Source organism: Mycobacterium sp. 236(2023), assembly GCF_029623955.1.
In the GTDB taxonomy this organism is placed as follows: Bacteria; Actinomycetota; Actinomycetes; order Mycobacteriales; family Mycobacteriaceae; genus Mycobacterium.
This window is the reverse complement of sequence record NZ_JARSBP010000004.1, coordinates 461,374-519,044: the sequence shown is the minus strand read 5'-3', so window position 1 is coordinate 519,044 and position 57,671 is coordinate 461,374. Positions and strand designations below refer to the sequence as shown.

36 protein-coding genes and 1 pseudogene (2 of these 37 only partly in view) are annotated in these 57,671 nt (G+C 66.9%); 19 read left to right on the top strand and 18 right to left on the bottom strand.

What is annotated here, in order from left to right; genetic code table 11:
- Positions 1 to 33: the beginning of a rhamnosyl O-methyltransferase gene (locus tag P9A17_RS19420; RefSeq protein ID WP_278040590.1), read on the bottom strand. 669 nt of this gene lie to the left of the window's left edge; only the first 33 of its 702 coding nucleotides appear in the window; its start codon is at positions 31 to 33; its stop codon lies off the left edge, out of view.
- Positions 34 to 324: 291 nt separating this feature from the next.
- Here P9A17_RS19420 and P9A17_RS19415 point away from each other — a divergent pair, with 291 nt between their 5' ends.
- Both P9A17_RS19415 and P9A17_RS19410 read left to right on the top strand, forming a co-directional pair.
- Positions 325 to 1,707, top strand: coding sequence for a nucleotide sugar dehydrogenase (locus P9A17_RS19415; RefSeq protein WP_278040327.1), 1,383 nt, complete (start codon positions 325 to 327; stop codon positions 1,705 to 1,707).
- A gap of 31 nt (positions 1,708 to 1,738) precedes the next feature.
- Positions 1,739 to 2,725, top strand: coding sequence for a GDP-mannose 4,6-dehydratase (locus P9A17_RS19410; RefSeq protein ID WP_278040326.1), 987 nt, complete (start codon positions 1,739 to 1,741; stop codon positions 2,723 to 2,725).
- Positions 2,726 to 2,776: 51 nt separating this feature from the next.
- Here P9A17_RS19410 and P9A17_RS19405 read toward each other — a convergent pair whose 3' ends face one another.
- A complete protein-coding gene (locus tag P9A17_RS19405) occupies positions 2,777 to 3,856 on the bottom strand; it encodes an NAD-dependent epimerase/dehydratase family protein (RefSeq protein ID WP_278040325.1) in 1,080 nt (359 codons plus the stop codon).
- Between the two features lie 257 nt (positions 3,857 to 4,113).
- Between P9A17_RS19405 and P9A17_RS19400 the strand changes: the two genes are divergently transcribed.
- Complete coding sequence (locus P9A17_RS19400) at positions 4,114 to 5,199, top strand: class I SAM-dependent methyltransferase (protein ID WP_278040324.1); 1,086 nt, start codon at positions 4,114 to 4,116, stop codon at positions 5,197 to 5,199.
- On the opposite strand, the gene P9A17_RS19395 is transcribed toward P9A17_RS19400, so the two are convergent.
- Positions 5,184 to 5,693, bottom strand: a complete 510-nt coding sequence (locus P9A17_RS19395; protein ID WP_278040323.1) for a DUF2505 domain-containing protein — start codon at positions 5,691 to 5,693, stop codon at positions 5,184 to 5,186. The two genes, P9A17_RS19400 and P9A17_RS19395, sit on opposite strands and share 16 nt — an antisense overlap.
- Positions 5,694 to 5,759: 66 nt before the next feature.
- Between P9A17_RS19395 and P9A17_RS19390 the strand changes: the two genes are divergently transcribed.
- From P9A17_RS19390 to P9A17_RS19370, 4 genes and pseudogenes are all read left to right on the top strand, one after another.
- Positions 5,760 to 6,509 carry a class I SAM-dependent methyltransferase gene (locus P9A17_RS19390; RefSeq protein WP_278040322.1) on the top strand — a complete coding sequence of 250 codons (750 nt, stop codon included), beginning with the start codon at positions 5,760 to 5,762 and terminating at the stop codon, positions 6,507 to 6,509.
- A 3-nt stretch (positions 6,510 to 6,512) separates the two neighbouring features.
- The gene (locus P9A17_RS19385) at positions 6,513 to 7,781 is read left to right on the top strand and encodes a glycosyltransferase (protein WP_278040321.1); all 1,269 of its coding nucleotides are present in this window, start codon (positions 6,513 to 6,515) and stop codon (positions 7,779 to 7,781) included.
- A 319-nt stretch (positions 7,782 to 8,100) separates the two neighbouring features.
- Positions 8,101 to 8,328 carry an MbtH family protein gene (locus tag P9A17_RS19380; protein WP_278040589.1) on the top strand — a complete coding sequence of 76 codons (228 nt, stop codon included), beginning with the start codon at positions 8,101 to 8,103 and terminating at the stop codon, positions 8,326 to 8,328.
- A gap of 67 nt (positions 8,329 to 8,395) precedes the next feature.
- Positions 8,396 to 25,430, top strand: a pseudogene (locus tag P9A17_RS19370) (amino acid adenylation domain-containing protein); the annotation flags it as partial.
- Between the two features lies 1 nt (position 25,431).
- On the opposite strand, the gene P9A17_RS19365 reads toward P9A17_RS19370, so the two are convergent.
- A complete protein-coding gene (locus tag P9A17_RS19365) occupies positions 25,432 to 26,106 on the bottom strand; it encodes an isoprenylcysteine carboxylmethyltransferase family protein (RefSeq protein ID WP_278040318.1) in 675 nt (224 codons plus the stop codon).
- A 30-nt stretch (positions 26,107 to 26,136) separates the two neighbouring features.
- A complete protein-coding gene (gene pks2 / locus P9A17_RS19360; protein WP_278040317.1) occupies positions 26,137 to 32,424 on the bottom strand; it encodes a sulfolipid-1 biosynthesis phthioceranic/hydroxyphthioceranic acid synthase in 6,288 nt (2,095 codons plus the stop codon).
- A gap of 271 nt (positions 32,425 to 32,695) precedes the next feature.
- On the opposite strand from pks2, the gene P9A17_RS19355 reads away from it, so the two are divergent.
- Positions 32,696 to 34,462, top strand: a complete 1,767-nt coding sequence (locus P9A17_RS19355) for an AMP-binding protein (RefSeq protein ID WP_278040588.1) — start codon at positions 32,696 to 32,698, stop codon at positions 34,460 to 34,462.
- A gap of 14 nt (positions 34,463 to 34,476) precedes the next feature.
- On the opposite strand, the gene P9A17_RS19350 is transcribed toward P9A17_RS19355, so the two are convergent.
- The 3 genes from P9A17_RS19350 to P9A17_RS19340 form a co-directional block, all read right to left on the bottom strand.
- Positions 34,477 to 36,243 carry a PGRS repeat-containing protein gene (locus tag P9A17_RS19350; protein ID WP_278040316.1) on the bottom strand — a complete coding sequence of 589 codons (1,767 nt, stop codon included), beginning with the start codon at positions 36,241 to 36,243 and terminating at the stop codon, positions 34,477 to 34,479.
- Positions 36,244 to 36,340: 97 nt separating this feature from the next.
- Positions 36,341 to 36,766: a lipoprotein LpqH gene (locus P9A17_RS19345; protein ID WP_278040315.1), complete on the bottom strand. Its 426-nt coding sequence runs from the start codon at positions 36,764 to 36,766 to the stop codon at positions 36,341 to 36,343.
- A 43-nt stretch (positions 36,767 to 36,809) separates the two neighbouring features.
- On the bottom strand, positions 36,810 to 37,586 hold the full coding sequence (locus P9A17_RS19340; protein WP_278040314.1) for a helix-turn-helix transcriptional regulator: 777 nt from the start codon (positions 37,584 to 37,586) through the stop codon (positions 36,810 to 36,812).
- 86 nt (positions 37,587 to 37,672) lie between these two features.
- On the opposite strand from P9A17_RS19340, the gene P9A17_RS19335 reads away from it, so the two are divergent.
- Complete coding sequence (locus tag P9A17_RS19335) at positions 37,673 to 37,981, top strand: hypothetical protein (protein WP_278040313.1); 309 nt, start codon at positions 37,673 to 37,675, stop codon at positions 37,979 to 37,981.
- Here the strand turns inward: P9A17_RS19335 and P9A17_RS19330 are convergent.
- Complete coding sequence (locus P9A17_RS19330) at positions 37,957 to 38,604, bottom strand: helix-turn-helix domain-containing protein (protein WP_278040312.1); 648 nt, start codon at positions 38,602 to 38,604, stop codon at positions 37,957 to 37,959. The two genes, P9A17_RS19335 and P9A17_RS19330, sit on opposite strands and share 25 nt — an antisense overlap.
- A 56-nt stretch (positions 38,605 to 38,660) precedes the next feature.
- On the opposite strand from P9A17_RS19330, the gene P9A17_RS19325 reads away from it, so the two are divergent.
- Positions 38,661 to 40,007: an FAD-dependent oxidoreductase gene (locus P9A17_RS19325; RefSeq protein WP_278040311.1), complete on the top strand. Its 1,347-nt coding sequence runs from the start codon at positions 38,661 to 38,663 to the stop codon at positions 40,005 to 40,007.
- On the opposite strand, the gene P9A17_RS19320 is transcribed toward P9A17_RS19325, so the two are convergent.
- A complete protein-coding gene (locus P9A17_RS19320; protein ID WP_278040310.1) occupies positions 39,974 to 41,227 on the bottom strand; it encodes a cytochrome P450 in 1,254 nt (417 codons plus the stop codon). The two genes, P9A17_RS19325 and P9A17_RS19320, sit on opposite strands and share 34 nt — an antisense overlap.
- A gap of 176 nt (positions 41,228 to 41,403) precedes the next feature.
- On the opposite strand from P9A17_RS19320, the gene P9A17_RS19315 reads away from it, so the two are divergent.
- Entirely contained in the window at positions 41,404 to 41,943 is a 540-nt protein-coding gene (locus tag P9A17_RS19315; RefSeq protein ID WP_278040309.1) for a hypothetical protein, read from the top strand.
- Here the strand turns inward: P9A17_RS19315 and P9A17_RS19310 are convergent.
- The gene (locus P9A17_RS19310; protein WP_278040308.1) at positions 41,940 to 44,198 is read right to left on the bottom strand and encodes a molybdopterin-dependent oxidoreductase; all 2,259 of its coding nucleotides are present in this window, start codon (positions 44,196 to 44,198) and stop codon (positions 41,940 to 41,942) included. The two genes, P9A17_RS19315 and P9A17_RS19310, sit on opposite strands and share 4 nt — an antisense overlap.
- The gene (locus P9A17_RS19305; RefSeq protein WP_278040307.1) at positions 44,195 to 44,788 is read right to left on the bottom strand and encodes a TetR/AcrR family transcriptional regulator; all 594 of its coding nucleotides are present in this window, start codon (positions 44,786 to 44,788) and stop codon (positions 44,195 to 44,197) included. Before P9A17_RS19305 ends, P9A17_RS19310 begins: the two co-directional genes overlap by 4 nt.
- A gap of 86 nt (positions 44,789 to 44,874) precedes the next feature.
- Between P9A17_RS19305 and P9A17_RS19300 the strand changes: the two genes are divergently transcribed.
- From P9A17_RS19300 to P9A17_RS19290, 3 genes are read left to right on the top strand one after another with little or no spacing between them, the layout of a single operon-like run.
- Positions 44,875 to 45,324, top strand: a complete 450-nt coding sequence (locus tag P9A17_RS19300) for a helix-turn-helix transcriptional regulator (protein ID WP_278040306.1) — start codon at positions 44,875 to 44,877, stop codon at positions 45,322 to 45,324.
- A gap of 5 nt (positions 45,325 to 45,329) precedes the next feature.
- On the top strand, positions 45,330 to 45,743 hold the full coding sequence (locus P9A17_RS19295; RefSeq protein ID WP_278040305.1) for a VOC family protein: 414 nt from the start codon (positions 45,330 to 45,332) through the stop codon (positions 45,741 to 45,743).
- Entirely contained in the window at positions 45,743 to 48,136 is a 2,394-nt protein-coding gene (locus P9A17_RS19290; protein ID WP_278040304.1) for an excinuclease ABC subunit UvrA, read from the top strand. The genes P9A17_RS19295 and P9A17_RS19290 overlap by 1 nt, the downstream gene beginning before the upstream one ends.
- A 54-nt stretch (positions 48,137 to 48,190) precedes the next feature.
- On the opposite strand, the gene P9A17_RS19285 is transcribed toward P9A17_RS19290, so the two are convergent.
- Both P9A17_RS19285 and P9A17_RS19280 read right to left on the bottom strand, forming a co-directional pair.
- Positions 48,191 to 49,324, bottom strand: coding sequence for a nitronate monooxygenase family protein (locus P9A17_RS19285; protein ID WP_278040303.1), 1,134 nt, complete (start codon positions 49,322 to 49,324; stop codon positions 48,191 to 48,193).
- Between the two features lie 64 nt (positions 49,325 to 49,388).
- A complete protein-coding gene (locus tag P9A17_RS19280) occupies positions 49,389 to 50,153 on the bottom strand; it encodes an HAD-IB family hydrolase (protein ID WP_278040302.1) in 765 nt (254 codons plus the stop codon).
- Between the two features lie 215 nt (positions 50,154 to 50,368).
- Here P9A17_RS19280 and P9A17_RS19275 point away from each other — a divergent pair, with 215 nt between their 5' ends.
- Both P9A17_RS19275 and P9A17_RS19270 read left to right on the top strand, forming a co-directional pair.
- Positions 50,369 to 50,755 carry an STAS domain-containing protein gene (locus tag P9A17_RS19275; protein WP_278040301.1) on the top strand — a complete coding sequence of 129 codons (387 nt, stop codon included), beginning with the start codon at positions 50,369 to 50,371 and terminating at the stop codon, positions 50,753 to 50,755.
- 45 nt (positions 50,756 to 50,800) lie between these two features.
- Positions 50,801 to 51,247 carry an ATP-binding protein gene (locus P9A17_RS19270; RefSeq protein WP_278040300.1) on the top strand — a complete coding sequence of 149 codons (447 nt, stop codon included), beginning with the start codon at positions 50,801 to 50,803 and terminating at the stop codon, positions 51,245 to 51,247.
- Here P9A17_RS19270 and P9A17_RS19265 read toward each other — a convergent pair whose 3' ends face one another.
- Complete coding sequence (locus tag P9A17_RS19265; RefSeq protein WP_278040299.1) at positions 51,248 to 52,324, bottom strand: diacylglycerol kinase; 1,077 nt, start codon at positions 52,322 to 52,324, stop codon at positions 51,248 to 51,250.
- A gap of 80 nt (positions 52,325 to 52,404) precedes the next feature.
- Between P9A17_RS19265 and P9A17_RS19260 the strand changes: the two genes are divergently transcribed.
- Genes P9A17_RS19260 through P9A17_RS19250 form a run of 3 tightly spaced genes read left to right on the top strand, consistent with a single transcriptional unit; the run spans position 52,405 to position 54,696 of the window.
- The gene (locus P9A17_RS19260; protein ID WP_278040298.1) at positions 52,405 to 53,151 is read left to right on the top strand and encodes a glucose 1-dehydrogenase; all 747 of its coding nucleotides are present in this window, start codon (positions 52,405 to 52,407) and stop codon (positions 53,149 to 53,151) included.
- 42 nt (positions 53,152 to 53,193) lie between these two features.
- Positions 53,194 to 54,462 carry a competence/damage-inducible protein A gene (locus P9A17_RS19255; protein ID WP_278040297.1) on the top strand — a complete coding sequence of 423 codons (1,269 nt, stop codon included), beginning with the start codon at positions 53,194 to 53,196 and terminating at the stop codon, positions 54,460 to 54,462.
- 9 nt (positions 54,463 to 54,471) lie between these two features.
- Entirely contained in the window at positions 54,472 to 54,696 is a 225-nt protein-coding gene (locus tag P9A17_RS19250) for a hypothetical protein (RefSeq protein WP_278040296.1), read from the top strand.
- A 10-nt stretch (positions 54,697 to 54,706) separates the two neighbouring features.
- Here the strand turns inward: P9A17_RS19250 and P9A17_RS19245 are convergent, their stop codons facing one another.
- The 3 genes in view from P9A17_RS19245 to P9A17_RS19235 are tightly spaced (at most 24 nt apart) and all read right to left on the bottom strand, a layout consistent with a single transcriptional unit that may run on beyond the window.
- Positions 54,707 to 55,624, bottom strand: a complete 918-nt coding sequence (locus tag P9A17_RS19245) for an alpha/beta hydrolase (protein WP_278040295.1) — start codon at positions 55,622 to 55,624, stop codon at positions 54,707 to 54,709.
- A 24-nt stretch (positions 55,625 to 55,648) separates the two neighbouring features.
- Positions 55,649 to 56,509 carry a hypothetical protein gene (locus tag P9A17_RS19240; RefSeq protein ID WP_278040294.1) on the bottom strand — a complete coding sequence of 287 codons (861 nt, stop codon included), beginning with the start codon at positions 56,507 to 56,509 and terminating at the stop codon, positions 55,649 to 55,651.
- A 17-nt stretch (positions 56,510 to 56,526) separates the two neighbouring features.
- A protein-coding gene (locus P9A17_RS19235; RefSeq protein ID WP_278040293.1) for an amidase crosses the window boundary here: on the bottom strand, positions 56,527 to 57,671 show its 3' portion. It continues 319 nt past the right edge of the window; the window shows 1,145 of its 1,464 coding nt (coding positions 320–1,464); the start codon falls outside the window, past its right edge; it ends in the stop codon at positions 56,527 to 56,529.

Here is a 57,671-nt window from a genome sequence, read left to right as displayed (position 1 = left end):
ACCAGAATTCACGAGTCGACGCACGGTCTTCAGAGTCGTCAGGGCAATCTGGCCGATCGCCTGCCGGTTCCTGTGACTGGGTCCGTACGCGGGTCCCTCACGCCTCAGCGCCAGGTTCGTTCGAACTGGACCCTGCTCTACATCTTTTTGACGTTGCCGTAACACGGCCCGGAGGTTAGCAGTAGATGTTGCCGTAGCGGGCGAGGTATGCCGAATGTTCCGTTTCACAGCGTGTTGACGCAGACGTTAGTTTAAGCTGCCGCAGTCGGCCGGGGACTTATCGCGTTCATCTCACAACGCCCGCACGGGATCGAGAGGCTTGTCATGACTCAAGGCGTATTCGGACGCAGCGACGCCGAAATCGACCTCCTCGTACGAGGCATGCGCTCCGGGATCGCGGTCGTGGGTTTCGGATACATCGGCACGGTGATCGGGGCGGTGCTGGCTGATCGCGGCTGGCCAGTCACCGGAATCGACGTCCGCCAGAGCGTCGTCGACGACATCAATTCGGGCAAGACCGGTGTGGCCGAACCCGGACTCGACGAACTCGTATCTGCCAACGTGCGCGTTGGCCGACTGCGCGCTACCACCGATTTCGCCGCCGTCGCCGACAACGATTTCGTCATCGTGAACGTCGGAACTCCTCTCGGTCAGGACTACGAACCCATCGTCGACGACATCAAGGCAGCCGCGCAGGCCGTCGGCGAGCACCTTCGGCCCGGGCACGTGGTGATTCTCAAGAGCACGGTGCCGCCAGACACCACCGAAACTCTGGTTCGGCCGATTCTCGAAGCGTCATCGGGGTTGCGCGCAGGAGTCGACTTCGGGCTCGCGTTCTGCCCCGAACGTCTGGCTGAAGGCCAAGCCATCCACGAGCTGACAACAATTCCCGTCGTCGTCGGCGCAGTCGACGAGCGCAGCGCCCGCGCCTGCGCCACGCTGTGGCGACATGCTCTTGGCGTGGACTCGGTGATCGTCGAGGATCCGCGGACCGCCGAAATGGTCAAACTTGCCGACAATCTTTGGGTGGACCTCAACGTCGCGCTGGCCAACGAACTCGCCAAGATCTGCGACCGCCTCCAGATGGACGCGCTTCAGGTCATCGCCGCGGCCAACACCATGCCGAAGGGAGGTCACCCGGTGAACATTCTGAGACCCAGCATGGGCGTCGGTGGCTACTGCCTGACCAAGGATCCATGGTTCGTCAACCATCTCGGACAGAACCTCGGATTGGAGTTGGCGATCCCGCGCACATCACGAACCGTCAACGACACTATGCCCACGTATACCTACGAGTTGCTTGAAAAGCTGCTCGCCGATCACGGCAAGAGCGTCGAGAACAGCAAGATCGCCGTGCTCGGCATCGCATTCAAGAACAACACCGGCGACTGTCGGCTTACACCCACGAAGTATGTGGTGGGCTTGCTCGAAGCATCCGGCTGTCAGCTTGCTATCCATGATCCGTGGGTGCCCGAAGAGGATGCCCTGTCAGTCACGACGATCCCTCTCGCCCCCGACATCGAATCGGCGGTCAAAGACGCCGACGCGGTGGTTGTCCTCGCCGGCCATCGCGAGTTCCACCAGATCCCCCTGACAAGGCTCGCCGAACTGACAGCACCCGGTTGCGCCTTCCTCGACGGACGGAACAGCTTCGACCCAGCCGCGGTGCGCGCCGCAGGCTTCACATACAAGGGGATAGGCCGATAGGCCGCGTGACCCAGCGGGAGATTGAGGAAACATGGCAAATGTCGTCGTCACGGGCGGATACGGCTTCGTTGGATCGCATCTGGTGACCGCATTGTTGGATCGCGGCGATTCGGTCACGGTTTTCGATTTCGCCGAGAACACCCGGGACACCAGCATCGACTTCGATCGGCATCCCGACTTCAGATTTGTGCAGGGCGATGTCACTGACCTCGACTCTCTGCAAGCGGCCATCACACCCGACGTCGACAAGGTCTTCCACCTGGCCTCCGTGGTCGGTGTCAACAAGTACGTCGAAGATCCGCTGCGCGTTGCCGATGTCAGCGTCACAGGTACGCGCAATGTCCTTGAGTTGTGCCACCGGCATGGGTCACGTCTCGTATTCACCAGCACCTCTGAGGTATTCGGTAAGAACCCCGCGACGCCCTGGTCCGAAGACGACGATCGCGTGCTGGGCTCGACCAAGACTGCGCGCTGGAGTTATAGCACCAGCAAGGCGATGGCTGAGCATCTGGTCTTCGCCATGCATGACACCTACGGGTTACCGGTCACCGTTGTGCGCTTTTTCAATGTGTATGGGCCCAGGCAGAATCCGATTTTCGTGATCTCGAAGAGCATCCATCGAATCCTCAATGGCCTCGATCCGTTGCTCTACGATTCGGGGAGCCAGACGCGGTGCTTCACCTACGTCGATGACGCTGTCGCGGGCACCTTGTTGGCCGCCGACAGCGACGCGGCAGTCGGTGAGGTTTTCAATATCGGGAGTATGACCGAGACGACCATGCGCGATGCTCTCGACCTGGCTATCAAGATCGCCGGTGTCGATTCGGTGTCCAGCATGACGGCTTTCGACACGGCCGAGCGTTACGGCGCAAGCTATGAGGATATTCCCCGCCGTGTTCCCGATTCCACGAAGGCGCAACGTGAGCTGGGTTGGCGTCTCCAGGTCGACCTGGAGGAGGGGCTTCGACGCACCATCGAATGGGCGCGTGCCAATCCGTGGTACCTCGGGGGCGCATAGCACTGAAGAATCGTGCAGTCGATCACGCGAGCTCCTATTGCCTACTGGAGATCACGAGATCGATTGTTGGACAGCGCTTTCGCCGATCCAATGCAACAACGCGGCCAGACCATCCTCGAGGGTCCATTTGGGCTGCCAATCAAGCTCTTTTCTCGCTACCTCGACATCACATCGCGCCGCACGAACGTCTCCGTCACGGAACTTGCCGACGACGACTGGCTCGGGAGCGCGGCAGATGGCCGCGGTCTTGCGGGCCAATTCGTGGATGGTCGTCGGCACCCCTGACCCGATGTCGATGCAGCGCGAAGGCGCTGGACGTCGGATTGCACCGTACAACGCTTCGACGACGTCCTCGATGTAGACGAAGTCGCGCAGGATTCGTCCGTCTTCGTACACCTCCAAGGCCTGCCGCTCGCGCGACAATCGCGCGAAAAGCGCGACGATTCCGGTGTACGAATTCGTCAGCGACTGGCCGGGGCCGTAGACGTTCTGCAGCCGCAGCACGCTGAGGTTGCAGTCACGGGCTGCGGCCCACGCGGCCAAGATGTGCTCCTGCGCGAGTTTCGTTGCGGCATAGATATTGGTGGGGCGGGGTTCGGTTCGTGGTGCCGAACTGGCAAGGGGAATGGCGGTATCGCCGTTCGGCCCCTGTGGATCCCAGATTTCGGCCCGCAGCTGAGCGTGGCTGCGCGGTGGCGGGTAGAAGGTCTGGCCACCGGACTGCCAAGCACCCTCACCGTAGACGGCTCGGGACGATGCGACGACAAGCTGATCGGGCACGTGGCCGGCGCGGCTCAGGGCATCCAACAGCTGCGTCGTACCGACGACGTTGACCGAACCGTGCCTGGTCGCTTCCGAAAGTGACTGTGCTGTGCCCGTTTCAGCGGCCAGGTGCACGATCTGGTCAGGGCGGCACAGGCGAAGCGCAGCGTCCCAGTCGGGCGCATGCGTCACGTCGCCAGTGAACAACCGGACCGCCGGAGGTAGGTCGATCAGGCTTTCTGTGCCGTGCACCTGCGGATGCAGGATGTCCATCACGGCCACGTCGTAGCCGGCATGGACGAGCCGGCGTGCGAGGGCGGATCCGATGAATCCCGCTCCGCCGGTGATAAGTACGGATGTGGTCGCCAACCGCTACTCCTGCTTTCTGTTAGATGTCGACTGTGGACTGGGCGCGGACCGGCGCCGCCACGACGGCCCCGCACTCTCGACCCCCGCGCGAAGCCCTAGAGTCGAGGAATTATCGCATCCGTCATTTTCTGATGGATCAAATTGACGATCAGGGCAGCACACGCGGTTTGAGGACCTAGTGTGGCTAGCCGAGGACCTGGAGGTAAGCGGTGGATCTAGTCGACAGGCGGTCAGCGGATCGGACCGGCGGGCAGGCCGTGGATCGGACGACACTGCATCGCGTCTGGAAGTCCGTGCTGGTCGTCATAGCAGTCGGTGTCGCCGCGGCGTGCTTCTTCGCACCGATCCTTCTCGTCGTGATCCCCGTGGCGCTCGCCTTACTCGTGGTCGGACGACTGATCTACCGGGGTCGCGATCGCTACATCCCCAATCTGTACTCACGCGACATCGGCGTCTACGAAGACGAGTACCAGGCCTTCATCCGCCAATCGCTGTCCGACCTTCGGCAGTGCAAGATCTCCGATCACACCCTGCTGTGGGAAGCCTCGCGACTGTCACCGCCGCGCAACGACAACACCGAAGAACTGCTCCTCGATCTCGGCGTCTGGATCGGCTGGTCGACCCGGCTGACGTCCGAGGCGAGCGGCCAAAAGGTCTATGGCTTCGACACTTTCGAGGGGCTCGTCGAGGACTGGCAGATCGACGACCAGATCATGGTCAAGCGCGGAACGTTCTCGCTGTCCGAGCCGCTGGCGCAGCGCTTCATCCACGACACCGGCGTCACGTTGCAGCATGGGATCCCCCCGGCGCTGGGGCGCGATGTCGAGTTCATCAAGGGGATGACCTACGAGACACTCGAACCGTTCCTGGCAGATCGGCCCGACGCCCCGATCTCGCTCTTCCACATGGACCTCGACACGTACGAGAGCTGCCTGCACGCACTGGAGACGTGCAAGGACCACTTCGTCGAAGGATCGATCCTCGTCTTCGACGAGTACATGGTCACCAACGGCGAACTCCGCGCGTTCTACGAATTCCAGAAGAAGTACGGCCTGGAATGGCACTACCGGGCGTGGGGCCTGGAAGTGTGGGAAATGAACGTCGAGATGGTCACATCGCGCTGGAAGCGACTGTCGTACTACCTGATCCTGATCGCCGGGTACTGGTCGCTGGGGGACGGGCGGTATGCGTGGACGTTTTTCGGCAAGCGGTTCTGGCGGTTCTGGTTGGGCGCACCGTGGGGTGACATCGCCTTCATGCTCGGCGCTGCGGGACAACGGAAGTCGGTAAGCCTCGAGATCACCGGGCTCGGTGCGTTAGGCCGCAATCACGAGAACGGTTGATCGTTTTGCGCGATCCACTCCGCCGTGAAGCGGAGAATCGACGGCAAGTTCTGCGCCAGGTCGTTGCCGATGGTCTTCTCCAGGCTCCCGCCGACCAGCGGGATCTTGACTTGCACGCGGCCGTCGAAGTGCAACTGCGATCCACCGGCGATCGGCTTCAGAGATGTTGTCGCGCTGCATGATCCGAGCCCTCCAGAGACGGTGACTCCGACCCGACCCCGCACCTGACCGTCGCCGGGCGTCCACGTCTCGGTGCACTCCATCTTCAGGTCACCGGGCACCATGCGGGCCACCATCCCGGGTAACAGCTGCCGGCCGATGTGCTGCGTCATGTGCACGACGACCGTGCCATCGGCATGGACATCGAGGGAGTCCAGCGTCGTCGGGGCTTCACCGGCCGCGAGGCGAGCCAGCCAGTAATCCTCACGCCCGAACGCGGCATGGATCTCTTCGACGCTGGCGCCCGATTCGGCCGAGCCGTTGAACGAATACATGCCACTCCCTAGGGTGAGTTGACGATTTTATGAACAGGAACGTCAATTTACGGGCAGGATCTTCGCGTGGGTATCAACAACGGGCTCGTGATGTTGGCGGACGCCTTGCCGGGCATGAACCGGATCAGGGCTGTCCAACGTGCGCTCGACGGACGCGTGGACCCTGTCTACCTCGAGATCGGCGTCTCCCGCGGGCAGGCGTTCCAGAAGATCAGCGCTGACGTGAAGATCGCCGTCGACCCGGCCTTCCGGATTCCGCAGCGCACCCGCGAGATCGCCGACGCGAAGGGCCGCACCACCCACTATTTCGAGACGACGAGTGACGCGTTCTTCGAGAACGAAGCGGCGTTTCTCGACGAGCACCCGGTCGACGTCGCCCTGATCGACGGCCTGCACACCTACGAGCAGGTCGTCCGCGACGTCGAGTACACCGTGCGACACCTGAAAGACGACGGCATCATCTTCCTGCACGACTGCAACCCGCCCTTCGAACTGGCCGGCCGCCGCGCCGAATCCTGGGACGAGTTCATCGCCGGCCAGAAGGGCCCGCTGGTCATCGGCCTGTGGAACGGTGACGTCTGGAAGGCGATCGTCCATTTGCGCAGCACCCGCCCCGACCTGCTCGTCGGAGTCCTCAAGTGCGACCAGGGTGTCGGGTTCGTCCGGAAAGGCACCCCGGAGTCGACGCTGCCGTATACGCCGGAGCAGGTCGCGTCGCTCACGTATGCAGACCTCAAGGCCGACCGCAAGCGCTTGCTGAACCTGAAGCCGCCCCGATACGTCGACGAGTTCCTGGCCGCGAGCTCCTCGACGTAAGCGATGAAATTCGTACTGGCGACGTGGGGGAGCCGCGGCGACATCGAGCCGTCTGCCGCCGTCGGCCGCGAGCTGATCCGGCGAGGCCACGACGTGCACATCGCCGTGCCACCCGACCTGGTCGGCTTCACCGAGGCAGCGGGCATTCCGTCCGTCGGCTTCGGTCCCGATTCGGCATCCATCCTGGATGCGCACCGCGATTTCTGGACCTGCTTCTTCCGCAGTCCCTGGAAGGTGCGACGGATGGCCAAGGCGAGGGTGGAGATCGCGGGTCCCCTGCTCAAAGGCTGGCAGGACATGAGCACCACGCTGATGTCGTTGGCCGACGGCGCAGACGCGATCTTCACGGGCATCAACTTCGAAGATGCCGCCGCCAATGTCGCTGAGCACTACGACATTCCGTTGGCGACGCTGCACTATTTCCCGCTGCGGCCCAACGGCGTCGTTCTGACATCGCTGCCGGCGTCGCTGAGCCGCGCCGCGGTGCGGGCGTTCTGGTGGGTGTCGTGGCGGGTGACGAAGAAGGTCGAGGACACGCAGCGTCGCGAGCTCGGGCTGCCGGAGTCGACGGGCTCGGCGCCGCGGCGGATCACCGAACGTGGATCGTTGGAGATCCAGGCATACGACGAGGCCTGCTTTCCCGGGCTGGCGGCGGAGTGGACGCATCTGAGCCCGCAACGGCCGTTCGTCGGAACGCTCACGCTGGGGCTGGCGACCGACACCGACGCGGAGGTCTCGGAGTGGATCGACGTGGGCACACCGCCGATCTACTTCGGGTTCGGCAGCATCCCGGTGGAATCGCCCGCGGACACCATCGCGATGATCAGCTCCGCCTGCGCCCAGCTAGGCGAACGCGCGCTCATCGGTGCAGCTGGGACGAATTTCAGCAAACTTCCGCTCGATGAGCATGTCAAGGTGGTCGGCACCCTGAATTACCCGGTGATATTCCCGAAATGCCGAGCACTGGTTCATCACGGCGGATCCAGTACGACCCCCATCGGAATGCGCGCCGGCGTGCCGCAGCTGATCCTCTACTGGGACATGGTCCACGCGATCTATGGAGCCGCAGTCAAGCGTCTGAGAGTCGGAACGGCGCGGCGCTTCTCGACCGCCGACGAGGCGTCGCTCGTGGCGGATCTGCGCACCATCCTCGCGCCGCCTTACGTCGCGAGGGCCCGAGATCTCGCCACCCGGATCACCGATCCCGAAATAAGCGCTGCGTACACCGCTGAACTCCTGGAAAATTTCGCGCTCGTCCAGCGTGTCGGCTGAGGCGCAACTCCGCCCTTGCCGACCATGGCAGCTTGTTAGCTCGACGCCACCCAAAATAATCAACTGCGTCATTTTTAGGAGATCCTCCGCTACCATCGGTTGCGTAAGTACATCCAGCACAGCCCGCCGGTGACTCGGTGTACCGCTACATCTGAAAACGGCGCGTCGACACAGTCAAAGATCCGATCAACGAATAGCTGCAGGACGAGCAGCGAACGAAAAGCCAGGTGACAAGGATCACAGCAAGTGACAGAGGTCACAGCAGCCAGTAATGTCTAGCAACTATTACAGGTACGTCAATTAACTTCCTGGAGAAATGTTGAGCATCAATCCGTTCGACGACGACAAGGGCAGCTTCTTCGTCCTGGTCAACGACGAGGAGCAACACAGCCTGTGGCCGACCTTCGCCGACATTCCTGCCGGCTGGCGAGTGGTCCACGGCGAAGCGGATCGTGCCGACTGTCTCGACTACATCGAACAGAACTGGACGGACATCCGGCCGAGGACCCTGCGCGAAAGGTTGTCGGCCGGCGGGAGTCGAGCGTAAAGGTCGGTTGCGTCGAATGGAACGTCAGAAAGAACGCCAGCGAGAACAGGGCGCCCACGGATATCCGCTGACGCGCGCGCAGTTGGACATCTGGCTTGAGCAGGAGATGGGCCACTTCGGTGCGGAGTGGCAATTCGGGCTTCTGGTGCGCATTGAAGGTGCCGTCGAACGCGACGCGCTCGAATGGGCCATCAGCCGAGTCATCGGCGAAGCCGAAACCGTCAGGGTTGCCATCACGGAAGTGGACGGCCAGGTCTATCAAACGGCGGTCGAATATCCGGACGTCGAGCTGGAATTCCACGATGTGAGCGACGCGCCGGACCCCGTGGCCGAAGCCCAGGCGATGGCGTTGCAGATGCAACAGACACCGTTGGATTTCACCGGACCGCTCTTCCGTTTCGCGCTTTTCGAAACCGGGTTCGACGAGTACTGCCTGTTCGGATGTTTCCACCACATCGTCACCGACGGCGCGGGGCTCGGGTTGATCGGCAACAGAATCGCGTCGGTCTATTCGGCGATCGTCGCCGGAGAACCCGTCCCCGCAGCGTTTTTCGGCTCGCTGAAGGACTTGGTCGACTGCGAATCGGACTACGAGACCTCGGGGGACTACCACGAGGACGAGAGCTACTGGACGAGAAACCTTCCCGCGCAGAGCGCACCGACGAGCCGGTTGCCGCAGTCCATCGACCAGCACGACCCGAATCGCCTGTCGACCCCCGTACAACTGGACCCGGCGGTCATGCGCCGCGTTCAGGAGTTGGCACACGTGTGGAACATGCCGCGCGCATCGGTCATCACGGCTGCATGCGCGGTCATGCTGCGCGGCCAGTCCGCACAGGGTGGCGAGGTGGTGCTCGACTTCCCCGTCAGCAGGCGCGTCCGGCCTGAGTCGAAGACCCTGCCCGCGATGGTGGCCGGCGTGGCGCCGTTGGTGCTGACCGCCTCGGCCGGATCGACGGTCACCGCGTTCTGTGAGCATGTCGACACGCGCATCCGGGAAGCGTTGCAACATCAGAGGTTCCCGGTGCACGCCCTTGAGCGCAAGAACGGCGGCGCAGAGCAGCGCGCCGACCGAGTCGTCATCGACTTCCTCCCACATGCCTTCTCACTGGACTTCGGCGGGGTCGCGGCCACGGCGTCGATGACCAATTCCGGTTTCGTCGGTGGCTTCGGGCTCGTCTTCTCCGGCGCCGGTGACGACCTCTACCTGAGCACATTGGGTGCGGGACAGCTGTTCTCGAACTCCGATGTGCCCGGCTTGGCCAGGCGACTGGAGCGGGTGCTCATGGCGATGGCCGCGAATCCGGCGCGCCGGATGTCGTCCATCGATGTGGTCGACGCCGACGAGCTGACGCGAGTCCAGGCGTGGGGCAATCGATCTGCGCTGACGCGCACCGCCGAGACGCCGTCGTCGGGCCCGGCCGCTATTCCGGCACTGTTCGCCGAACAGGTCGCGCGCACACCCGATGCGCTGGCGGTGAGCTTCGAGGATCAGTCGCTGACGTACCGGGATCTCGACGAGGCCGCGAACCGAGTGGCCCACACGCTCGTCGACAAGGGCGTAGGCCCCGGTCAGCGGGTGGCGCTGCTGCTGCCGCGGACAGCCGAGGCGATCGTGGCGATGGTGGCAGTCACCAAGACCGGCGCGACGTACGTACCTGTCGATCCGTCTGTGCCGGAGTCGCGCCGGGAATTCGTCCTGACCGATGCCGCCCCGACCGCTGTGATCACGACCGCTGAGCTCGCGGGAAACCTTGCCGGACGCGAACTCCTGGTTCTGGATATCGCAGCCGCCGCGGACGCAGGCAGCTCCGACACTGCCATGCCGTCGGTGGGTTCCGACGAAATCGCGTACATCATCTACACCTCGGGGACCACCGGCACCCCCAAGGGTGTGGCGATCCCGCATCGCAACGTCGCCCGGCTACTGAACACGCTCGACGCCGACATGGGCCTGGCGGGTCAGGTGTGGTCGCAATGCCATTCGCTGGCCTTCGATTTCTCGGTGTGGGAGATCTGGGGTGCACTGCTCTTCGGTGGACGCGTCGTCGTGGTGCCCGACCACGTGGTCCGCTCACCGGAGGAGTTCCACGCACTGCTGGCTGCCGAGCAGGTCTCCGTGCTGAGCCAGACACCGTCGGCCTTCTACGCACTACAGGCCGCCGACATGCTCGCGCCGGAGATGGGTGAGAAGCTCGCGCTCGAAGCCGTCGTGTTCGGCGGCGAAGCGCTCGAACCGCACCGGCTCGCACCGTGGTTCGCTGCGCACCCGCAGTCCCCACGGATGATCAACATGTACGGCATCACCGAGACGACGGTGCATGCGTCGTTCCGCGAGATCGTGGCGGCCGACCTCGAATTCACCGTCAGCCCCATCGGGGTACCGCTGGACCACCTCGCCTTCTTCGTGCTCGACGACTGGCTCCAGCCGGTGCCGGCCGGAGTCGTCGGGGAGCTGTACGTGGCCGGCGCGGGCGTCGCCGAGGGTTACGTCGGGCGCGCCGGGTTGAGTGCGACGCGATTCGTGGCATGCCCGTTCGGGGCCCCGGGCGAACGCATGTACCGCACCGGCGACGTGATGGCCTGGGGCGCCGACGGTCAACTCCGCTATGTGGGGCGTGCCGACGAACAGGTCAAGATCCGCGGCTATCGCATCGAACTGGGGGAGATCCAGGCCGCGCTGGCCGGGCTCCCCGGGGTCGAGCAGGCCGAGGTGATCGCGCGCGAGGACCGTCCCGGCGACAAGCGTCTCGTGGGCTACGTGACCGGATCTGCCGACCCCGCGACCCTGCGAGCCGAACTCGCCGAGCGGCTGCCGTCCTACATGGTGCCGACGGCCATCGTGGTGATCGACGCAATCCCGTTGACCGTCAACGGAAAACTCGACACCCGCGCGCTGCCCGCACCCGAATACCAGGACGCCGAGGGCTACCAGGCACCCGCCGACGCGGTGGAAGAGATCCTGGCGGGCATCTATGCCCAGGTACTCGGTCTGAACAAGGTCGGCGTCGACGAGTCGTTCTTCGAACTCGGCGGCGACAGCATCCTGTCGATGCAGGTGGTCGCGCGGGCGCGCGCGGCAGGCGTGTTGTGCCGTCCCCGAGACGTTTTCGCCGAGCAGACGGTGGCCCGGCTGGCCCGGGTGGCGCGCGTAGCCGACGCCGATTCCGGGGCCGTCGACGATGACGGCACCGGACCGGTGCCCGCCACGCCGATCGTCGGCTGGCTGCAGCAGATGCAGGGACCGGTCGAACAGTTCAATCAGACGGTCGTCCTGCAGGCGCCGGTCGGGGTGACCGAGGCCGACGTGGTGGCATTGTTGCAAGCCCTGCTCGATCGGCACCCGATGCTGCGACTGCAGGTCAGCGACGACCGGTCGCTGATGACGGTCCCCGAACCCGGATCGGTGGATGCCGGGCACCGCGTGCACACGGTCGACGTGCTGACCGACGACGAGATCGTCGCTGCGCGAACGCGGCTCGACCCCACCGCAGGTGTAATGCTCAGCGCCGTATGGGTCGCTCCGACCGGCCAGCTGGCCGTCGTCGCGCATCATCTCGTCGTCGACGGGGTGTCGTGGCGAATCCTGTTGGAAGATCTCAACCTTGCGTGGACCCAGCGCTGCACGGGTCACCAGGTGATGCTGCCTCAATCCGGCACGTCGTTCACCCGGTGGGCGTCGATCCTGACCGATCACGCGCACCGCCCCGATGTCGTCGACCAGGCCGATGTGTGGCGGCAGATCGCGTCGACGCCCGCAGTTCTGCCCTCCGCATGCCCTGAGGCGGACACCTACGCCACCGCGGGAAACTTGTCGATGGATCTGGATGTCGAGACGACGCAGCTGTTGCTCGGGGAGGTCCCGGCGGCGTTCCACGCCGGGATCCACGAAATGCTGCTGATCGCCTTCGGGCTGGCCTGCTCCGAATTCTTCGGTTCCCCAACACTGAGCGTCGACGTCGAGGGCCACGGGCGCGACGACGAACTGTGCGACGTCGGGGACGGAGATGTCATCGACCTGTCGCGCACGGTCGGCTGGTTCACCACGAAGTATCCGGTGGCGTTGACGGTCGGCGGGCTCACCTGGACCCAGGTGATCTCCGGCGACCCGCGGCTGGGTGCGGTCATCAAAGACGCCAAAGAGCAACTGCGGACGCAGCCCGACGGTCTGAACTACGGCGCGCTGCGCTACCTGAACCACGATGTGGATCTCGACGGCGACGACCCGTCGATCGCGTTCAACTACCTTGGGCGACAAGGTGTCACGGCGGCAGATGCTGCCGACGGTGTCTGGCAGATCCGCCAGGACGGCTGGTCTGTCACCGAGGTCGCCGCCGCGATACCTCTGCCGCTGCCACACACCCTCGAACTCAACGCGGGCACCGTCGACACCGGCACCGGACCGCGTCTGCGTGCCGGATGGACGTGGGCCACCTCGGTTCTCAACCAGGCGCAGGTGAACCGGTTGGGCCAGTTGTGGTTCGACGCACTGACCGGGATCTGCACCCACGTGCAGGACGGCGGAGGCGGATTGACTCCCTCGGACATCGCAGTGGGCCTGAGCCAGCAGCAGATCGACGAGCTTCAGCGGCAATATGCGGATAGCTGATGTCCTGCCCCTGACGTCCTTGCAGCAGGGGCTGCTGTTCCTGGCCACGACCGCGGATGACGACGACGACGTCTATGCCGTTCAGCTCTACATCACGCTGAGCGGTCCGCTGGATCCCGGTCGGCTCCAGAGCGCCGTTCAGACTGTGGTGCAACGGCATCCGAACCTCGCGGCCCGGTTCTCCCAGCAGTTCGCCGAACCGGTGCAGGTCATTCCGGCCGATCCCGTCGCCCCGTGGCGGTACGTCGACCTGCGCACCGATGACGCCCACCGCGATGAGCAGATCGCGCAGGTGTGCGCCGAAGAGCGCGTCGCGGTCTGCCACCTCGCCGATCAGCCCGCCTTCCGTGCGGCGCTGATCCGCACCGGTGCCGACCAACACCAGTTGGTGCTGACCGACCATCACATCGTGCTCGACGGCTGGTCGTTGCCGCTGCTGCTGGGGGAGTTGTTCGCCAGCTACTACGGGCAACGGCTGCCACCGCCCGTGCCGTACCGGCGATTCCTCAGCTGGCTGGCCGGCCGTGACCTCGACGCTGCCCGCGCCGCGTGGGCGCAGACGCTCGCCGGTTTCGACACCCCCACCTTGGTGGGGCCGCCCGGCCAGGTGAGGCCGGGACGTCGAGAAGTCGCGTCCTACCAGATATCCGAACAGACCACCACGGAACTCGGCGAACTCGCACGGTCCAGCCACACCACAGTCAGCACCGTGCTGCATGCCGCCTGGACACAGCTGTTGATGTCGATGACCGGACATGACGACGTCGCCTTCGGCACAACGGTTTCGGGACGGCCCGCCGAGGTGTTCGGCGCAGATGCGATCGTGGGTCTGTTGATCAACACCGTGCCCGTGCGGGCGAGTATCACCTCGGCGACCACCGCGGCGGGTCTGCTCGAACAGTTGCAGGACTCCTACACGCAGACCCTCGATCACCAACATCTGGCTCTCGGCGAGATGCACCGGATCACCGGTCAGGACCATCTTTTCGACACGTTCTTCGTCTACGAGAACTATCCGATCGACGCCGCGTCGCTGTCGGGCGACGACGGATTGACGGTTTCCGATTTCTCGCATCGCGAATACAACCATTACCCGGTGGCCGTTCAAGCGGTGCCCGGCGACGAACTGCGGCTGCGCGTCGAGTACGACACCGACGTCTTCGATTCGGCGGACATCGACGGACTGATCGAACGATTCACGACCGCGCTGACGGCGATGACCGCCGACCCGAACCGCCCGCTGTCGTCGGTCGACCTCCTCGACACGGGGGAGAGGGACCGCCTCGCGCGGTGGAGCAACCGGGCAGCGCTGACACAAGCCTCGCCGGTGCCCGCCTCGATTCCGGCGTTGTTCGCCGCGCAGGTGGCCCGCGACCCGGACGCGCCGGCGCTGACATGGGGTGAGCGGTCCTGGAGCTACCGAGAGCTCGACGACGTATCGACACAGTTCGCACATCTGTTGAGCGACAACGGCATCGGTGCGGGTTTGCGGGTCGCGCTGTTGCTGCCGCGCTGCGCCGAGGCGATCGTCGCGATCCTGGCGGTCCTGAAGACCGGGGCGGCCTACGTGCCGATCGATCCGGCCGCCCCGTCGGCGCGTATGCAGCTGGTACTCGACGACGCCGCACCGACCGTCGCGATCACCACGACCGAACTGGCGGAGCGCCTGGCCGGACAGAATCTGCGTATCATCGACGCGCACAGGATCGTCGAACCGACCGCCCCGAGCGCGCACCGCACGCCACTGTTCGGGCCCGCCCCCGACGACGTCGCCTACCTGATCTACACCTCGGGAACCACCGGTGTTCCCAAGGGCGTCGCCATCACCCACGACAACGTCACGCAGCTACTCGACGCGATGAACGCCCACATGGCGATGGCCGACCAGGTGTGGTCCCAGTGGCACTCGTTGGCGTTCGACGTCTCGGTCTGCGAGATGTGGGGTGCACTCCTGTACGGCGGGCGCCTGGTCGTCGTACCCGAGTCGGTGGCACGCGCACCGGAAGACTTCCACGCCCTGCTCGCCGCCGAAGCAGTCACCGTCCTGAGCCAGACACCGTCAGGGTTCTACGCACTGCAGACCGCGGATACGCTCGCTCCCGACGTCAGCCGCCGACTGGCGCTCAACGCGGTGATCTTCGCCGGCGAAGCGCTTGAACCACAACGCATCCGGACATGGTTGGACAACCACCCCGAGAAGCCGCGGCTGTACAACCTGTACGGCACCACCGAGACGACGGTCCACGCATCGTTCCGGGAGATCCTGGCAAGCGACGCCGGCGTCGATGTCAGCCCCGTCGGCGGACCACTCGCCGACCTTGCCTTCTTCGTACTCGACCGGTGGCTGCGGCCGGTTCCCGCCGGTGTGGTCGGCGAGTTGTATGTCGCAGGGCCGCAGACAGGCCTCGGGTATTGGCGACGTCCGGGCCTGTCCTCGTCGCGGTTCGTCGCGTGTCCGTTCGCCGGCGAATCGGGTCAGCGCATGTACCGCACAGGCGATCTCGTGTGGTGGGGCATTGACGGTGAATTGCGGTACGTGGGCCGCGCCGACGAACAGGTCAAGATCCGCGGATATCGCATCGAGTTGGGCGAAGTACGGGCGATACTCGCCGATCTCGACGGGGTGGAGCAGGCGGTGGTGATCGCCCGCGAGGACCGCCCCGGAGACAAGCGACTGGTGGGCTACATCACCGGGCACGCCGACCCGGCAGCACTGCGTTCCGCGCTGGCCGAAAGACTGCCCGAATACATGGTTCCGACCGCGATTCTCGTCGTCGACGCGCTGCCTTTGACGGTGAACGGCAAGTTGGACCGGCGCGCCCTGCCTGCACCCGAATACCAGGACACCGACAGCTACCGCGCTCCCTCGACCGCGGTCGAGGAAATTCTGGCTGGCATCTATGCCCGGGTGCTCGACGTCGAGCGGGTGGGCGTGGACGACTCGTTCTTCGAACTCGGCGGCGATTCCCTGTCCGCGATGCGGCTCATCGCCGCGGTCAACACCGGTCTGGGCGCCGGGCTTTCGGTGCGGACACTGTTCGAAGCCCCGACAGTCGCGCAGCTCGCGCCGCGCATCGGAGGCGACGAGAGCGCCCTGGAGCCGCTGACGGCGATGGAACGACCCTCCGTGATTCCGCTGTCGTTCTCGCAGAACCGGCTGTGGTTCCTCGACCAATTACAGGGTCCGTCACCGACCTACAACATGCCGGTGGCGCTGCGGCTGCACGGCCAGTTGAACGTCGAGGTGCTGGGCGCCGCGCTCGCCGACGTCGTCGGCAGGCACGAAAGCCTCCGCACGCAATTCTCGGCCCCCGGCGGAATCCCGCGCCAACTCGTGGTGCCTGCCGAGGAAGCCGATTTCGGCTGGGCGATCATCGATGCCACCGGCTGGTCGGAGACGCGGCTGAACGAGGCGGTCGGCGACGTGGCGCGCCACCCGTTCGATCTCTCCTCCGAGATACCCATGCAGGCAAGACTTTTCCGCGTCAGCGACGACGACCACGTCGTCGTCGCGGTCGCTCACCACATCGCCGCAGACGGCCTGTCGGTCGGGCCGCTCGTGAAGGACCTCGGCGTGGCCTACCTGTGCAGGCTCGCCGGGATCGCGCCCATGTGGGCCGAATTGCCGGTGCAGTACGTCGACTACACGCTGTGGCAGCGGGCACAGTTCGGTGACCTCAACGACGCGGACAGTCTGATCGCCGCGCAATTGGCCTATTGGCAGCGCGCCCTGGCAGGGATGCCGGAACGCCTGCAGCTGCCGACAGACCGGCCCTACCCACCTGTCGCCGATCAGCGCGGCGCGAACACCTCCTTCTTCTGGGACACAGACCTGCAGCAGCAGATCACGCGGGTGGCCCGTGAGAACAACGCGACCGTCTTCATGCTGTTGCAGGCGGCCCTGGCCGTGGTGCTGTCCAAACTCAGCGCGAGTACCGATGTCGCGGTGGGCTTCCCGATCGGCGGGCGTCGCGATCCCGCACTCGACGACCTGGTGGGCTTCTTCGTCAACACCCTGGTGCTGCGCGTCGATCTGGACGGCGACCCCACCGTCGCCGAACTGCTGGCCCAGGTGCGGCAGCGTTCGCTGGCCGCCTATGAAAACCAGGACGTCCCCTTCGAAGTGGTGGTCGACCGACTCAGCCCCACGCGGTCGCTGACCCACCACCCCCTCGTCCAGGTGATGCTCGACTGGCGCAGCATGCCTGCAGAGGCCAGTGACCAGGTCGCCATGGCTCTGGGCGACCTTCAGGTCAACCAGCTTCAGCTCGACACCCACACCGCTCGGGTCGATCTGGCGTTCTCGATGCTCGAACGTTGGACCCGCACCGGTGAACCCGCGGGTTTCGGCGGCGTCGTAGAGTTCCGCACCGACGTCTTCGACGCCGCCAGTATCGACATGCTCATCGAGCGGCTGCGGCGCGTGGTCGAAGCCATGACCGCCGACCCGACACAGCGGCTCTCGTCGGTCGCCCTACTCGACGTCGCCGAACAGGCGCGTCTCGACGACATCGGCAACCGGGCGGTACTCACCACGCCGCAGCCCGCACCGGTGTCTGTCCCCGAGTTGCTCGCCGCCAGGGTGGCCGCGTCCCCCGACGCGGTCGCGATCAGCTTCGAAGGCAGGTCCTTGACCTACCGGGACCTCGACGACGGCGCAAATCGCCTGGCGCACAAACTGATCGAAGACGGGGTGCGTACCGGTGCGTGCGTGGCGCTGCTGCTGGACCGTTCCGCCGAGGCCGTCGTGGCGATGCTCGCGGTCCTCAAAGCCGGCGCGGCCTACCTCGCGATCGACCCGGCGCTGCCGGACTCCCGCGTCGGGTTCATGCTGGCCGACGCCGCACCCGTAGCCGTCGTCACGGCGGCGCACCTGCGGTCACGCGTCGACGTGCACGGCCTGCCGGTGATCGATATCAGCGATCCCGCAGTCGTCGCCGCGCTCGGTGCCCAGCCGGTCACAACCCCGCCCGCGCCGTCGGCCGATGACATCGCGTACCTGATCTACACATCGGGCACCACCGGCACACCCAAGGGTGTCGCCCTCACCCATCGCAACCTCGCGCACCTGGCGGACTCACCACCGAAAGGCCTTTCTGCGCAGCAGGTGTGGACTCAGTGCCATTCCTATGCTTTCGACTTCTCGGTATGGGAAATCTGGGCGGCACTCCTGGGCGGCGGGCGGCTGGTGGTCGTCCCCGATGCGGTCGTCCGCGCCCCCGACGAGTTCCACGCACTGATGGTGGGGGAAGGGGTCAACGTCCTGACGCAGACGCCGTCGGCGGTGGCCGCCCTGCGTCCCGAAGGGCTCGAGTCGGTGGCACTGCTGCTCGGCGGCGAGGCCTGCCCGCCCGAGGTGGTGGAACAGTGGGCTCCCGGCCGGGTGGTGATCAACGCCTACGGCCCCACCGAGATCACGGTGTACGCGTCGATGAGCGCACCCCTGCAGGTAGGGGCCGACGTGCCGATCGGCGCCCCGCCGCCCACCGCGGCGTTGTTCGTCCTCGACGAACGGTTGAACCCGGTGCCCGAGGGCGTGGTCGGAGAGCTGTACGTGGCCGGCCGCGGAGTCGGCGTCGGCTACATCAACCGCACTGCCATGACGGCCTCGCGCTTCGTGGCGTGCCCGTTCGGTGGATCCGGCGCCAGAATGTATCGCACAGGGGATCTGGTGCGGTGGCGCGCCGACGGCCAGCTGCAGTACGTCGGCCGCGCCGACGAGCAGGTCAAGATCCGCGGGTACCGCATCGAGCCCGGCGAGGTTCAGGCCGTGCTGGCCGGCGTGGACGGGGTCGAACACGCGGTGGTGATCGCGCGCGAAGACAGCCCTGGCGACCCACGCCTCGTCGGCTACATCACCGGCATCGCCGATCCGGTCAAGGCTCGCGCCGCGCTGTCGGAACGGCTCCCCGCCTACATGGTCCCGGCGGCGGTCCTGTCCCTGCCCGCGCTACCGTTGACGGTCAGCGGCAAGCTCGACCGGCAGGCACTGCCCGCACCCGACTACCAGGACATCGAAAACTACCGCGCGCCATCCACTCTCACCGAAGAGGTGTTGGCAGGCATCTTCGCCCAGGTGCTGGGCGTCGAGCGGGTCGGCGTCGACGACTCGTTCTTCGACCTCGGCGGCGATTCGCTGTCGGCCATGCGCCTGATCGCCGCGGTGAACGCGGGCATGGGCGCCGCGCTTGCGGTACGCACCGTGTTCGAGGCCCCGACGGTGGCGGCGCTGGCGCCCCGCATCGGCGCCGCGGAAGGCCTGCTCGAACCTCTGGTCACCCAGCAGCGGCCGGCAGTCATCCCGCTGTCGTTCGCGCAGAGCAGGCTGTGGTTCATCGACCAACTGCAAGGTCCGTCACCGACATACAACCTGGCGGTGGCGTTGCGGCTACGTGGCGCCCTGGACGCCGACATGCTGGGTGCTGCACTGTCCGACGTGGTCGGCAGGCACGAAAGCCTGCGCACGTTGTTCGCCGCGCCCGAAGGCGTCCCCCAGCAGCTCGTCGTCACACCCGAGCAGGCCGATTTCGGCTGGCAGGTCGTCGACGCCACCGGATGGCCGGCCGCCGAGTTGCAGCGCGCCATCGAGGGGATCGCACTGCAGTGCTTCGATCTGGCCTCCGAGATCCCCTTGCGGTCACAGCTTTTCCGGGTCGGCGACGACGAACACGTGTGGGTGGCCGTGGTCCACCACATCGCCGCGGACGGCTGGTCGATCGGACCACTGGTCGCCGATCTCGGAGTCGCGTACTCCAGCCGGTCGGCGGGCAGGCCCCCCGACTGGGACGACCTCGCGGTGCAGTACGTCGACTACACACTCTGGCAGAGGGCACAGTTCGGCGAACTGACCGACACCGGAAGCCGGATCGCCGCACAACTCGGCTACTGGGAGAAGGCCCTCACGGGCATGCCGGAGCGGTTGGCCTTGCCGACCGACCGCCCCTACCCGCCGGTGGCCGATCAGCGGGGCGCGACGATCCCCGTGGACTGGCCGGTCGAGTTGCAGCGCGCGGTGGCGCGGATCGCGCGCGAGCACAGCGGGACGAGTTTCATGGTGGTGCAGGCCGCCCTGGCCGTGTTGCTGTCGAAGCTGAGCGCGAGTCCCGATGTCGCGGTGGGCTTCCCGATTGCGGGGCGCCGTGATCCCGCGCTCGACGGGTTGGTCGGCTTCTTCGTCAACACCCTGGTCCTGCGGCTGGACCTCACCGGCGACCCCAGCATCGCCGACGTACTGGATCAGGTGCGTACCCGCAGCCTGGCTGCCTACGAGCACCAGGACGTGCCGTTCGAAGTGGTTGTCGACCGGCTCAATCCGACCCGCTCGCTCACGCACCACCCCCTTGTCCAGGTGATGCTGGCCTGGCAGAACCTGCCGGTAGAATCCACCGGCGACGCGTCGGCCGCAGGGTTGGCACTCGGTGACCTCGAGGTGTCGTCGTTGCCCGTCGACACGGGAGCGGCCCGGGTGGATCTGTCGTTCTCGCTGGCTGAACGCACCGGGACCACCGGCGATGCCGTCGGTATCGGCGGGTTCGTCGAGTTCCGCACCGACGTGTTCGACCCTTCCACCATCGAGGCGCTCATCGACCGGCTCCGGCGCGTGCTCGAGGCGATGACGGCGGATCCGTCGGCGCGGCTCTCGTCAGTGGACGTTCTCGACGTCACCGAACACGCCCGGCTCGACGAGTGGGGCAATCGGGCGGCCGTCGCAGAGGTCGCGGCCGCCTCCGATGCAGCGCCGGCCATCCCGGCGGCATTCGCCGCGCAGGTCGCGCACACACCCGATGCGACCGCGATGAGTTGTGGACAGCGTTGCTGGACATATCGCGAACTGGATGAGGCGTCGAACCGGTTGGCACACTTGCTGATCGCACGTGGCGTGCGGACCGGCCAGCATGTGGCGCTGCTGCTGCCGCGGACCGCCGAAGCCGTCGTCGCGATCCTCGCGATCGTCAAGACGGGTGCGGCCTACGTGCCGATCGACCCGGCGGTTCCCCCGGCGCGGATGGATTTCGTGCTCACCGACGCCGCCCCGGTCGCGGTGATCACCACCGCCACGCTGGCCGAGCGCTTGGCCGGCCGCGACATTGCGATCATCGATCGCGATGACCCCGCGATCGACGACCAGCCCGTCACCGCGTTGCCCGCACCGGCAGCCGACGAGGTCGCGTACATCATCTACACTTCCGGCACCACCGGCACTCCCAAAGGCGTGGCGATTCCTCATCGCAACGTCACGCGGCTGCTCGAAACGCTGGACGCGGATATGGGGCTGGCCCAGCAGGTCTGGACGCAGTGCCATTCGCTGGCCTTCGACTACTCGGTATGGGAGATCTGGGGCCCGCTGCTCTACGGTGGGCGCCTCGTCGTCGTACCTGACCAGGTGGTCCGTGCGCCCGAGGACTTGCACGCGATGCTCGCCACCGAACGGGTCACTGTGTTGAGCCAGACCCCGTCGGCGTTCTATGCGTTGCAGGCCGCCGACGCACTGCAGCCGGAACGCAGCCGCGAACTCACCCTGGAGGCCGTCGTCTTCGGCGGCGAAGCGCTGGAACCGCAACGCCTTTCGCCATGGTTCGAGGCACACCCGAACGCGCCCCGGCTGATCAACATGTACGGCATCACCGAGACGACGGTGCACGCGTCGTTCCGCGAGATCACCACCGGCGACGTCGCCAACGCCGTGAGCCCCATCGGCGTGCCGCTGACGCACCTCGGCTTCTTCGTACTCGACGACGCCCTGCGGCCGGTGGCACCCGGCGTGGCCGGCGAATTGTACGTCGCCGGTGCAGGATTGGCATACGGCTACGTCGGCCGGTCCGAGCTGAGCGCATCGCGGTTCGTGGCGTGCCCGTTCGGTAGTGCGGGACAGCCAGGACAAAGGATGTACCGCACCGGCGATGTGATGGCCTGGGGCCCCGACGGCGAGTTGCGGTACATGGGACGCGCCGACGAGCAGGTCAAGATCCGCGGCTACCGTATCGAACTCGGAGAGGTCCAGGCCGCGCTGGCCGGACTCGACGGGGTCACCCAGGCGGAGGTGGTCGTCCGCGAGGACCGCCCCGGCGACAAACGCCTCGTCGGCTACGTCACCGGCACCGCTGACCCGGCCCGGGCGCGCGCAGTATTGGCAGATCGTCTGCCCGAGTACATGATTCCTGCTGCCGTCGTCGCGATCGAGGCGATGCCGCTGACCGTCAACGGCAAGCTCGACAAGCGGGCTCTGCCTGCGCCCGAGTACCAGGACGTGGACTCGTATCGAGCGCCCGCAAACGCCGTGGAAGAAATCCTGGCCGACATCTACGCCCAGGTGCTCGGGCTCGGACGCGTCGGGGTCGACGAGTCGTTCTTCGAACTCGGCGGCGACAGCATCCTGTCCATGCAGGTGGTCGCGCGTGCCCGGACCGCGGGAGTGCTGTGCCGCCCCCGGGACGTCTTCGTCGAGCAGACCGTGTCCCGGCTCGCCCGGGTCGCCAGGACAGCGACCGATGCGGACAACGACGGCGACGACGGCGTCGGCCCCCTGGCGGCGACCCCGATCATCCGCTGGCTGCACGACGTACAGGGACCGGTGGACAAGTTCAACCAGACGGTGGTGGTGCAGGCACCCGTCGGTGCGACGGAAGCCGACGTCATCGTGGTGTTGCAGGCCGTCCTCGATCGTCACGCCGCCTTGCGGATGCGGGTAGGCGACGGCGACGACGGCTGGGCGATCGACGTACCGGAATCCGGCACGGTGGATGCGCGCACCCGCCTGCATACTGTCGACGAGCTGACGGATGATGTTGTTGCGAAGACCCTTTCACGGCTGGATCCCGCGGCCGGGCAGATGGTCAGCGCGCTGTGGGTGCCGGTCGCGAGCCAGCTGGTGGTGATTGCACACCACCTGGTGGTCGACGGGGTGTCGTGGCGAATTCTGTTGGAGGATTTCAACCTCGCGTGGGCCCAGCACCGGGGTGGACAACCTGTCGAACTGCCTGCGCCGGGGACGTCGTTCGGCCGGTGGGCATCGGTACTGGCCGGGCACGCCTACGCCCCTGAGGTGGTGGCCGTTGCCGACGCCTGGCGCCAGATCGCGCAGGTACCCGCACCGCTTCCTCCCGTGCAGCCGGAGATCGACACCTACGCCGATGCCGGGGCCTTGTCGGTGGAACTCGACGTCGAGACGACCCGCCTGCTGCTCGGTGAAGTGCCCGCCGCCTTCCATGCCGGAATCAACGACATCCTGCTGATCGCATTCGGGTTGGCGTGTGCGGAGTTCTTCGGACGGCTCGGCGCAGACAACGTGGCCCCGATCGTCATCGACGCGGAAGGGCACGGCCGCCAGGAGGAGATCGGCGAGACGATCGACTTGTCGCGCACCGTCGGCTGGTTCACCACCAAGTACCCGGTGTCGCTGAGTATCGGCAACGGTCTGACGTGGGCCCAGGTGCTGGCCGGCGATGCGGACCTCGGCGCCGGCGTCAAGGACGCCAAGGAGCAGTTGCGCGCCATGCCGGACGGGCTGACTTTCGGCCTGCTGCGCTACCTCAACGCCGACGTCGATCTCGACTACGCCGATCCCGCAATCGGATTCAACTATCTGGGGCGGCTCGGCGCCGGGTCCAGCGAGGTGTCGGGCGACATCTGGGAGATCCGGCAGGACGGCTGGTCGATGACGGGCGCCGCCGCCGCGATTTCGATGCCACTGATGCACACCCTGGACCTCAACGCGGGCACCGTGGACACCGACGCGGGGCCGCGGTTGCGTGCCGGCTGGTCGTGGGCGTTGTCCGCGCTCGATCACGCACAGGTCAGTCGATTGAGCGAGTTGTGGTTCGATGCGCTGACCGGAATCTGCGTGCATGTTCGCGGCGGCGGTGGCGGCTTGACACCATCGGACATCGCGCCGGCACGGCTCACGCAGCACCAGATCGACGACCTGTGCCGGAGGGCTTCGGTCGCCGACATCCTGCCGTTGACCCCGCTCGCGCAGGGTCTGCTGTTCCATTCCGTTGTCGCCCACGACCGCGGGGACGACGTGTACGCGGTGCAACTCGACGTCACGCTGAGCGGCCGCCTCGACCGGCACCGGTTGCGCGAGGCCGTACTTCAGGCGGTTGCGCGCCACCCCAACCTGGTTGCGCGCTTCTGCGGGCGCTACGACGAACCGGTCCAGATCATCCCGGGCGATCCCGATGTGCCTTGGGAATACCTCGATCTCAGCGGACCGGACCACGATGTCGAGGCCGAGGCGGCGCAGCTGTGCGCCGCGGAACGTGCGGCGGTCTGCGACCTGGCGAACCAGCCGGGATTCCGGGCAGCCCTGATCCGTATTGCGCCCGATCAGCACCGGTTCGTCCTGACCAACCACCACATTGTGCTCGACGGTTGGTCGCTGCCGGTACTGCTCGGCGAGGTCTTCGCCGGCTATTACGGGCAATGGCTGCCCGCCGCCGTGCCCTACCGCAGGTTCATCGACTGGCTGGGCGAGCGTGACCTCGACGCTGCGCGCCACACGTGGCGGGAGATGCTGTCGGGCTTCGACACCCCGACGTTGGTCGGCACGGCAGATTCGCTGCAGCCCGTGGCACGCAAGGTCATTTCGCGCCGACTGTCTGAGCAGACGACGTGGGCGGTGGGGGAGTTGGCGCGTGCGCACCAGACCACCGTCAGCGTCGTCCTGCAGGCCGCCTGGGCGCAGCTGTTGTGCGGTATGACAGGTTCGCGCGATGTCGCCTTCGGCGCCGTCGTCTCGGGCCGTCCCGACGAGGTGGTCGGCGCCGATTCCATGGTCGGTCTGTTCATCAACACCGTTCCCGTCCGGGCGACGATGTCGGGGACGACGACCACCGCGGACCTGCTCGGCCAGCTGCACAACAGCCGTAACCGCACGCTCGACCATGAACACCTGGCGCTCAGCGAAATTCACCGTCTCACCGGTCAGCCGCGACTGTTCGACACCGTGTTCGTCTACGAGAACTATCCGACCGACGCGGCCAAGTTGTCGGGCGTCGACGGGCTGGCGATCACCGAACTCACCAACCGCGACTTCTACCACTACCCGTTGACGATCCAAGCTGTCCCCGGAAGCGAACTGGACCTTCGCGTCCAGTATCGCTCGGATGTGTTCGACGAGGACGGCGTCGACGCCCTCGTCGAGCAGTTCAAGCGGGCACTGGTGGCGATGATCACCGATCCCACCCAGCCTCTGCTGTCGGCAGAGCAACCGGTCCCGCGCCAGATCACCACGCAGGCAACCGAACACGATGGCCCGCACCGCCCGCCGGAGACGTCGGTCCAGAAGATCCTGGCGGCGATCTTCGCGCAGGAACTCGACGTGGACCGGGTCGGGGTCGACCGGTCCTTCTTCGACCTCGGCGGGGACTCGCTGTCGGCGATGCGCGCGATCGCGGCCATCAATACCGCGCTCGGTATCCACCTGTCGGTCACCGCGTTGGTCGACGCACCGACCGTCGAACTTCTCAGTGGTCGGGTGGCTGCGGGAACCTAAGTCACCACACGCACGGCACGAGGCGGTACCGGACCTTCAGCGTGTACTCGCGATACCCCGTCAGCTCGTCGGCAAGCAGCTTCTCCTCGTCCCGGATCCGCCACGCCAGGACGGCCAGACCCGGCACGACAAACGCAAGCGCCCAATAGGATCCGAGCGCCAGGGGGATACCGACAAGCATCACCACGTTTCCGGTGTACATGGGATGGCGGACCAATCCGTACAGACCGGTCGAGACGACGTTCTGGCCGGCCTCCACCTGAACGGTCGTGGAAGCGTAGTTGTTCTGGGTGACCACGAGCACGACGAGGCTCAACCCCACAGCGACGAGCGCACTCCCGATCAGGCAGAGCGCCGCAGGCACCGTGGACCACCCGAACCGGTGGTCGAGGCCCCCGACGACGCACATCGCCGCCAACGACGAGTACAGCCCCGCCATCACGATCTTCTGGACGGGGCGCGCTTCCGCCGCGACACCTCCGCGCATCCGGCGTTGCAGCGCTTCGGGATTCGTCAGTTGCAGGTAGACGCTGGGCAGCCACGCCGACAGCGCGAACACCACCAGGAAGACCCACGCCTGCCAGAAGTCGAACGTACCCGCGGGCACGAAGACAAGCAGTCCGACGGCGACCGTCTGGACAAGCCCCGAAACGAACACTCGAGCAACGGCGTTCACGATCCTCCTCGACCGTCTACGTGATCTGCGCTATGCCGACGCATCAGCGTCGCTGTCGGTGCTTGTCCGTGGCGCCAGCTTGCGGGACAACAGGTCCGCCAGGCCACGAACGGTGCCGACAGCGAGATCGCTCGACGCGATTCGGATTCCCGTCTCGGTCTCGATGCGGGTCCGCAGCTCGAGAGCACCCAGCGAGTCGACTCCGTACTCGGACAGCGGCCGGTCGGGGTCGATGTTGCGACGGAGCACCAGGCTGATCTGATCGGAGATCATCCGACGGAGCCGGCTCGGCCACTCATCGGGTGCCAGCTCGTTGAGCAGGGCACGCAGTCTGCTTGTGCCCGTGTCGCTTTCCACCACGGCGCGGAATGCCTCGGCGAAGGGACTGCGCTGGGCGAAAGCCGAGAGCCACGTCGTCCCGACGATCGGGGCATACCCGGTGTAGGGGCGATCGTGGCGCATCAGCGCCTCGAATGCGTAGGCACCTTCGTCGGGGGTGATGGCGGCGCCGATGCCCTCGGCGAATTCCGCGGCGCGGCCGATCTGCCCCCAGGCACCCCAGGCGACGGTCGTGCCTTGGCGTCCGTGGGCTCGACGCCACCGGGCGAATGCATCCAGCCAACTGTTCGCCGCGGCGTACGAGCCCCGTCCGGGAGTTCCCACCAGTGCGGCCGTTGAGGAGAAGCAGCAGAACCAGTCCAGCCTCCGGTCGGCGTCGGCGTCTTCGAGGGCCTTGTGCAGATTCCAGGCACCGCAAACCTTCGGCGCCCAGTCACTCTCGATCAGATCATCGGTGATGTCGGCCAGCGTGGCGTCGGCAGCGGTGGCGGCGGCGTGCAGCACGCCACGCAGAAGCAGCCCGGTGGCGGTCGCGGTGGCGACCAACCGGTGCGCGGTGCCGGGATCGGCGATGTCTCCACACAGAACGACCACGTCGGCACCCATGACCCTGATCAACTCGATCGTCTCGAGGGCTTTCAACGTCGGCTGCGAACGGGAGTTCAGCACAATCCGCCCGCACCCCGCATCCGCCATCTTCTCGGCCAGGAACAATCCCAGCGGGCTCAGGCCTCCGGTGATGAGGTAGGCGCCGTCGGAACGGAACACCGGCGCCTGCTGCGGCGGAACCACCACGTCGGTGCGACCCGTGCGCGGGATGTCGAGAAGGAGCTTCCCGGTGTGCTGGGCCGCGGCCATCTCCCGGATGGCGTCGGCCGCCTCTGCCAACGGGTAGTTGGTGTGCGTTGCGGGCGGCAACTCACCGTCTGCGACAAGCCGGTAGACGGTACGCAGCAGTTGCCCGACGCGCTGAGGATGACTCAACGACATCAATGCGAGGTCGACGTAGTAGAACGTCAGATTGCGCCGGAACGGGAGCATCCCCAATCGGGTGTTGCCGTACACGTCTCGCTTACCGATCTCGACGAATCGTCCGCCGATCGCGAGCAGTTCGAAACCGGCGCGCTGCGCGGGCCCGGTCAAGGAGTTCAGGACGATGTCGACGCCGTATCCGTCGGTGTCGCGGCGGATGTCGTCGGCGAACTCGCTGCTGCGCGAGTCATAGACATGGTCGATTCCCATGTTGCGCAGCATCTCTCGGCGCTGTTCGCTCCCGGCGGTGGCGAACACCTGGGCTCCCGCGGCACGTGCGATGGCGATCGCGGCCTGCCCGACACCACCGGTGGCAGAGTGGATCAGGACCCGGTCACCCACGCCGATCCCGGCCAGGTCGTGAAGGCCGTACCAGGCGGTGGCGGTCGCCGTCGCCGCCGCGGCCGCCTGGTGATCGGTCAACCGGTCGGGAAGTGTCACAGCAAGGCGGGCATCGCAGGTGACGAACGTGCCCCAGCAGCCGTTGGCGGAGAATCCGCCGACCCGGTCACCCACCTGGTGATCGGTGACGTTCGGGCCGACCGCCGTGACGACTCCGGCGAAATCCATCCCGAGTTCGGGCACACTGCCGTCGAGGCTCGGATACAGCCCCATCGCGACGAGGACATCGGCGAAGTTGATGCTCGACGTGGTGACGGCAACCTCGATCTGCCCCACTCCCGGCGCAACACGCTCACAGGACACCGGTTCGACGGTTTCGAGGTCACCCGGTGTGCGGATCTGCAGTCGCATCCCGTCGCATTCGTGGTCGACGACGGCCGTTCGGCGTTCGTCGGGACGCAACGGAGTCGGGCGCAACCGAGCCGTGTACCAGGAGCCGTCGCGCCAGGCGGTCTCGTCTTCCTCAGTGCCACTGAGCATTTGACGGGCCAGCTGCTCGGCGTCGGTGGAATCGTCGGTGTCGATCTGGACCGTGCGCAGATGCGGATGTTCGGCACCGATGACCCGGACGAGCCCGCGCAGCCCTCCCTGTTCCAGATTCGGCACGTCGCCGGGCAGCACCGTCTGAGCCGAGTGGGTCACGACAACGAGGTCGGGCAGCTGCCCGGCGAACGTCGGTACCTCCCGGGCTATGCGCACGAGGTGCTGCGCCTGCCGCCGACCCAGTTCCGGCTCAACGGGGGTAACGGTTTTCGGGCCTGCCAGGACGACGAGACCACTGAACTGGCGGTCGCGCAGATGTCGTCCGAGTTCGTCCGCACCGACTCCGTGATCACCGTCGAAGGGCCAGCTCATCGTGACGCATTGCGCGCCGAGACCGTCCATGGCCTCGGCCAGCGCACCCGACCGGCCGTCGGCGGTGGTGTCGACGAGCAGCCAGCTGCCCGAATCGCCACGGGACGGTTCAGGCAGTTCCTGTTTCCGCCAGTCGATGGTCAGCAGCCGCTCGTTCAGCACACGATCCCGGTATGCGAGGTCGGAAACACCAGTGCCGCAGAGGATCCCGCGGACACTCAGCAGGACGGCGCCGTCCGCGTCGAGCACATCGAGGTCGGCCTCCACGGCGGCAGCGTCGACTCTCGTGACGCGCGTGTAGCAGTATCGTGCACCCCGGACCGGTCCATGGATACGCAACCGGGCGACCTCGAACAGAGACCCCGATGCGTCGACACCCACCGACTGTACGAGCGGGCTGGCACCCACCGACTGGAAGCATGCGTCCAGCAGCGCCGGATGCACGCCGTATCCGCCTTGCTGCGAACGGAGTTGGCCCGGCAGCGCAATCTCGGCCAGTACAGAGCCGGGCTCATCCTGTCCGACATGGACCGCACCCAGGCCGGCGAACGCGGGACCGTACTGGATTCCTCGCGCATCGAGTCTGCTTCGCAACTCGGCGCCGTCCTCGCGATGCGGGTGCGCGGCAAGAAGTACGGGGACGTCATAGCCGGGCGGGGGCGGAGCGTCGACGGCGTGCAGGGTCGCGGTCGCGTGCCGCGCATGCTCGCCGTCGCGAATCGACTCCATGACGAATTCGACGACGCCCGGCGACGACAGCGACGTGGTCGCGCCGACGTCGACCTGCTCGTCGAGGGGTAGCTCCTGGTCGAACCGCAGATCGCGAACTTCCACGGCCTCTCCGAGCACGACACGCCCTGCGGCCAGAGCCATCTCGCAGTACGCCGCGGCGGGCAGCACCGACGCGTCGAGCATCCGGTGCTCGGCGAGCCACGGTTGGGCGGCGATACCGACCTCGGCTTGCCACACGTGGCGCTCCGGCTCCTGCTGCAGACGCACATGGGGTCCGAGCAGGGGATGAGCGGTGACCGTGTAACCGCCCGGCGTCGACGATTCCTTCTGAGCACCTGCCAGCCACAGCCGACGATGCGTCCACGTCGGCAGCGGCGCATCCACGAGGCTCCCGTCGGGATACGGCACCGCGAAATCGATTGCGGCGCCGGCAGCATGAAGCTGGACGACGACGTCGCGCAACCCGTTCGGGAGCTTCTGGTCAGGATGCATGGCGGCCAGCGTGGCCAGCGGCGTGTCCAGGCTCTCGGCCGTCAGTTCGATCGCTTCGGTCAGCAGCGGTTTCGGCGACAACTCGGCGAAGACGCGATACCCGTCTTCCAGAGCCGCACGCACCGCCGCGGCGAATCGCACTGTGCGCCGCAGGCTTTGCACCCAGTATCTGTTGTCACACACCGGTTGCTCGCGCGGGTCGAACCCGGTCGCCGAGAAGAAGGGAATCGTGGCATCTGCGGGGTTCACGTCCTTGAGCGCCGCGGCCAGCTCTTTGACGATCGGGTCGAGCTGCGGCGAATTCATCGCGACATCCACAGCGGTTTCGTGGACCTCGATGTCACGCTGGCGCCACGCGGTGACAAGTTCGTGCACCGAGTCCGGCGCGCCGGCGATCACGGTGGTTTGCGGCGACGCCACCACGGCGATCGCGGCGTCCTTGATCGAACGGGTCGTCAGTTCGGACAGCACCTGCTTGGCGGGCAGTTCGACCGTGGCGACGGCGCCCGCTCCGTCGAGGGTCGCCACCAGGCGGGAAGAGCGGCAGACGACGCGCACGCCGTCGGCAAGGGACAGTGCACCGGACACCACCGCGGCAGCGATCTCGCCTGTCGAATGCCCGATGACCGCACCCGGCCGCGCGCCGTGTGCCGTCATGGCGGCCGCCAGCGCGACCTGCATCGCGAACAACGTCGGCTGGATCCGTTCGGCGCCGGTGACCATGTCCGGCGCGGTCATCGCCGCAGTGACGGAGAATCCGGCTTCGGCGGCGACGAGCGGCTCGATATCTGCGACGGTGGCGGCGAAGACCGGTTCGGTCGCAAGGAGTTCGGCGCCCCTCCCGGCCCACTGCGATCCCGAACCGGAGAACACCCACACCGGACCATGGTCGTCGTGACCGACCGCGCTGGTGTAGGCGGTGTCGCCGTCGGAAACCCGGCGCAGCGCGCAGATCAACTCCGTTCTGGTGCCCGCGAGGACCGCGGTGCGGACCGGCCGATGCGCCCGCCGGCGTGCGAGGGTGTAGCCGAGGTCCGGGAGGGCCACCTCGTCATGCGCGTCCACCCAGTCGGCCAACCGGCCGGCCGTACGGCGCAACTCGACGGTAGACGTGGACGACAACGGAAACAGCAGCGGCGCCTGCGCCGCGCCGGCAGAGTCAGGCAGAGCCTGTTCCGGTGCCTGCTCGAGGATGGCGTGCACGTTGGTTCCTGACACGCCGTACGCCGACACGGCGGCACGGCGCGGATGCACTCCGTTCGCGGGCCACTCCGTGACATCCTGCGGCACAAAGAGATTGGTGTCCAGGCGCGCCATCGCATCGGGCAGCCGGGTGAAATGCAGGTTCTTCGGGATCGTGGCGTGCTGCAACGACAGGATCGCCTTCATCAGACCGAGCAGGCCGGACGCCGACTGGGTATGGCCGAAGTTGGTCTTCACCGAGCCGAGCGCGCACGCGCCGTCGACGCCGTAAACCTCGCTCAGGCTGGCGAATTCGATGGGGTCGCCGACCGGAGTGCCTGGCCCGTGCGCCTCGACCAGGCCGACCGTGCCCGCATCCACCCGCGCGGCGTCCAATGCCGCCCGGTACAGATCGGTCTGAGCCGTCGCCGACGGCGTCGAGAAGTTCACGGTGCGACCGTCCTGGTTGGCGGCCGAACCGCGGATGACCGCAAGGACACGGTCCCCGTCGCGCTGCGCGTCCGGAAGCCGCTTGAGCATCACCACCGCGACCGCCTCGCCGGTCACGTAACCGTCGGCGGCGACGTCGAACGCGTGACAACGGCCCGTGGGGGACAGGTGACTCTGCGCCGTGCCCGCGACGAATTTCCGGGGCTCCAACATGATGAATGCGCCGCCGGCCAGCGCCAGATCGCTTTCACCCTCGTTGAGGCTCCGGCAGCCCATGTGCACCGCGGTCAGGCCCGACGAGCACGACGTGTCCAGTGTCAGCGCGGGCCCGCGCAGTCCCAGGCTGTAGGCGATCCGCCCGGACGCCATTCCGAGGGCGTTGCCTTCGAAACCGTACGGACCGGCCATCGCATCGGACCCGGCGTTGACGAGTTGATAGTCGACGTGGGTCAGGCCGACGAAGACACCGGTGAGGGACTCGGCCAGCGCCGCCGGAGTGAGGCCGGCGTGTTCCATCGCCTCCCACGAGGTCTCCAGCAGCAGCCGGTGCTGCGGATCGAGAGCGGTGGCCGCGTGTTCGTCGATCCCGAAGAACTCCGCGTCGAAGCCGGCGATGTCGTCGAGGAAGGCGCCCCATTTCGATGCCGAACGCCCGGGCATGCCGGAGTCGGGGTCGTAGTACTCGTCGGAGTCCCAGCGGTCGAGGGGAACCTCGGTCACGAGATCGTCGCCACGCAGCAGCGCGTCCCACAATTTCTCGGGGGAGTCGATGCCACCGGGCAGCCGGCAGGCCATGCCGATGACGGCGACCGGGGTGCTGTCCCTGATGCTCATGGCTGATGCGAAACGATGGCCCGACGTCGCACCGCTGAGTTTGCTCGATCACCGATCAAGCGCAATGAACGCATTCCGTCTCCTCACAACAGCGAGTGAGCTGTTCGCTGTTTGTTCCACCCTGCGGCCCCCGACCCAGGACAAGCCTTTATTGACGCAGATGTAGGTATCCCGGGTCAAGTACCCGACAGGCGCCTGTCGCCGACAGCTCAACTTTTGTTTTCGCGGATGCGAGATTGACGCCTGCGGTAATTTGCTTCGCGTGACAGAGGTGGTCGAGACATCCATTCCCGCTCTGCTGCGCGAACGCGCCAGCCTGCAGCCCGACGACACAGCGTTCACGTTCGTCGATTACGACCGTGACCGAGTCGGCGTCGCCGAGAGCCTGACCTGGCCGCAGTTGTACCGGCGAGTGCTCAACGTCGCGCGGGAGCTCCGGCATTGCGCCGAACCCGGTGACCGCGCGGTCATCTCGGCGCCCCAGTCGCTCGACTACATCGTCGGATTCCTCGGCGCAATGGAGGCCGGCCTCATCGCGGTCCCGCTGTCGGTGCCGTTCGGCGGCGCCGCCGACGAACGCGTTGATTCGGTCCTGCGCGACGCCGCTCCCGCCGTCGTCCTCACGACATCCGCGGTCGCAGGCGACGTGGCCCTGCACGTCACCGCAGAGGCCGGCAGACGCACACCGTCCATCCTTGAGGTCGATGCGCTGGACCTCGACGTCGCGGTCCGCTCCGGTGGTTCGATCGACGACGGCCCTGCGGACGACACCGCGACGGCGTATCTGCAGTACACCTCGGGATCGACCCGGTCGCCTGCCGGGGTGATGATCTCGAACCGAAACCTGTTGACCAACATCCAGCAGATCACCACCGACTATTCCGTCGACCATGGGGGAGTCGCCCCGATCGACATGACGGTGGTCTCGTGGCTGCCCTTCTATCACGACTTGGGTCTGCTGCTGGGAATCTGCACCCCGGTATACGGCGGGTTCACCACCGTCCTCACCAGCCCGTTGTCGTTCCTCGAGCGGCCGGCCCGCTGGATGCACCTGATGGCGGACAACTCCGCGGCGTTCACGTCGGCACCGAACTTCGCTTTCGAACTCGCGGCCCGCAAAACCTCGGACGAAGACATGGCCGACCGCGACCTCGGTGACGTGTTCATCATCCAGAGCGGCGCCGAGCGGGTGAATCCCACGACCATCGAACGCTTCACCGACCGCTTCGCCCGATTCAATCTCGACGAACGGGTCATCCAGCCGTCCTACGGGCTCGCCGAGGCCACGCTCTACGTGGCGACGGTCCGACCGGGCAAGCCGCCGGCGATCATCAACTTCGACGCCGAGAACCTGGCCGACGGCATCGCCACGCGCTCGCTGAACGGCGGCGGCACACCTCTCGTCGGCTACGACACGCCACTGTCGGAGTTGTCGCCGCTGGTGCGCATCGTCGACCCGGAGACCAGGACCCGGTGCGCGGACGGGAAGACCGGCGAGGTGTGGGTGCACGGCGACAACGTGTCCGCCGGCTATTGGGGCAACCCGGCCGAGAGCGAACGCGTCTTCCACGCGACCCTCGCCGACCCGACGGAGGACACCCCTGCGGGACCGTGGCTCAAGACCGGGGATCTCGGATTCATCGCCGACGGGCAGCTGTTCGTCGTCGGCCGCATCAAAGACCTGCTGATCGTCTACGGCCGCAACCACGCCCCCGACGACATCGAGGCCACCATCTCGGAGATCACCGGGGGCCGAGTCGCGGCCATCGGGGTCCCGACCGACGGCATCGAGCAGCTGGTCGCCGTCATCGAATACCGCAAGCGCGCCGACCCCGCCGGCGCCGAAACCGCGGAGGACCCGCTCTCTGTGGTCAAGCGCGAGGTCACCTCGGCGATCTCCCAGTCGCACGGCCTCGCGGTGGCCGATCTGGTGCTTGTCGCCCCGGGGTCGATTCCGATCACGACCAGCGGCAAGGTGCGTAGGCAGTCCTGCGCCGAGGAGTACCGGCAGAACCGGTTCGCCCGCCTCGACGCCTGATCCCGGCCGCCGCGCTAGAGCGTGAAGAGCTGCTCGAGGATCCAGATCATGACATTGAGTGTGGTGGGCACGGTGCCGAGCTGGCCCATCGGTCCGTTGCCGCCGGGCAGGCCGAGGGTGCCACCAGTTCCGCCGGAGCCGCCGGCGCCCGCGGTCCGCGCCGCCAGGTCGAACGCAGACGCGTCGCCACCGCTGCCGCCGGACCCGCCCGGCTGCGCAAGCCCTGAGGAGTTGCCGCCCTTACCGCCTGCGCCGCCGGTGGCCGCGCCGACGACGTCGGACGCCTCGGCCAGCAGGCTGTAGGCGTCGCCGCCGTCACCGCCGTTCGCACACGTGGTGAGGCAGACGAGCGGGCGCGAGGTGCCGTTTCCGGCTGCCCCGCCCGCGCCGCCGATGGCGAGGTTGGGTGCGCCGGTAGTGCCGAACAGATACGCCGCGATGTTCATGACGGTGCTGGTCGGCGCGTACTCGATGTTGACGGCGAGGCCGCCGTCGCCACCGTTGCCGCCGACGCCGTTGAGGCCCGTTCCGCCGTTGCCACCGTTACCGCCCCAGACGGTTCCCGGCTGGTATTGGGGGATGAAGAACCCTGATCCGAGGCTCAGGACCTGACCGCCGTTGCCTCCGTTACCGCCGTCCGCGCCGGTGCCGCCATTGCCCCCGTTGCCGCCGCCGCCCATCAGGAACCCGCCGTTGCCGCCTGTGCCACCGTCGCCACCGTTGCCGCGCGACAGCGACCCGTTTCCGCCCGCGCCGCCCACACCGCCTACGCCGCCGTTGCCGATCAGGAACGCCGATCCGCCGGCACCGCCCTTGCCGCCCGCGACACCGGTGATGCCCAGATTGAGAAGCGTGCCGCCCGAAGCGCCGTTGCCGCCCGCTCCGCCGTTGCCGATCATGCCGGCCGCGCCGCCCCTGCCGCCGTCGAGGCCTGACCCCGCCGGTGGCGACCAGCCCTTGCCTCCGTTGCCGACCAGCCAGCCGCCGGGCTTGCCGTCCGGGCTGTCCGCGGTTCCGTCGGCTCCGTTGCCGATGACGGGGCGTCCCCGCCACTCGTTGGTCACCCACAGCGTGATGACTTCCTCGACGGTGAGCTTGACCGGAAAATCGAGAATGCCCAGCGGTTTGATGTACGCGTTGAGCTGGTTGACCATCTCCAGCACCACGGGCAGCAGGATGGTGAGGAACTCGACTTCGCCTGCAAGCGGCGTGATCTCGGCCTGCGCCGCGGCCGTCGCCTCCTGGGTCGAGGCCGTGTCATCGACGGTCGCGGCGGGCCCAACGTCGACCGTGACGACATCGGCCGCCGCCGCGGCGGGCGCCGCCGCATCGGGAGGCGTCACCGCGGGATCGGTGACGTCGTCAGAAGTGTCGTCTGCGGGAACGTCGTCGCCGGAGTCGCCTGCCGACCCTGGAGATGCCGTGTCTCCCTCGGCCGGGTCGTCGTCGGCAGGAGTCGCGGGGGAGGGATCGTCGTCCTCTGCGGTGTCGCCACCGGTTGTCGATTCGTCGCGCGCGGCGGCGCTGCGTTTGGTCCGGTGGGTGCGATCGCCGGACGCCTCGCTAGCTCCGTTGCTGCTTTCGCTCGCCGATGTCGAGTCGCCCGCAGGTGCGTCGGCGCTCGCAACTCCGGTTCCAGCTGCCGCGGCAGCGCAGACCCCCAGAGCTATGGCACCCGTCCCCAGCCAGAGTGTGACACCGCCTCGACTTTGCTGCGCATGGCGTCCGTCACTGCGTCGTTTGGCTTTTCCACGCTTCGTTGCACGGTGCTTAGCTGCCACTTGCCGGACTCTACCGTTAATTGACGTCCTGGAAAATAGATAGCGTGGCTTTAATTGACGCCGCTGACGTATTTGCCAGCAGGGTCGGATCGGCAGATCAGCAGCGAGCCTGAATGCGGAATTCCGCGGACACCGCACCGCTCGGGTTGTCGTCGAAGCTGCCGTCGGCCGTACCGGTGATCGTGTATTGGCCGTCGGCGCCGGAAACCTCCGCCTCGCCGATATTGCCGCCCCAGAAGGACCCGGTGAAGCCGCCGAAGCCGCGGAAGTCCACCGACTCCGCGGTGACCGGGCCACCGGTCGACAACACGGCAGTGAAGCCGTTCTCCTTCTCCGGGGTCTCGATGTACCACGACCAACCCGACTGCCGACACCGCACGGCATGCGCTCCGCCGGTGTCGTTTCCGTCGATCGACACGGTTGCGGTGGTGCCGCCGAGCGCCGGTTCCGGCGTCGAGCAACCGGCCGCGCCGAGGACGGCGATGCCGCCGACGACGGCCATCATGAGGTGTCGGGTGTCCATGGCGCCCGACTCTATGCCGTCGGGCGCGCCCGACCGGTGGTATTCAGCGCAATGCAGCCGCGGTCGCGTCGTCGGCGGGCAGGAATGCCTCGATACTCAACTCCGACGCCGTGAGGTCCAGCGCGGTGCCGAACGTCGTCACCATGCTCAGAAATCGCAGTCGCCGACCGTCCGTCGTGTCCAACTCCAACGGCACCGCAACACCACCCAGATCGGGCGATTCCTCGAAACCGCCTGGGTAGGAGTCGATTTCATTCAGGAGCTCACGCAGTTCGGCCGAGCCACCCGAAGCGACCTCACGGCGAAGCCGTTCGATCAGATGAGTCCGCCATTGCGCCAGGTTCGCGATGCGCGGCGCCAAACCGTCCGGATGCAACGAGAGGCGAAGTGCATTCGGGCGCTCAAGGAGATGGGTCGCGACACCGTCGAGCAGCAGGGCCGCGCCGGGGTTTGCCTGCAGAATCCACCAGCCACGGTCGACGACGACGCAGGGAAAGGGATCGTAGGCGTCGAGGACCTTCTGCACACCCGCTCTGATGGCTGCCATGTCGGGCGCTTCGAGCGAACGCTCCGCATAGACCGGGGCCAACCCCGCAGCGATCAGCATCCTGTTCTGTTCCCGCTGCGGGACTTCGAGGACCGACGCCAGCCGCAGCACCATCGCCCTGCTGGGCTTCGAGCGGCCGGTCTCGATGAAGCTGACGTGCCGCGCCGACACGTCAGCCTCGAGCGCGAGGTCGAGCTGGCTGAGCCGACGGCGCTGCCGCCAGCCGCGCATCATCGTCCCGAACGTTGCCGACTGCTCGTCCACCACCGTCATGGCTGCAAGTCTCGCCCCCGTACCCGCGTCGGACCACTACGTCGGAGGTAATTGCGGCGCCTACCCCCACGGCGCATGGTGAAGGCATGGCCCACGACAACGCACCCAGCCCGCCCATCCCGTCGTGGTTGAGGTTTGTCCTGAAATGCGATCGGGCGGGCTCGTCCTGGTACATCGGCACCGGCTTCTTCTTCGCCCCGGCGCTGGCGCTTGTCTCCCCGTGGCCGGCGTTGACCACGGCGCTGTGGGTCTTCATCGCCATGTCCGGGTTGTGGCTCGGACTGCTCGGCGTGGCCATGGCGACGGGGTTGTCGATAGTGATGCGGTCGAACGCCGAGATCCCCGAGGACTACTGGCGCTCGATTCTCGACTATCGCACGACGAGCAGCTGCTGACGCAACGTCGCGGCGAGCCAGCTTTCGAACCGCCTGGCCGACCACCGGCGGCGCCCAACCAACCGAACATGCAAGAGCGGTTCACTGAACAGCCATGCCAAATCGACGGCGTCGGCACGCGACAACCCCGCCTTCAACGCGTCCAGCGCGCTGATGGCGTCGACCACGGAAGCAGCGCCCTGCCGGCGTCGGCTCTGCAGCCTGTCGAACACCGCCAGCGCGGTGGCGTCTTCTGCGGACGCGGTCTCCAGGGCTGCGAACAGACCCCCTACGCGGGCGTCGATACCGGCAACCAGCGCCGCCCACGCGTCGACGATGCGGCCGGCGTCATCGAGCGCTAGCAGCTCGACGACTTCGGGCCGCTCCGCCAGAGGCAGCGGGAGATCATCCCCGGCGATGGCAGAATCGATTGCCACGGATAGTAATTCGGCCTTTCCACCCACGGCGGTGAAGACGGTCTTGCGGCTCACACCAGCCGCGATGGCCACCGCGTCGACGGTGGTCCCGGCGTAACCGTCGGCGACGAACAAGTCGGCCGCGGCGGCCACGATCCGGTCCCGGGTCTCCCGAGCCTGTGCCGAACGCAGATCCGAACGGTATTCGCGCTTGACAGGGTCGGGCATTTCAGGTGACTCTCTGTGTATTCATTACACGCTAGGTTACTCGAATTGAGGTTTTGATGCAGACGGTCGTGGTGGGCGCCGGTCCCACGGGCCTGTTCACCGCCATCGCACTCGCACGCAGGAAACAGGAGGTGCTGGTCGTCGACCGCGACCCCGGCCCGGCTCCCGACGGTGGCTGGCAGCGCCGCGGCGTCATGCAGTTCGAACACGCGCACTCCTTCCGCGGACCCGTCGTCGACGCGTTGCACGCCGAAATCCCTGACGCCGTTGGCCTATTGGAGACCTCGGGCGCCACGGTGGTATCGGATCCGCACGGTTCTCCGATTGTGCTGCACGCCCGTCGCGCTCTGTTCGAACGGGTGCTGCGCCGGATCGCAAGCCGCCAGAGGGGGCTGACGGTGGCGACGTCCAACGTACGAGCGGTTCGGCGCGACCGTGGGCGGGGCGTCGGCATCGACACCACCACGTCGCACATCAGTGCCGACCTCGTCATCGACGCGTCGGGCCGCGCGAGCCGATTCAGCCGGGAGTTCCGCGGCACCGGCGAAGGTGCTCCGTGCGGGGCCGCCTACGTCAGCCGCCAATATCGACTCACCGCGGATCCCGGCCCGCTCAACTCGCCGGTAGGCCTGTCTCTGAGTTTGGCGGGCTACTTCGCCGTGGTGTTCCTGCACGACAACCGCACGTTCTCGATCGTCGTCGCCCACGACGGCACCGACCCGCGCATGCGCCGGCTCCGGGACTCCGCCGTGTTCGAGGCCGCGGCGCGGGCGATCCCGTTGGTGGCCGAGTGGATCGAACCCGAGCGCGCCACACCCCTGACACCCGTGCTGCTCGGCGGTCAGCTGTACAACAGCTATCACCCCCAGACGAAGGGTCGCGGTGACCCGCTGCTTCCGGGCCTGGTTCGGGTCGGCGACTCTGTCTGCACCACAACACCTTTGGCGGGCCGCGGGGTGGCATTGGCGTTCCGTCAGGCGCAGGCACTGGTCGACGCCGTCACGCGCCACCCACGCGACCACGTCTCGGCAACCGCCGAGTTCGACCAGTGGTGCGACGTCCATCTTCGGCCCTGGTTCGTCGACCACATGCACTGCGACACCGAGAGACTGCGGCGCTGGTCAGGAGGCGACGTGGACCTGACACGACCACTGCCGTCGGATCTGGTCGTCGCCGCCGCGCAGGCCGACCCAGCGCTACGGGACGCCGCGGCACCCTACGAGCGGATGGCCGCGCTGCCCGACAGCCTGGACCGGCTGCAGGACCGCGCCGCCGCCGTGTACGCCGCCGGGTGGCGCCCACCCGTCGCGTCCGGTGCTACCCGCGACGAACTCGGCGAGTTGTGCTGCGACGCTCAGACCGCGAGGGGTCAGTGGGCGACCGGGCAGCCCTGCCCGGTGTAGTCGACCTGCCAGTGTTTGATGCCGTTGAGCCAGCCGGACCGCAACCGGTCCGGCGTGCCGATGGACGTCAGGTCGGGCATGTGGTCGGCGATCGCGTTGAACATCAGATCGATCGTCATCCGCGCCAGATTCGCACCGATGCAGTAGTGCGCACCGGTGCCGCCGAACCCGACGTGCGGATTCGGGTCGCGCAGGATGTTGAACGCAAACGGATCGTCGAAGACCTCTTCGTCGAAGTTCGCCGACCGATACGACATGACGACGCGCTGGCCCTTCTTGATCGGCACTCCCGACAACTCGTAATCCGAAAGCGCCGTGCGCTGGAACGACGTGACAGGGGTGGCCCACCGGACGATCTCGTCGACCGCGGTGATCGGCCTGTCACGCTTGTACAGCTCCCACTGGTCGGGGTGGTCGGTGAACGCGATCATGCCGTGCGTGATGGAGTTGCGCGTCGTCTCGTTGCCCGCCACGGCGAGCAACACCATGAAGAAGCCGAACTCGTCGTCGGACAGCTTGTGGCCGTCGACGTCGGCCTCGATGAGCTTGGTGACGATGTCCTCACCGGGGTTCTCCGCCCGGATCGCCGCCAGCTGCATGGCGTACATGATGAGTTCTGTTGCCGCGTTGCGGTTGTCATAGTGCGCGTACTCGGGGTCGTCGTCGCTGACCATCTGGTTGGACCAGTCGAACAGCTTCATCCGGTCCTCGGTGGGCACGCCGATCAGCCCGGCGATGGCCTGCAGCGGCAGCTCGCACGACACCTGCTCGACGAAGTCGCCCCCGCCCGCCGATGCCGCAACCTTGGCGATGTTCTGGGCGCGCTCGTTGAGATCGTCGCGCAGACGTTCCACCGCCCGCGGGGTGAATCCGCGGGAGATGATCTTGCGCAGATGCGTATGCCGCGGCGCGTCCATGTTGAGCAGCACGAGGCTTCCGGTCTCGATCTGCTCGCCGGTGGAGCCGGCGGGGTAGCGGGGGAGCGCCGTCTTCTCCTGACTGGAGAACACGTCGCTGCGCTTGGAGATCTCCTTGACGTCCTTGTGCTTGGTCACGACCCAGAAGCCGCCGTCGTCAAAACCGCCGTTGCCGATGGGCTGCTCGTTCCACCAGATCGGTTCGCTGCGACGCAGTTCCGAGAGCTCTTCGATCGGAAGGCGCGCGCAGTTCAGGTCGGGGTCGGTGAAGTCGAATCCGTGCGGAAGGGTGGGGGTCGCCATACGTTCGCTCCTCAGCGTCAAGTGGGCGTAACGCATTGCTACACCACCGGAGCGGGCCTGCGAGCCCAGTTCGTTGAAGACGAGAAAATTTGCATCTCCGTCAGTCTGCCGTTGTAACGAAATGCGCGGGGAAACTGATGCATCCTGTGACTACAGAGGTACCGGGAGGGTGCATCGTGAAGATCGGTTTCCGTACAGGGACGGCGTCCATCATCGGCGCGGCGGCATTCGCGACACTGGTCGCAACGGCACCATCGGCGCTGGCCGATCCGGTTGCCCCGGTGTTGCCCCAGCCCGTGCCCGCACCGGTGATCGCCCCGGCTCCCGCTCCCGGACCCGGCGCCCCTGCCGAACCCGTCGCGCCGCTCGCGGCACCCGTCGTCCCGGTCTCCGGTGACCCGGCCGCGGTTCCGCTGGCCGTCGGACCGCTGGCCCCCGTGGAAGTCCCGCACCTCGCCAGCCCGGACAACCTGCCGCCCGGCACCAGCACGACGCCGACCACGCAGACGAAGCTCGGCTACTTCCGCGATCTCTGGCACGCGATGCGGACCCAGGAGGTCAGCGGCAGCGACGCGCTGCTGCTCCTGACCCAGCGGCCGATGAATTCCGGTCCGGCCACCCAGTCCTACACGGGACCGGCACCGGTGGCTCCGCCCGCTCCTGCGGCGCCGGACGCATCGGCCCCGGTCGCACCGGTCGCACCGGTCGTCCCCTAACTAGTCGCGCCGACCAGACCGTCGACCTTCTCAATCCGCGCCGGCACATGCTTGTGCCACGGCGTTCCCGCGTAGGCATCGCGCCACGCGCTCGAGGTCAACGCGTTGGGCGCCACCCCGGGCACCTGGGCACCGCCGTCGCTGTCGACGAAATCGAGTCCGTACCCGTTGGGCAACGACGCGTGCCCGGGCAGCATCACGTCGCTGATCTCCACCGTCGCCTCGGCGCTGCCCGCCGCGGTGGTGATCCGCGCGCGGCCACCGTCGACGAGACCGAGCGCCTCGGCATCCTCCGGGCTGACCCGCAGCGCCCCGTCGGCGTCTCGTTTGCGCCATGACGGATCCCTGATGATGTCGTTTGCGGTGTAGGCGCGTCGCTCGCCGGCCGACAGCACGATGGGATAGTCCGGGGTGGTGAGGCCGGCAGCAGTGTCGGCCAGGCCCCGGATGTCGGCGAGCATTTCAGACATCTCGAGGGCGATCTTGCGATCCGGATGCGAGATCAGCGTGAAGTCGTCTTCGTACTCGTGCACCGTGAAGGTCATCCCCGACCGGCTCGCAAGGATCGCGCGGAACAGTGCGTTGCCGTCGGCGTGTCCAGCCCTGCGCACCGCATCCGGGTAGGTCATCGCGGCTTTCTGCGCCAGCCCCCAAAGCGCAGCGGCGCCCGAGAGTCCCTCGGGAAGCGTCGGACCGAGCGTCTCGTAGAGAACGAACGGCAGGACCTTGCCCAGGCGAGGGTTGGCGCCGACGGCGGCGAGAAACGCCGCGGCGAAGGCGTCGAGCCCGTCTTTGGCGGCCTTGCGCAGCGGCGCCAGTTCGGCGTCGTCGACGACCTCGAGCGCGCGCATCAATCGCGCCCAGATCTCGGGCTCGGGCAGTGTGCCGGCGAGCGGCTCCATCAGCCGATGCCGGAGGTGAAAGGTGTTGTGCGGGAACTCAAGATTGAAGAACGTCGCCTCGGCCTTCTCGAACTGGCTGGCTGCGGGCAACACGTAGTGGGCCAACCTCGCCGTTTCCGTCATCGCGACGTCGATGACGACCAGGAATTCGAGTTCGGACAATGCCCGGCGGACTGCGTCGGAATCGGCGACCGAGTGCGCCGGATTGCTGCTCTCGACGATCATGGCGCGGAAACGGTCCGGATGTTTGGTGAGGATCTCCTCGGGGACGACGTTGCTGGGCATCAATCCGCCGATGATCGGCGCTCCCGTCACCGGCGTGCGGCCCACGCCGCCCGGCCGGAACAGCGGTGCGAACGACGAATGTAGATGCTGGCCACCGCGTTTGGCGAAGTTGCCGGTCAGGATCCACAGCATCTTGTTCAGATACGAGCACAGCGTGCTGTTGGGGGACTGCTGGACGCCGAGATCCTCGAAGACCGCCACGCTTGCGGCCGAGGCGATCCGGCGGGCGGCCGCCCGGATCAGCTCCTCCTCGACGCCGCTGCGCTGCGCGTAGACACCGATGGGCACCTCGGCGAGGACCTCGCGGACGGGTTCGACGCCGGTGACGTGCTCGGCGAGAAAGGCTTCGTCGCAGAGGTCCTCCTGCACCAGCACTGCGGCCAGCGCCGCCAGACACCACGCGTCGGCTCCGGGTCGCACCCGCAGGTGGAAGTCGGCCATCTTCGCGGTGTCGGTGATGACGGGGTCGATGACGATCATCGACCGGGCCGGATCCTTGGCGATCTCGTTGAGCACCACCCGCGCCCGCGGGAAACTCTGCGACATCCACGGGTTCTTTCCGACGAACACCGAGACTTCGGCGTGCTCAAATTCGCCGCGGGTGTGGTTGCCGTAGAAGTGGGCGTCGACCCAGTGTTCGCCGGTCTTCTCCTGGGCCAGGGCATTGGACCGGTGGTAGGACCCGAGTGCTTTGAGGAAGGCGCCGCTGTAGGCGCCGCCGAGGTGATTGCCCTGCCCGCCCCCGCCGTAGTACATGATCGTGTTCCCGCCGTGGGCCGTCGCGACCGCCTGGAAGCCCGCGGCGACCTCGGCGATGGCCGTGTCCCAATCGATTTCCTCATAGCTGCCGTCGGGACGGCGACGCATCGGGGACGTGAGCCGGTTGCGGTTGTTCTGGTAGTGGTCGAGCCTCAGCGCTTTGTTGCAGGTGTATCCGTGTGAGGCCGGGTGGTCCTTGTCGCCGCGGATGCGGGCCAGCGTGCGATCCTCCACCTGGACGACGATGCCGCAGTTGCATTCGCAGAGGATGCACGCGGTGGGCTGCCAGTCCTGCGCCTTTTCGGTCATCGCGGCGCTCTCTTTCCTGCGGTGGTCTGCGCACTGATCAGTGAACGCAGTTGAGCTTGAACGACATTGAGCGGTTCGAGGTCGCGCGCGGCCCGCGCGACGACGATGGCACCTTCGAAGGACGTCAGCACCAGCATGGCCAGCGCAGCGGCTTCGGCTCCTGCGACGCCGTCGGCGGCGAGCCGTCGCGCGATCACGCCCCGCCAGCGCTCGAATGCGGCGGCGGCCCGGTCGATCACCGGCTCGGCCTGTCCGGGTTTGGCCGGGTCGCCCGATTCGACCGCGACCGCGACGACGGGGCAGCCGGCACGGAAGTCGCTGCGCTCCAGCTGCTTCCGGTAGGTATCGAAGAGTCCGTCGAGTGCGTCGAGGCTTGACGGCGCCTGGGACAACCGGTCGGCCATGAACTCGCCTGCATAGTCGACTGCTTCGCAGAGCAGTTGCGTGCGGCCTCCGGGGAAGTAGTGGTAGGCCGAGCCGCGCGGCGCACCGCTGTGCTCGAGTACGTCGGCGATGGCGGTCGGGTGTGCGCCGCGCTCCCTGATCAGCAAGGCCGCCGAGATGACCATCCGTTCGCGTGGACTTGTCACGGACCGAGCCCCTTTTCTCCAGAATATGTATATCACCCTACATAATGCCGTCGTCCGAGAGAAGTAGCACCCGTAAGATTTTTCGCGTGGCAAGCGACCCCGCGCTGGCACAGCGCCTGCGAGACCTGACGCTTCTGCGCAGCGTCAAGGACCGCATCGACCGGGAGTACGCGCAGCCCTTGAACGTCGACACGCTCGCCAGGTCCGTGAACATGTCGGCCGGGCACCTGTCACGCCAGTTCAAAACCGCATACGGCGAGTCGCCGTACAGCTATCTGATGACCCGCCGTATCGAGCGGGCGATGGCGCTGTTGCGGCGCGGCGAGATGTCGGTCACCGAGGTGTGCTTCGCCGTCGGATGTTCGTCATTGGGCACCTTCAGCACCCGGTTCACCGAATTGGTGGGTGTTCCGCCGAGCGTCTATCGCAAAGTCGCGTGCAATGACGCCGCCGGCATCCCGTCGTGCATGGCCAAACAGGTCACCAGACCGATCAGGAATCGAGAAGCATCGGTCGCGGGCCCGCCGATAGCGTGATCGGCATGGAGATCACGATCAACGCCAGCTTCCTGCCCCACACCGACCCGGAGGCGTCCCTGGCGTTCTACCGCGACGCCGTCGGTTTCGAGGTCCGCAAGGATGTCGGCTACGAGGACATGCGGTGGATCACCATCGGACCGGTCGGCAGACCCGACATGAACATCGTGCTCACACCGCCCGCGGCAGATCCCGGTGTGACCGACGAGGAGCGCCGCGTGATCGCGGAGATGATGGCCAAGGGCACCTACGCCAGCGTGATGCTCGCGACGACGGACCTCGACGCGCTGTTCGAGCGCGTGCAGGCCAGCGGCGCCGACGTGATGCAGGAACCCACCGACCAGCCGTGGGGTGCGCGGGACTGCGCCTTCCGCGACCCGGCCGGCAACACCGTCCGGATCCAGGAGCTGCCCGCCTGATGCCCCACGCTGCCGCCGCGGACGCGAGGAGCAATCCAGCCGACGCCCATGACCTGATCCGCGTCACCGGAGCCCGCGAGAACAACCTCAAGGACGTCAGCATCGAACTGCCCAAGCGCAGGCTGACGGTGTTCACCGGAGTCTCCGGATCCGGCAAGAGCTCGCTCGTGTTCGACACCATCGCCGCCGAATCCCAACGGCTCATCAATGAGACCTACAGCGCGTTCGTCCAGGGTTTCATGCCGTCGCTGGCACGCCCCGACGTCGACGTCCTCGAAGGACTCACCACCGCGATCATCGTCGACCAGCAGCGGATGGGCGCCGATCCTCGCTCCACGGTCGGCACCGCCACCGACACCGGAGCGATGCTGCGGATCCTGTTCAGCAGGCTGGGCCAGCCGTATATCGGTTCCCCACAGGCATTTTCGTTCAACGTCGCCTCGATCAGCGGGGCCGGCGCAGTGACATTCGACAAGGGCGGCAAGACCGTCAAGGAACGCCGTGACTTCTCCATCGTCGGCGGCATGTGCCCCCGCTGCGAAGGGCGGGGCGCCGTCAACGACATCGATCTGACGGCGCTCTACGACGACACCAAATCGCTCAACGAGGGTGCGCTGACCATCCCCGGCTTCTCGATGGAAGGCTGGTACGGCCGGATCTTCAACGGCTGCGGCTTCTTCGACTGCGACAAGCCGATCAACAAGTTCACCAAGAAGGAACTGGACGCGCTGCTGTACAAGGACGCGACCAAGCTCAAGGTCGACGGTGTCAACCTGACCTACCTCGGCCTGATCCCGCAGATCCAGAAGTCGTTCCTGTCCAAGGACGTCGAGGCGATGCAGCCCCACATCCGCGCGTTCGTCGAACGCGCGGTGACGTTCACGACGTGCCCGGAGTGCGACGGCACCCGGCTGTCGGAGACCGCACGGTCGTCGAAGATCAAGGGCGCCAACATCGCCGACGTGTGCGGGATGCAGATCACGGACCTGGCGAAGTGGATCGCATCGGTGAAAGACAAGTCGGTGGCGCCGCTGCTCACCGCACTGCAGCACACGCTGGACTCGTTCGTCGAGATCGGGTTGGGTTATCTGTCGCTGGACCGGCCGGCGGGCACCCTGTCCGGGGGAGAAGCCCAGCGCGTCAAGATGATCCGTCACCTCGGGTCGTCGCTGACCGACGTCACCTACGTGTTCGACGAGCCGACCATCGGCCTGCACCCGCATGACATCGCGCGGATGAACAACCTGCTGCTGCAGTTGCGGGACAAGGGCAACACGGTTCTCGTTGTCGAGCACAAGCCGGAAACCATTGCCATCGCCGATCATGTAGTCGACCTCGGCCCCGGCGCGGGCACGGCGGGCGGCGAGATCGTGTTCGAGGGCAGCGTAGAGAAGCTTGGCGCGAGCGACACGCTGACCGGGCGCCATCTCCACGACCGCGCCGCGTTGAAGGAGACAGTGCGAGAGGCTAACGGCGCGTTGGAGATCCGCGGCGCCAACACCCACAATCTGGCCGACGTCGACGTCGACATCCCGCTCGGCGTGCTCGTCGTCGTGACCGGTGTGGCCGGCTCCGGTAAGAGCTCTTTGATCGACGGCTCGGTCGCCACGAAGGACGGCGTGGTGTCGATCGACCAGGCACCGATCCGTGGTTCCCGGCGCAGCAACCCGGCGACCTACACGGGCCTGCTGGAGCCGATCCGGAAGGCCTTCGCCAAAGCCAATGGCGTCAAACCCGCTCTGTTCAGCTCGAATTCAGAAGGCGCCTGCCCGGCCTGCAACGGAGCGGGCGTCATCTACACCGAGCTCGGGGTGATGGCGACTGTCGAGTCCACGTGTGAGGAGTGCGAGGGCCGGCGGTTCCAGGCCGAGGTGCTGGAGTACACGCTCGGGGGTCAGAACATCGCCGAGGTACTGGCGATGCCCGTGACAGACGCCGCCGGGTACTTCGGCAGCGACGAGGCGAAAGTTCCTGCTGCGCAAAAGATCCTGGAGCGAATGGCCGATGTGGGCCTCGGGTATCTGACGCTGGGGCAGCCGCTGACCACGCTGTCCGGCGGCGAGCGGCAACGGCTGAAGCTCGCCGCCCGGCTGTCGGACAAGGGCGCCGACGAGAGTGCGATCTACATTCTCGACGAGCCGACCACCGGCCTGCACCTCGCCGATGTCGATCAGCTACTGGGCCTGCTGGACCGGCTGGTCGACGACGGCAAGTCGGTGGTGGTCATCGAGCATCACCAGGCCGTCATGGCCCACGCCGACTGGATCATCGATCTCGGACCGGGCGCCGGCCACGACGGCGGGCGCATCGTCTTCGAGGGCACACCGAGGCAGCTGGTCGACGAGGCGTCTACCCTCACCGGCCAACACCTCGCCGACTACGTCGCCAGGTGATTTCGGCGTGCGGGGTTGCGCTCAGCGCGACTGCGCACGCCGAATCACCAGTGACTAAACGCTGGCGGCCTCGTTGAGCTCGTTGAGCGTGCTCGTCGCCTCCAGGTACTCCTGCACCCAGCGCTCGATCACCACCGACGTCTTCTCCACCTTGGTGAACTGACCGACGACCTGGCCGACCGGGTTGAACGCGACGTCGACCGACTCGTTGGGGTACTTGTGGGTGGCGGCCACGGCCATGCCGGAAACCATGTACTGCAACGGCATTCCGAGCGGCTTCGGGTTGTCTTCCTTCTCCCACGCCTCGGTCCAGTCGTTCTTCAACATGCGCGCGGGCTTGCCGGTGAAGGAGCGGCTGCGCACGGTGTCTCGGCTGGACGCCTTGGCGTAGGCGGCGTGCTGCACTGGGGTGTGCTCGGACTCCTCGACCATGACCCACTGCGATCCGGTCCAGGCGCCCTGCGCGCCGAGCGCCAGCGCCGCGGCGATCTGCTGACCGCTGCCGATACCGCCGGCAGCAAGCACCGGAACAGGCGCGACCTCCTTGACGACCTGGGGCCACAACACGATCGAACCGACGTCGCCGCAGTGGCCGCCGGCCTCGCCGCCCTGGGCGATGATGATGTCGACGCCGGCGTCGGCGTGCTTGCGGGCCTGGTATGGCGAGCCGCACAGCGCCGCGACCACGCGGCCCTCATCGTGGATGTGCTTGATCATGTCGGCGGGCGGGGTGCCCAGCGCGTTGGCGATCATCGTGACCTTCGGGTGCCGCAACGCGACCTCGACCTGCGGGGTGGCCGTCGCCTCGGTCCAGCCGAGCAGTTGCAGCGCGTCGTCGTCGCTGTGGTCGACCGGCACACCGTGGTCGGACAGGATCTTCTTCGCGAATTCGATGTGCCCGTCGGGAACGAGGTCGTTGAGGGTCTTCTTGAGGACCTCGGGATCCACGTCGACCGAGTCCATGCCCTCGTACTTGTTCGGGATCACGATGTCGACGCCGTAGGGGTGGTCGCCGATGTTCTCGTCGATCCAATTGAGCTCGATCTCGAGCTGCTCGGGGGTGAAACCGACCGCACCGAGGACACCGAAGCCGCCGGCCTTGCTCACGGCGACGACGACGTCACGGCAGTGGGTGAACGCGAAGATGGGAAATTCGATGCCGAGTTGGTCGCACAGGGGAGTGTGCATAGTCCGCTCCTGGTGGGCTCATAGGCGGGATATGTTCGAGAACAGTTCAAAACTGAAACGTGTTCTATTTTATTACACCACGGAGCCCACCGTGGTTGCCCTTGCCCGGATTCACCACCTTCAGGACGGGCCAGCCCTGGGCGACGGCCATCGCGGCGAGGTCGCGTCGGGGATTCACCGGACGCGGATTTCCCACGAGCGACATCAGGGCGATGTCCTCGTTCCCGTCGGCGTAGAAGTAGCTGTTCTGCAGCTCGACGCCGTTGTCGGCGCAGAAGCCCTGCACCGCGGCGGCCTTGCGCTTACCCCAGATCACGGGCCGGGTGATGCGGCCCGTCAGCAGCCCGTCCTGGTCCACCTCGAAGTGGTTGCACAGCACGTGGCCGATGTCCAGGTACCGCGCAACCGGCTCGGCGTGGATGGTCAAGGCCGACGAGCACATGACGACGGTGTGCCCTTGCCGCTGGTGAGCCGCTACGACCTCGCGCATGGCAGGGAACATTCGGTCCCGGACGCGTTCGGCGAAGAGGCGCTCGCCGACGAGGTCCAGTTCGGAGAGCGATTCACCACGGAGATAACCGGCGGCGCGTTCGAGCAGCTTCGCGAAGTTCACTCGGCCGAACCGATAGCGCATCGCGGCCTCGATGACGCCGGTGACCTCGCCGATGCGGGCCTGGCGGCGACGGATCCGGTCACCCGCGTGGGCGGTGGCGGTGAACCCGTCGACGAGGGTGCCGTCGAGGTCGAAGAAGGCACCGATCGCCGGCCCTGGCGGGCTCGCCTCGACCTGCACGACCGGGTCGACCGGGGTCAGGGGGGCCGTGGTCACATTCGCTCCTCATATCACGGGGCAGGGACGGGCCCTGATAAGCCATGCTACGGGCGTTGCCCGCCCTACTGGTTTAATCTGTGGCCTGGTCGAAGCAGACGGCCGGACTGGTTTGGGTAGTTTGGTCTTGCCGGGTTCAGGATGCAGCCTGTGCGAGCAGCACTGAATCGTGCTCTCGCAATATGCGATGAGTGGCCTGACATGGAAGGTGAACCTTGGACGAGCAAGCAGCCGAAGGCGCTGGGGGCGCTGCGTCCTCATCGACGTGTGTCGTCACCGAACGATGGGTCGAACGAACGGCCGTCGTCGCAGTGGCCGGCGTAGTCGACATGCTCACCTCACCCCAGCTGGAGACCGCGATCGACACCGCTCTCGAGCAGAAGCCCGGCGCGGTGGTCATCGACTTCACCGAGGTCGAGTTCCTGGCATCGGCCGGCATGGGTGTCCTGGTGGCCGCCCATGACAAGGCCGGTTCGACGGTGGAGATCAGTGTCGTCGCGGACGGTCCGGCAACGAGCCGACCACTCAAGCTCGTCGGCATCGCCGACATCGTCAAGCTGTACCCCAGCCTCGACGAAGCCCTTGCGGCGAACGACACATAGAAATCTCGCTTAGGAACGCGTTTCGAGGGGTAGCCACCGACTGCCATGATCGATTCCATGCCTCCGACTGAGGTAGCCAACGCCGAACGCTTCGAGCGATTCGGCCTTGACGCAGACGCCGGGGCGGTGGCCCGCGTGCGACAAGAGTTCACCGATTGGCTCGGGCAGTTCTTCGCCATCGACGATGTCCGCCGCAGCGACGTCGTCCTCGCGATCAACGAGGGCCTCGCCAACGCGGCCGAGTTCGCCTACCTGCTGGCCGACCGGCCGGGCACGATAGACATCCAGGCGATCTACGACTCGACCCGACAGGCGCTGACAGTGTGCATTCTCGACCGGGGCACGTGGCGCACACGCCAGACCGAACCAGCCCCCCGCACCCGCGGGCGGGGCATCCCGCTGATGGAGACGCTGTCGGACGACGCGACGATCGAACCGTCGGCGAGCGGGACGACGGTTCGACTCGAATGGCGCGGCATCACCCGCACCTGATCAGGCCCGGCGGTACGTGCCCTTTCCGGTGCCCAGCGGCAGATCCAGCGTCGTGCGGATCCCGGGAGCGGCGTCGACGACATCCGGAATCGCATTGACGATGCGGCCGGCCGCCGCCAGGATCGCCGCGTAGTTGTGGTCGCCGTTGCGGCTGGTCGGGCAGATGTCCATGACGTACGACGGCTCGCCGGTGATCTCGACGCGATACGAGCCGCCCTCCTGCGCGGGCTGGGTCCAATCGGGGCGCAGGTCACCACGCAGGCGGGTGATGTGCTCGACCACGATGACGGGCTCGCCGCCGACGAGACCTTCGATCAGGAATCGCACGGCAGCCACCGTGCCCTTCTTGATCGTGCCGACCGCGACGTCGAAGTCCTCGGGCGCGGGCTCCTGCTCCACCGAATCGCGGATCTCGTCGACCTCGACACCCAGACCGGCGGCGAGCTGTCGGATGCCGACGCCCCATGCCGCGCTGAGCATTCCGGGCTGGTACAGGAACGGCAGGTCGCCGATCTCGTTCCCGAAGCCCATCACGTCGAACATCACCGTCGCGCCGTCGTAGGTCGCGTAATCGGCGATCTCCATCGTGCGGATCTGACTGATGCTCTGGCAGGTGCTGGCCAGCGCCAGCGGCATCAGGTCGGTGACGAAGCCGGGGTCGACGCCGGTGATGAAGAGGCTTGTATTACCTTGCCGCGCAGCATTTTCCACCTTCTCGATGGTGTGATCGCCGATGACGCCCCACGGGTAGGACAGGAATCCGGGGGAGGATCCGACGACGTTGATGCCGGCTTCCAGCAGACCGCGGACGTCGGCGAGCGCTTCGCGGGGGCGGATGTCACCCATCGCGCAGTACACGGCGCAGTCGGGCTTGGCGGCGATGATCGCGTCCAGGTCGTTGGTGGCGGTGACGCCCGTCGTCACGTCGAGGCGGGCAAGCTCACCGGCGTCCTTGCCGACCTTGGCCTCCGTCGAAACCCACACGCCGGTGAGCTCGAATCGGCCGTCCTCGATGAGCTGACGCAGCGCCAGACTTCCGCAGTTGCCGGTTCCGATGAGCGCCACACGAATAGCCATGGCCAGCAGTATGCGTGCTGCGAACTGAAATTGGAACAGGTTCTAATTTGTGTCTACTCGGTGAGGTAACCTGACGCCCCATGGGACGCGTGGACGGAAAAGTGGCACTCATCAGTGGCGGTGCACAGGGCATGGGCGCCGAGGATGCCCGGGCGCTGATCGCCGAGGGCGCCAAGGTGGTCATCGGCGACATTCTCGATGAGAAGGGCCAGGCGCTGGCCGATGAGATCAACGCCGAGACACCGGACTCCATCCGCTACGTCCATCTCGACGTCACGCAGGCCGACCAATGGGAGGCCGCCGTCGCGACCGCTGTCAACGACTTCGGCAAGCTCAACGTCCTCGTCAACAATGCGGGCACCGTCGCGCTCGGTCAGATCGGCCAGTTCGATATGACGAAGTGGCAGAGGGTCATCGACGTCAACCTGACCGGAACCTTCCTCGGGATGCAGGCGTCCGTCGAAGCCATGAAGGCCGACGGCGGCGGCTCGATCATCAACATCTCGTCGATCGAGGGTCTGCGCGGCGCCATCATGGTGCACCCGTATGTGGCCTCGAAGTGGGCGGTGCGCGGCCTGACCAAGTCGGCGGCACTCGAGCTCGGCCAGTTCAACATCCGCGTCAACTCGGTGCACCCCGGCTTCATCCGGACCCCGATGACGAAGCACTTCCCGGACAACATGCTGCGCATCCCGCTGGGCCGCCCCGGCCAGCCGGAGGAGGTCGCGACGTTCGTGGTGTTCCTTGCCAGCGACGAATCGCGGTACTCCACGGGCGCCGAATTCGTCATGGACGGCGGCCTCGTCAACGACGTTCCGCACAAGTAGCCGCGCCGGAGCCGGTCCGGAACCGGTGCGTAAGGTCGTGGCGTGAGCGCGCGGGCCGGGATCGTGGTGACGGGGACAGAAGTTCTGACGGGACGGGTCGCAGACCGCAACGGCCCGTGGCTGGCCGACCGGCTTCTCGAGCTCGGTGTCGAGCTGGGTCACATCACGCTGTGCGGTGACCGGCCCGGCGACATCGCGGCGCAGCTGCGGTTCCTGGCCGATCAGGGCGTCGACCTGATCATCACCAGCGGGGGCCTCGGCCCGACCGCAGACGACATGACGGTGGCCGTCGTCGCGGAATTCTGCGAGCGCGACCTCGTCCTGGACCCGGGTCTGGAAGCCAAGATCGGCAACATCGTGACGCGGCTGATGGCGCGCTTCCCCGGCGTCGACGCCGAGGCTGTGCTGGCGTCCAACCGCAAGCAGGCGCTCGTTCCCGAGGGCGCGGTGATCCTCGATCCGGTCGGTACCGCGCCCGGGGTGGTGGTTCCCGGGTCGCCGACCGTCGTCGTGCTGCCGGGCCCGCCGCGGGAGTTGCAGCCGATGTGGGAGACAGCGGTGGCGACGCAAGCGCTGCAGGCGGCGATTGCCGGGCGTACCCGGTACCAGCAGGAGACGATCCGGATGTTCGGTCTGCCCGAATCGGGTCTGGCCGACACGCTGCGCGACGCCGAGAAGAGCGTCCCGGGTTTTGACCGCCTCGAGATCACCACGTGCCTGCGTCGCGGCGAGTTGGAGATCGTCACCCGCTACGAGCCGCAGGATGCGGCCACGTACGCCGCCCTGCTGGACGAGCTGCGTGATCGCCATGGCCACGAACTGTTCTCCGAGGACGGATCGTTCATCGACGACCAGGTCGCCGCGCTGCTGTCGGGGCGCACCATCGCCACCGCCGAGTCCTGCACCGCAGGAATGGTGGCCGCCCGCCTCACGGAACGGGCCGGCTCGTCGGCGTACGTCGCGGGCGGCGTCGTGTCGTACTCGAATGAAGCCAAGACCGATCTGCTGGGCGTCGACGCCGCGCTGATCGAACAGCACGGAGCTGTCTCGGAGCCGGTCGCCGAGGCGATGGCTGCCGGCGCTCTGCAGAGGTTCGGCGCCGACACCGCGGTGGCGATCACCGGAATCGCCGGCCCAGGAGGCGGAACCGAGGCCAAACCCGTGGGGACCGTGTGCTTTTCGGTGGCGCTGGCCGACGGCACATTTCTGACGCGGACGACCACGCTGCCGGGCAATAGATCCGATGTCCGCGAGCGCTCGACGACCGTCGCGATGCACATGCTCCGAAGGGCGCTGTCGGGCGAGGGCTAGGGTGTACCCATGGTTGACACCGACGAGCGGCAGGCCGTCTCGGCGCTCGCCGAAGAGACCGGATGGAATCACCGTGCGGCCGAGCGCAGCGACTATTTCGACAAGGGCGTGGTCCGCGTGCATGTCGTGTGGCAGGGCGACGCGGCCATCAGTGGCGGCACGCTCTACCACGACGACTTGATGCAGACCTTCACCAAAGACCTGTCGACCGTGACGGGCTGGCTGAAGCGCTAGTCACGCCTTGTCAGTGCTGGTTGCTGGTATCCCACAGCTCGTTCATCGCGGCCATGATCGCCTCGGCCTCACCCAGGCCACCGAGGTGGCTCTCGCCGGGTAGCGGGTAGAACTCGGCGTCGGGCAGCAGCGCGACGACATGCTTGCCGTGCTCGAACGGCACGATGTGGTCGCAGTCGCCGTGCCACCAGCGCACCGGCACCTTGACCTCGTCGAGCCGGAATCCCCAGTCGCGCGCGAAGACGACGACGTCGGCGAACGGGGCGGCGAGTTGCTTGCGGCTGCCGTTGAGCAGGTCATCGAGGAACATCGCCTTGAATTCGGGACGCACCAGCAACCGGCGATCGCCTTCGGGCGAGATGCTGGCATAGAGGTAGAGCGCGGGCTCGGCAACCGGTTTGATCAGCCGGATCAGACCGGTGGCGACAAAGCTCAGCGGTGAGCCGACATGCTCCAGCAACGGCGCGACGGGAATCCCGACCTTGCCCATCACGCCGCCGCCGATACCGTCGGCTCCGCGGGTCGGCGCGACGCCGCCGAGGATGCCGACGGCCACCACACGGTCGGGCATCGCGGCGGCGCAGCCCAGCGTGTAGGGGCCGCCGCCGGAGAGCCCGATGATCTCCATCTTGTCGATGCCGAGCGTGTCGGCGATGACGCGGAGGTCGTCGGCGAAATCGATGACCTTCCCGTACTCGAACGGGGTGGACGAACCGATGCCGGGACGGTCGACACCGATCAGCCGGATTGCGTTCTTCTCGGCGTAGATGCGGGCCTCGACGGGAATCTGGCGGCGGGCGCCGGGGGTGCCGTGCAACCAGAAGATCGCCCGGCCCTGGGGGTCACCGAATTCGGCAAACCCTAGTTGGCGGTCGGATCCGACGAGGACGTTGCCTTCGAGCTTGGGACGAGCGATGTCCAGTGCCATGCGCAGAAGTGTCCCACGCGTATCTCAAGCGCTTGATTCGCTCGCACGAAATAGATAGGACGCCACGGTGGTCAGCCGGTCGTCGGCTCCTTCGTCGTGCATCGTCACCCGGACCGCTATGTGGCCCGCGGCGCCGGGCATCGGTTCGGTTTCGAGTCGGAACGGGCCTGCCTTGCCGCGAGCGACGAACATGACGTGCGACGAGACGCCGTGCAGCCGGGTCGATCCCGTCATCTCGGCGGCGCGATGGCGGGCTGCGGTCTCCAACGCCACGAACTGCGGTCCGATGTGCAGCGCCGCGTCGGGCGAGGCGACGTCGACGGACAGTTCAGGCAGTGCCCAGCGGCCGTCGGTGCGCAGCCGGGCGCCGAACACCTCCCACAGCGGCGGCAGCTCCGGCGAGTCGACGATGTCGAGCGGGTTGGCCTCCATCTTCTCCAAGCCTTCGGGCGGCACGCCGATGCTGACGCCTTGGCCCTCGATCAGGGCGAGCACCCTGGCTGGGTTGTCGGCGTCGACGATCGTGGCCCGGCTGTACCCCATCTGCCTGCCGCGGCGCAGCTCCTCGGAGATGATCTCGATGCGCTCGACCCCGACGCCGGGGTCGAGGATCTGGCAGGAGTGGATGACGGGGTTGGGCACCGCTTCCAGATCGGACATGTGGCCGCTCTCGGGCGCCGAGATCCCGAACACCGCGAGGAGGACGCCGCCCGCGCCGTCGCGCATGTCGCGGCGGAGCGAGACGGTGTTGTCCTCTTCGCCGAGATCCATCGAGGCGTGGCTGCGGCCGATGTAGCGGTAGCTGAGCAGCCCACCCCAGCGGCGCCGGAGTTCGTCGGCGTACTCCTGCGGCGAATCGGTGAGTTCCCGAATGTCTCGCAGCATGCACGCCCTCCGTCGCATCAGCCGCTGACCCAGCCCGGTGGTCGGCGGTCGGCCCACGGTAACGCCGTTTCCAGTTGCGCGGCCAGCTTCAGCAGGATCGTCTCGTCCGGCGCCATGAGCTGGACACCGATCGGCAGGCCGTCGTCAGTGACACCGAGCGGCAGCGAGGTCGCGGCCCATCCGGTGACGTTGGCCAGGGACGTCCACCCCGTGGTGGCGAACTCGACGTCGAAGAAGGCGCGGGTGCTTCCGCGGGGCTGGTCGAGCAGGCCGTAGGGCGGGGGAGCGGTCAGCAGGGTGGGCACCAGCAGCACGTCGGACTCCGACATCTGGGTCGCGAAGCGGCGCGTCTGCGCGTGCACCGCGTCGATGGCGTTCGCGTACTCGGTGCCGGTGGTGGTGAACCCCTCACGCACCATCTCCCATGTGCTGGGCTCGAATTCGTCCTCCTCGGGTTCGCGCCCGAGGGTCTGGCAGGCCAGGTCGAACAGTTGCGCGTTGCTGACGGTGTGGAGGACGGCGATCGCGTCGGCGACGGCATCGGCGTCGATCGTGGGGGCGCCGGGGACCACCGAATGCCCCAGTCCCTGCAGGACTGTGCCGACTTTCTCGACAGCGGCCACGACCGCGGAATCGGTGGCCGGTCCGGGGAACGGCGATCCGGTGGCGATTGTGATGCGTTGCGGCAAAGGTTCTTTCGTGATGGCGTCGAGAAACCGCTCCGCCGGCAGCGGAGCCGAGTACGGGTCGCCGATGCCGACGCCGGTGACAGCGTCGAGCAGGGCTGCGCTGTCCCGCACGGTCCGGGTGAGGGCGTGCTCGTTCACCAAGCCCTCCAGGCCGTGTCCGGCGCCGGGTGCGAAGGAGGTGCGGCCGCGCCGCGGTTTGAGGCCGACGAGCCCGCAGCACGCGGCGGGCACCCGAATGGATCCGGTCCCGTCGCCACCGGAGGCCGCGGGGACGATGCCGGCGGCGACGGCCGCGGCGGATCCGCCGCTGGAACCGCCAGGCGTGATGTCGGGTGACCACGGATTGGCGGTCGCGCCGAACAGCGACGGTTCGGTGGTGCAGTGATTGCCCCATTCGGGAGTGTTGGTCTTGCCGAACACGACGAGGCCGGCCTCGAGGTAGCGCTCGACGATCCACGACGTTTCAGTTGCGA

What these genes read in the sequence shown, in the direction of transcription:
- P9A17_RS19310 (WP_278040308.1), bottom strand. Translation starts at nt 44,198, where the DNA reads ATGACCGAAAAGGCGCAGGACTGGCAGCCCACCGCGTGCATCCTCTGC.
- P9A17_RS19250 (WP_278040296.1), top strand. Translation starts at nt 54,472, where the DNA reads ATGGTTGACACCGACGAGCGGCAGGCCGTCTCGGCGCTCGCCGAAGAG.
- P9A17_RS19240 (WP_278040294.1), bottom strand. Translation starts at nt 56,509, where the DNA reads ATGCTGCGAGACATTCGGGAACTCACCGATTCGCCGCAGGAGTACGCC.
- P9A17_RS19340 (WP_278040314.1), bottom strand. Translation starts at nt 37,586, where the DNA reads ATGACGGTGGTGGACGAGCAGTCGGCAACGTTCGGGACGATGATGCGC.
- P9A17_RS19415 (WP_278040327.1), top strand. Translation starts at nt 325, where the DNA reads ATGACTCAAGGCGTATTCGGACGCAGCGACGCCGAAATCGACCTCCTC.
- P9A17_RS19260 (WP_278040298.1), top strand. Translation starts at nt 52,405, where the DNA reads ATGGGACGCGTGGACGGAAAAGTGGCACTCATCAGTGGCGGTGCACAG.
- P9A17_RS19385 (WP_278040321.1), top strand. Translation starts at nt 6,513, where the DNA reads ATGAAATTCGTACTGGCGACGTGGGGGAGCCGCGGCGACATCGAGCCG.
- P9A17_RS19410 (WP_278040326.1), top strand. Translation starts at nt 1,739, where the DNA reads ATGGCAAATGTCGTCGTCACGGGCGGATACGGCTTCGTTGGATCGCAT.
- P9A17_RS19395 (WP_278040323.1), bottom strand. Translation starts at nt 5,693, where the DNA reads ATGTATTCGTTCAACGGCTCGGCCGAATCGGGCGCCAGCGTCGAAGAG.
- P9A17_RS19335 (WP_278040313.1), top strand. Translation starts at nt 37,673, where the DNA reads ATGGCCCACGACAACGCACCCAGCCCGCCCATCCCGTCGTGGTTGAGG.
- P9A17_RS19295 (WP_278040305.1), top strand. Translation starts at nt 45,330, where the DNA reads ATGGAGATCACGATCAACGCCAGCTTCCTGCCCCACACCGACCCGGAG.
- P9A17_RS19320 (WP_278040310.1), bottom strand. Translation starts at nt 41,227, where the DNA reads ATGGCGACCCCCACCCTTCCGCACGGATTCGACTTCACCGACCCCGAC.
- P9A17_RS19345 (WP_278040315.1), bottom strand. Translation starts at nt 36,766, where the DNA reads ATGGACACCCGACACCTCATGATGGCCGTCGTCGGCGGCATCGCCGTC.
- P9A17_RS19330 (WP_278040312.1), bottom strand. Translation starts at nt 38,604, where the DNA reads ATGCCCGACCCTGTCAAGCGCGAATACCGTTCGGATCTGCGTTCGGCA.
- P9A17_RS19285 (WP_278040303.1), bottom strand. Translation starts at nt 49,324, where the DNA reads ATGCACACTCCCCTGTGCGACCAACTCGGCATCGAATTTCCCATCTTC.
- P9A17_RS19245 (WP_278040295.1), bottom strand. Translation starts at nt 55,624, where the DNA reads ATGGCACTGGACATCGCTCGTCCCAAGCTCGAAGGCAACGTCCTCGTC.
- P9A17_RS19265 (WP_278040299.1), bottom strand. Translation starts at nt 52,324, where the DNA reads ATGGCTATTCGTGTGGCGCTCATCGGAACCGGCAACTGCGGAAGTCTG.
- P9A17_RS19290 (WP_278040304.1), top strand. Translation starts at nt 45,743, where the DNA reads ATGCCCCACGCTGCCGCCGCGGACGCGAGGAGCAATCCAGCCGACGCC.
- P9A17_RS19270 (WP_278040300.1), top strand. Translation starts at nt 50,801, where the DNA reads ATGATCGATTCCATGCCTCCGACTGAGGTAGCCAACGCCGAACGCTTC.
- pks2 (WP_278040317.1), bottom strand. Translation starts at nt 32,424, where the DNA reads ATGAGCATCAGGGACAGCACCCCGGTCGCCGTCATCGGCATGGCCTGC.
- P9A17_RS19325 (WP_278040311.1), top strand. Translation starts at nt 38,661, where the DNA reads ATGCAGACGGTCGTGGTGGGCGCCGGTCCCACGGGCCTGTTCACCGCC.